General features: G+C 59.5%; 64 protein-coding genes and 1 tRNA gene (2 of these 65 running past the window's edge). 54 read left to right on the forward strand and 11 right to left on the reverse strand.

Features of this window, described 5'->3' with window-relative positions; all coding sequences use genetic code 11:
* The 34 genes from rpoB to rplQ all read left to right on the forward strand — a co-directional run.
* On the forward strand, positions 1–2,362 hold the 3' portion of the coding sequence (rpoB, locus tag V6617_RS08395; RefSeq protein WP_338610401.1) for a DNA-directed RNA polymerase subunit beta. The gene continues 1,781 nt to the left of window position 1, outside the view; only the last 2,362 of its 4,143 coding nucleotides appear in the window; the start codon falls outside the window, past its left edge; it ends in the stop codon at positions 2,360–2,362.
* A 91-nt stretch (positions 2,363–2,453) separates the two neighbouring features.
* The gene (gene rpoC, locus V6617_RS08400; protein ID WP_338610403.1) at positions 2,454–6,656 is read left to right on the forward strand and encodes a DNA-directed RNA polymerase subunit beta'; all 4,203 of its coding nucleotides are present in this window, start codon (positions 2,454–2,456) and stop codon (positions 6,654–6,656) included.
* A gap of 147 nt (positions 6,657–6,803) precedes the next feature.
* The gene (locus V6617_RS08405) at positions 6,804–7,889 is read left to right on the forward strand and encodes an esterase-like activity of phytase family protein (protein WP_338610405.1); all 1,086 of its coding nucleotides are present in this window, start codon (positions 6,804–6,806) and stop codon (positions 7,887–7,889) included.
* A 442-nt stretch (positions 7,890–8,331) separates the two neighbouring features.
* Positions 8,332–8,703 (forward strand): 30S ribosomal protein S12, encoded by a 372-nt coding sequence (gene rpsL, locus V6617_RS08410; protein ID WP_041528652.1) that lies wholly within the window; start codon positions 8,332–8,334, stop codon positions 8,701–8,703.
* A 15-nt stretch (positions 8,704–8,718) separates the two neighbouring features.
* Positions 8,719–9,189 carry a 30S ribosomal protein S7 gene (rpsG, locus tag V6617_RS08415; protein ID WP_338610407.1) on the forward strand — a complete coding sequence of 157 codons (471 nt, stop codon included), beginning with the start codon at positions 8,719–8,721 and terminating at the stop codon, positions 9,187–9,189.
* A gap of 12 nt (positions 9,190–9,201) precedes the next feature.
* Positions 9,202–11,292 (forward strand): elongation factor G, encoded by a 2,091-nt coding sequence (gene fusA, locus V6617_RS08420; RefSeq protein WP_338610409.1) that lies wholly within the window; start codon positions 9,202–9,204, stop codon positions 11,290–11,292.
* 54 nt (positions 11,293–11,346) lie between these two features.
* Positions 11,347–12,537 (forward strand): elongation factor Tu, encoded by a 1,191-nt coding sequence (gene tuf / locus V6617_RS08425; protein ID WP_338610390.1) that lies wholly within the window; start codon positions 11,347–11,349, stop codon positions 12,535–12,537.
* Between the two features lie 66 nt (positions 12,538–12,603).
* Positions 12,604–12,912 (forward strand): 30S ribosomal protein S10, encoded by a 309-nt coding sequence (gene rpsJ / locus V6617_RS08430; RefSeq protein ID WP_014130837.1) that lies wholly within the window; start codon positions 12,604–12,606, stop codon positions 12,910–12,912.
* Positions 12,913–13,004: 92 nt separating this feature from the next.
* Complete coding sequence (gene rplC, locus V6617_RS08435; RefSeq protein WP_338610410.1) at positions 13,005–13,700, forward strand: 50S ribosomal protein L3; 696 nt, start codon at positions 13,005–13,007, stop codon at positions 13,698–13,700.
* Positions 13,700–14,320: a 50S ribosomal protein L4 gene (rplD, locus tag V6617_RS08440; RefSeq protein ID WP_338610411.1), complete on the forward strand. Its 621-nt coding sequence runs from the start codon at positions 13,700–13,702 to the stop codon at positions 14,318–14,320. The genes rplC and rplD overlap by 1 nt, the downstream gene beginning before the upstream one ends.
* A complete protein-coding gene (locus V6617_RS08445; protein WP_338610412.1) occupies positions 14,317–14,610 on the forward strand; it encodes a 50S ribosomal protein L23 in 294 nt (97 codons plus the stop codon). Before rplD ends, V6617_RS08445 begins: the two co-directional genes overlap by 4 nt.
* Positions 14,611–14,633: 23 nt before the next feature.
* On the forward strand, positions 14,634–15,473 hold the full coding sequence (gene rplB, locus V6617_RS08450; RefSeq protein ID WP_338610414.1) for a 50S ribosomal protein L2: 840 nt from the start codon (positions 14,634–14,636) through the stop codon (positions 15,471–15,473).
* Positions 15,474–15,476: 3 nt separating this feature from the next.
* Positions 15,477–15,755, forward strand: a complete 279-nt coding sequence (gene rpsS / locus V6617_RS08455) for a 30S ribosomal protein S19 (RefSeq protein ID WP_014130832.1) — start codon at positions 15,477–15,479, stop codon at positions 15,753–15,755.
* A gap of 2 nt (positions 15,756–15,757) precedes the next feature.
* Positions 15,758–16,138: a 50S ribosomal protein L22 gene (gene rplV / locus V6617_RS08460; protein WP_338610415.1), complete on the forward strand. Its 381-nt coding sequence runs from the start codon at positions 15,758–15,760 to the stop codon at positions 16,136–16,138.
* A complete protein-coding gene (rpsC, locus tag V6617_RS08465) occupies positions 16,138–16,848 on the forward strand; it encodes a 30S ribosomal protein S3 (protein ID WP_264227496.1) in 711 nt (236 codons plus the stop codon). Before rplV ends, rpsC begins: the two co-directional genes overlap by 1 nt.
* Before the next feature lie 14 nt (positions 16,849–16,862).
* A complete protein-coding gene (gene rplP / locus V6617_RS08470) occupies positions 16,863–17,276 on the forward strand; it encodes a 50S ribosomal protein L16 (RefSeq protein WP_264227497.1) in 414 nt (137 codons plus the stop codon).
* 12 nt (positions 17,277–17,288) lie between these two features.
* On the forward strand, positions 17,289–17,489 hold the full coding sequence (rpmC, locus tag V6617_RS08475; RefSeq protein WP_014130828.1) for a 50S ribosomal protein L29: 201 nt from the start codon (positions 17,289–17,291) through the stop codon (positions 17,487–17,489).
* Between the two features lie 10 nt (positions 17,490–17,499).
* Positions 17,500–17,733: a 30S ribosomal protein S17 gene (gene rpsQ / locus V6617_RS08480; protein ID WP_338610416.1), complete on the forward strand. Its 234-nt coding sequence runs from the start codon at positions 17,500–17,502 to the stop codon at positions 17,731–17,733.
* 76 nt (positions 17,734–17,809) lie between these two features.
* On the forward strand, positions 17,810–18,178 hold the full coding sequence (gene rplN, locus V6617_RS08485; protein ID WP_014130826.1) for a 50S ribosomal protein L14: 369 nt from the start codon (positions 17,810–17,812) through the stop codon (positions 18,176–18,178).
* A complete protein-coding gene (rplX, locus tag V6617_RS08490) occupies positions 18,178–18,492 on the forward strand; it encodes a 50S ribosomal protein L24 (protein WP_014130825.1) in 315 nt (104 codons plus the stop codon). Before rplN ends, rplX begins: the two co-directional genes overlap by 1 nt.
* A complete protein-coding gene (gene rplE / locus V6617_RS08495) occupies positions 18,485–19,039 on the forward strand; it encodes a 50S ribosomal protein L5 (RefSeq protein ID WP_338610419.1) in 555 nt (184 codons plus the stop codon). Before rplX ends, rplE begins: the two co-directional genes overlap by 8 nt.
* A 36-nt stretch (positions 19,040–19,075) precedes the next feature.
* On the forward strand, positions 19,076–19,381 hold the full coding sequence (gene rpsN / locus V6617_RS08500; RefSeq protein WP_264227502.1) for a 30S ribosomal protein S14: 306 nt from the start codon (positions 19,076–19,078) through the stop codon (positions 19,379–19,381).
* A gap of 13 nt (positions 19,382–19,394) precedes the next feature.
* Positions 19,395–19,793 carry a 30S ribosomal protein S8 gene (gene rpsH, locus V6617_RS08505; RefSeq protein ID WP_338610421.1) on the forward strand — a complete coding sequence of 133 codons (399 nt, stop codon included), beginning with the start codon at positions 19,395–19,397 and terminating at the stop codon, positions 19,791–19,793.
* A gap of 121 nt (positions 19,794–19,914) precedes the next feature.
* Positions 19,915–20,448, forward strand: a complete 534-nt coding sequence (rplF, locus tag V6617_RS08510; RefSeq protein WP_338610422.1) for a 50S ribosomal protein L6 — start codon at positions 19,915–19,917, stop codon at positions 20,446–20,448.
* A 12-nt stretch (positions 20,449–20,460) separates the two neighbouring features.
* Positions 20,461–20,814: a 50S ribosomal protein L18 gene (gene rplR, locus V6617_RS08515; protein ID WP_338610423.1), complete on the forward strand. Its 354-nt coding sequence runs from the start codon at positions 20,461–20,463 to the stop codon at positions 20,812–20,814.
* 47 nt (positions 20,815–20,861) lie between these two features.
* The gene (gene rpsE, locus V6617_RS08520; protein ID WP_014130819.1) at positions 20,862–21,392 is read left to right on the forward strand and encodes a 30S ribosomal protein S5; all 531 of its coding nucleotides are present in this window, start codon (positions 20,862–20,864) and stop codon (positions 21,390–21,392) included.
* Between the two features lie 23 nt (positions 21,393–21,415).
* On the forward strand, positions 21,416–21,604 hold the full coding sequence (rpmD, locus tag V6617_RS08525) for a 50S ribosomal protein L30 (protein ID WP_014130818.1): 189 nt from the start codon (positions 21,416–21,418) through the stop codon (positions 21,602–21,604).
* A gap of 15 nt (positions 21,605–21,619) precedes the next feature.
* Positions 21,620–22,099 carry a 50S ribosomal protein L15 gene (gene rplO, locus V6617_RS08530; protein ID WP_338610425.1) on the forward strand — a complete coding sequence of 160 codons (480 nt, stop codon included), beginning with the start codon at positions 21,620–21,622 and terminating at the stop codon, positions 22,097–22,099.
* 149 nt (positions 22,100–22,248) lie between these two features.
* Complete coding sequence (gene secY / locus V6617_RS08535; protein WP_338610426.1) at positions 22,249–23,583, forward strand: preprotein translocase subunit SecY; 1,335 nt, start codon at positions 22,249–22,251, stop codon at positions 23,581–23,583.
* Positions 23,580–24,146: an adenylate kinase gene (locus V6617_RS08540; RefSeq protein WP_338610427.1), complete on the forward strand. Its 567-nt coding sequence runs from the start codon at positions 23,580–23,582 to the stop codon at positions 24,144–24,146. The genes secY and V6617_RS08540 overlap by 4 nt, the downstream gene beginning before the upstream one ends.
* Before the next feature lie 186 nt (positions 24,147–24,332).
* The gene (gene rpsM, locus V6617_RS08545) at positions 24,333–24,701 is read left to right on the forward strand and encodes a 30S ribosomal protein S13 (protein WP_014130814.1); all 369 of its coding nucleotides are present in this window, start codon (positions 24,333–24,335) and stop codon (positions 24,699–24,701) included.
* Between the two features lie 120 nt (positions 24,702–24,821).
* Positions 24,822–25,214, forward strand: coding sequence for a 30S ribosomal protein S11 (rpsK, locus tag V6617_RS08550; RefSeq protein WP_014130813.1), 393 nt, complete (start codon positions 24,822–24,824; stop codon positions 25,212–25,214).
* Positions 25,215–25,310: 96 nt separating this feature from the next.
* Complete coding sequence (locus V6617_RS08555) at positions 25,311–26,327, forward strand: DNA-directed RNA polymerase subunit alpha (protein ID WP_338610661.1); 1,017 nt, start codon at positions 25,311–25,313, stop codon at positions 26,325–26,327.
* A 34-nt stretch (positions 26,328–26,361) separates the two neighbouring features.
* Entirely contained in the window at positions 26,362–26,790 is a 429-nt protein-coding gene (gene rplQ / locus V6617_RS08560) for a 50S ribosomal protein L17 (RefSeq protein ID WP_338610430.1), read from the forward strand.
* A 58-nt stretch (positions 26,791–26,848) separates the two neighbouring features.
* On the opposite strand, the gene V6617_RS08565 is transcribed toward rplQ, so the two are convergent.
* Positions 26,849–27,406, reverse strand: a complete 558-nt coding sequence (locus V6617_RS08565; RefSeq protein ID WP_338610432.1) for an AAA family ATPase — start codon at positions 27,404–27,406, stop codon at positions 26,849–26,851.
* The gene (locus V6617_RS08570; protein WP_338610433.1) at positions 27,406–28,557 is read right to left on the reverse strand and encodes a hypothetical protein; all 1,152 of its coding nucleotides are present in this window, start codon (positions 28,555–28,557) and stop codon (positions 27,406–27,408) included. Before V6617_RS08570 ends, V6617_RS08565 begins: the two co-directional genes overlap by 1 nt.
* A gap of 219 nt (positions 28,558–28,776) precedes the next feature.
* On the opposite strand from V6617_RS08570, the gene V6617_RS08575 reads away from it, so the two are divergent.
* The 5 genes from V6617_RS08575 to V6617_RS08595 all read left to right on the forward strand — a co-directional run bounded on the left by V6617_RS08575 (position 28,777) and on the right by V6617_RS08595 (position 34,152).
* On the forward strand, positions 28,777–30,168 hold the full coding sequence (locus tag V6617_RS08575; RefSeq protein ID WP_338610434.1) for a Do family serine endopeptidase: 1,392 nt from the start codon (positions 28,777–28,779) through the stop codon (positions 30,166–30,168).
* 17 nt (positions 30,169–30,185) lie between these two features.
* Positions 30,186–31,517, forward strand: a complete 1,332-nt coding sequence (locus V6617_RS08580; protein ID WP_338610436.1) for a replication-associated recombination protein A — start codon at positions 30,186–30,188, stop codon at positions 31,515–31,517.
* A 192-nt stretch (positions 31,518–31,709) separates the two neighbouring features.
* Entirely contained in the window at positions 31,710–32,711 is a 1,002-nt protein-coding gene (locus tag V6617_RS08585) for an RluA family pseudouridine synthase (RefSeq protein WP_338610438.1), read from the forward strand.
* Positions 32,711–33,379: an HAD-IA family hydrolase gene (locus V6617_RS08590; protein ID WP_338610440.1), complete on the forward strand. Its 669-nt coding sequence runs from the start codon at positions 32,711–32,713 to the stop codon at positions 33,377–33,379. Before V6617_RS08585 ends, V6617_RS08590 begins: the two co-directional genes overlap by 1 nt.
* Positions 33,379–34,152 carry an ATP12 family chaperone protein gene (locus tag V6617_RS08595; RefSeq protein ID WP_338610442.1) on the forward strand — a complete coding sequence of 258 codons (774 nt, stop codon included), beginning with the start codon at positions 33,379–33,381 and terminating at the stop codon, positions 34,150–34,152. Before V6617_RS08590 ends, V6617_RS08595 begins: the two co-directional genes overlap by 1 nt.
* Here the strand turns inward: V6617_RS08595 and folK are convergent.
* From folK to lipB, 6 genes are all read right to left on the reverse strand, one after another.
* Positions 34,144–34,590, reverse strand: coding sequence for a 2-amino-4-hydroxy-6-hydroxymethyldihydropteridine diphosphokinase (gene folK / locus V6617_RS08600; protein ID WP_338610444.1), 447 nt, complete (start codon positions 34,588–34,590; stop codon positions 34,144–34,146). The two genes, V6617_RS08595 and folK, sit on opposite strands and share 9 nt — an antisense overlap.
* Complete coding sequence (folB, locus tag V6617_RS08605) at positions 34,590–34,976, reverse strand: dihydroneopterin aldolase (protein WP_338610446.1); 387 nt, start codon at positions 34,974–34,976, stop codon at positions 34,590–34,592. Before folB ends, folK begins: the two co-directional genes overlap by 1 nt.
* A gap of 5 nt (positions 34,977–34,981) precedes the next feature.
* On the reverse strand, positions 34,982–35,833 hold the full coding sequence (folP, locus tag V6617_RS08610; protein ID WP_338610447.1) for a dihydropteroate synthase: 852 nt from the start codon (positions 35,831–35,833) through the stop codon (positions 34,982–34,984).
* Entirely contained in the window at positions 35,830–37,182 is a 1,353-nt protein-coding gene (gene rimO, locus V6617_RS08615) for a 30S ribosomal protein S12 methylthiotransferase RimO (protein ID WP_338610449.1), read from the reverse strand. Before rimO ends, folP begins: the two co-directional genes overlap by 4 nt.
* A 174-nt stretch (positions 37,183–37,356) precedes the next feature.
* A complete protein-coding gene (locus V6617_RS08620) occupies positions 37,357–37,872 on the reverse strand; it encodes a DUF4282 domain-containing protein (protein ID WP_338610451.1) in 516 nt (171 codons plus the stop codon).
* A 54-nt stretch (positions 37,873–37,926) separates the two neighbouring features.
* Entirely contained in the window at positions 37,927–38,631 is a 705-nt protein-coding gene (gene lipB, locus V6617_RS08625) for a lipoyl(octanoyl) transferase LipB (protein ID WP_338610452.1), read from the reverse strand.
* Positions 38,632–38,741: 110 nt separating this feature from the next.
* Here lipB and V6617_RS08630 point away from each other — a divergent pair, with 110 nt between their 5' ends.
* The 9 genes from V6617_RS08630 to V6617_RS08665 all read left to right on the forward strand — a co-directional run bounded on the left by V6617_RS08630 (position 38,742) and on the right by V6617_RS08665 (position 46,550).
* Positions 38,742–38,975, forward strand: coding sequence for a FliM/FliN family flagellar motor switch protein (locus V6617_RS08630; protein WP_338610454.1), 234 nt, complete (start codon positions 38,742–38,744; stop codon positions 38,973–38,975).
* 215 nt (positions 38,976–39,190) lie between these two features.
* Positions 39,191–39,277, forward strand: a tRNA-Leu gene (locus V6617_RS08635).
* Positions 39,278–39,362: 85 nt separating this feature from the next.
* Positions 39,363–41,006: a tyrosine-type recombinase/integrase gene (locus V6617_RS08640; protein ID WP_338610455.1), complete on the forward strand. Its 1,644-nt coding sequence runs from the start codon at positions 39,363–39,365 to the stop codon at positions 41,004–41,006.
* A 338-nt stretch (positions 41,007–41,344) separates the two neighbouring features.
* On the forward strand, positions 41,345–41,884 hold the full coding sequence (locus V6617_RS08645) for a BRO-N domain-containing protein (protein ID WP_338610457.1): 540 nt from the start codon (positions 41,345–41,347) through the stop codon (positions 41,882–41,884).
* A complete protein-coding gene (locus tag V6617_RS19005) occupies positions 41,800–42,045 on the forward strand; it encodes a Rha family transcriptional regulator (protein ID WP_422394818.1) in 246 nt (81 codons plus the stop codon). The genes V6617_RS08645 and V6617_RS19005 overlap by 85 nt, the downstream gene beginning before the upstream one ends.
* Positions 42,046–42,278: 233 nt before the next feature.
* Positions 42,279–43,115: a hypothetical protein gene (locus V6617_RS08650; protein ID WP_338610458.1), complete on the forward strand. Its 837-nt coding sequence runs from the start codon at positions 42,279–42,281 to the stop codon at positions 43,113–43,115.
* 461 nt (positions 43,116–43,576) lie between these two features.
* Positions 43,577–44,239 (forward strand): recombinase family protein, encoded by a 663-nt coding sequence (locus V6617_RS08655; protein ID WP_338610459.1) that lies wholly within the window; start codon positions 43,577–43,579, stop codon positions 44,237–44,239.
* A 290-nt stretch (positions 44,240–44,529) separates the two neighbouring features.
* Positions 44,530–45,612, forward strand: a complete 1,083-nt coding sequence (locus V6617_RS08660; protein ID WP_338610461.1) for a Shedu immune nuclease family protein — start codon at positions 44,530–44,532, stop codon at positions 45,610–45,612.
* Positions 45,613–45,899: 287 nt separating this feature from the next.
* A complete protein-coding gene (locus tag V6617_RS08665) occupies positions 45,900–46,550 on the forward strand; it encodes a hypothetical protein (RefSeq protein ID WP_338610463.1) in 651 nt (216 codons plus the stop codon).
* A gap of 1,007 nt (positions 46,551–47,557) precedes the next feature.
* Here V6617_RS08665 and V6617_RS08670 read toward each other — a convergent pair.
* Positions 47,558–47,869 (reverse strand): plasmid stabilization protein, encoded by a 312-nt coding sequence (locus tag V6617_RS08670; protein ID WP_338610464.1) that lies wholly within the window; start codon positions 47,867–47,869, stop codon positions 47,558–47,560.
* Positions 47,870–48,067: 198 nt separating this feature from the next.
* On the opposite strand from V6617_RS08670, the gene V6617_RS08675 reads away from it, so the two are divergent.
* Both V6617_RS08675 and V6617_RS08680 read left to right on the forward strand, forming a co-directional pair.
* A complete protein-coding gene (locus V6617_RS08675; protein WP_338610466.1) occupies positions 48,068–48,619 on the forward strand; it encodes a DUF4168 domain-containing protein in 552 nt (183 codons plus the stop codon).
* A 388-nt stretch (positions 48,620–49,007) separates the two neighbouring features.
* Positions 49,008–49,643, forward strand: a complete 636-nt coding sequence (locus V6617_RS08680; protein ID WP_338610468.1) for a L,D-transpeptidase — start codon at positions 49,008–49,010, stop codon at positions 49,641–49,643.
* Positions 49,644–49,674: 31 nt separating this feature from the next.
* On the opposite strand, the gene V6617_RS08685 is transcribed toward V6617_RS08680, so the two are convergent.
* Both V6617_RS08685 and V6617_RS08690 read right to left on the reverse strand, forming a co-directional pair.
* Positions 49,675–50,259 (reverse strand): DNA-3-methyladenine glycosylase, encoded by a 585-nt coding sequence (locus V6617_RS08685; RefSeq protein WP_338610470.1) that lies wholly within the window; start codon positions 50,257–50,259, stop codon positions 49,675–49,677.
* Between the two features lie 14 nt (positions 50,260–50,273).
* Positions 50,274–51,059: a GGDEF domain-containing protein gene (locus V6617_RS08690; RefSeq protein ID WP_338610471.1), complete on the reverse strand. Its 786-nt coding sequence runs from the start codon at positions 51,057–51,059 to the stop codon at positions 50,274–50,276.
* A gap of 203 nt (positions 51,060–51,262) precedes the next feature.
* On the opposite strand from V6617_RS08690, the gene mgtE reads away from it, so the two are divergent.
* The 4 genes from mgtE to V6617_RS08710 all read left to right on the forward strand — a co-directional run.
* A complete protein-coding gene (gene mgtE, locus V6617_RS08695; RefSeq protein ID WP_338610472.1) occupies positions 51,263–52,672 on the forward strand; it encodes a magnesium transporter in 1,410 nt (469 codons plus the stop codon).
* A 343-nt stretch (positions 52,673–53,015) separates the two neighbouring features.
* A complete protein-coding gene (locus V6617_RS08700; protein WP_338610474.1) occupies positions 53,016–53,438 on the forward strand; it encodes a DUF1489 domain-containing protein in 423 nt (140 codons plus the stop codon).
* Positions 53,439–53,535: 97 nt separating this feature from the next.
* Positions 53,536–53,937: a PRC-barrel domain-containing protein gene (locus V6617_RS08705; protein ID WP_338610476.1), complete on the forward strand. Its 402-nt coding sequence runs from the start codon at positions 53,536–53,538 to the stop codon at positions 53,935–53,937.
* Positions 53,938–54,124: 187 nt separating this feature from the next.
* A protein-coding gene (locus tag V6617_RS08710) for a division plane positioning ATPase MipZ (protein ID WP_338610477.1) crosses the window boundary here: on the forward strand, positions 54,125–54,708 show its 5' portion. Its footprint extends 289 nt past the window's final position; only the first 584 of its 873 coding nucleotides appear in the window; it begins with the start codon at positions 54,125–54,127; its stop codon lies off the right edge, out of view.

Genomic DNA, 54,708 nt, shown 5'->3' on the forward strand with positions numbered 1-54,708 from the left:
CATCGAGACCCCGTACCGCAAGGTCGTGGACGGAAAGGTGACCGACGAAGTCGTCTACCTCTCGGCAATGGAAGAGGCCAAGCATCACGTCGCACAGGCCAATGCCACGCTGAGCGACAGCGGCGAGTTCGTCAACGAACTGGTCGTGGCCCGTCACGCCGGTGAGCCCTCGCTCACCCCGCGCGAGCAGGTCGACCTGATGGACGTTTCGCCCAAGCAGGTGGTCTCGGTTGCCGCATCGCTCATTCCGTTCCTGGAAAACGACGACGCCAACCGCGCTCTGATGGGCTCGAACATGCAACGTCAGGCTGTACCGCTTCTGCGTGCTGAAGCCCCGTTCGTGGGCACTGGCATGGAATCGGTTGTGGCGCGTGACTCGGGCGCCGCGATTGGCGCCTTGCGTACCGGTATTGTCGATCAGGTGGATGCGACCCGTATCGTTATTCGCGCGACCGAAGAAAACGATGCCTCCAAGTCGGGCGTCGACATCTACAATTTGATGAAGTTCCAGCGTTCGAACCAGTCGACCTGCATCAACCAGCGGCCGCTGGTCGTCGTGGGCGATCATGTTCAGGCCGGCGACATCATTGCCGATGGTCCTTCGACCGAGTTGGGCGATCTAGCCCTGGGCCGTAACGTGCTCGTCGCGTTCATGCCCTGGAACGGCTATAACTTCGAAGATTCGATCCTGCTGTCGGAAAAGATCGTTCAGGACGACGTCTTCACCTCGATCCACATCGAGGAATATGAAGTGATGGCCCGTGACACCAAGCTCGGACCGGAAGAAATCACTCGCGATATTCCCAACGTTTCGGAAGAAGCGCTCAAGAATCTCGACGAGGCCGGGATCGTTCACATCGGTGCCGAGGTGCAGGCTGGCGATATTCTGGTGGGCAAGATCACGCCCAAGGGCGAAAGCCCGATGACACCGGAAGAAAAGCTTCTGCGTGCCATCTTCGGTGAAAAGGCTTCCGACGTCCGCGACACCTCGCTGCGCATCCCTCCCGGGGATGCCGGTATCGTGGTGGAAGTGCGGGTGTTTAACCGTCACGGCATCGACAAGGACGAACGTGCCATGGCGATCGAGCGTGAGGAAATCGAACGCCTTGCCAAGGACCGTGACGACGAACAGTCCATCCTGGACCGTAACGTCTATGCACGTCTCAAGGAGATGTTGTTCGGCCGGGCCGCAACGACCGGGCCCAAGGGCTATGTCGCCGGCACCAAGCTCAACGACTCCATCTTTGATGCCCATGCACGGTCCAAGTGGTGGCAGTTTGCCGTCGAAGACGACAAGCTGATGAGCGAGATCGAATCCCTGCAGGGCCAGTACGACGAGAGCCGTCGCCTGCTCGAGCAGCGGTTCATCGACAAGGTCGATAAGCTCCAGCGCGGTGACGAGTTGCCGCCAGGCGTGATGAAGATGGTTAAAGTGTTCGTCGCGACCAAGCGCAAGGTGCAGTCGGGCGACAAGATGGCCGGACGTCACGGCAACAAGGGCGTTATCTCGCGCATCATGCCGGTCGAGGACATGCCGTTCCTCGAAGACGGTACGCATGTCGACATCGTGCTCAATCCGCTGGGCGTGCCTTCGCGCATGAATGTGGGGCAGATCCTCGAGACCCATCTTGGCTGGGCGGCTCGCGGAATGGGCCGCAAGATCGATGCGATGATGGACGCCTATCGTCAGTCCAAGGACGTCGCGCCGCTTAAGAAGGAAATCAGCGGGCTTTACGAGGGCGACGACTATGTCGGCGATCTCGACGACGACGGCATCGTCCGTCTGGGCCAGCAGCTTTCCAAGGGCGTTTCCATTGCGACCCCCGTGTTCGACGGGGCCAAGGAAGCCGATATCGTTACCATGCTCGAAAGGGCAGGGCTCGACGGTTCGGGTCAATCGACGCTCTATGACGGCCGTACCGGTGAAGAGTTCGACCGCAAGGTGACCGTGGGCTACATCTACATGCTCAAGCTGCACCACCTTGTGGACGACAAGATCCACGCCCGTTCGATCGGTCCATACAGCCTGGTTACCCAGCAGCCGCTCGGTGGCAAGGCCCAGTTCGGCGGACAGCGGTTCGGCGAGATGGAAGTGTGGGCGCTCGAAGCTTACGGCGCTGCGTACACCTTGCAGGAAATGCTGACCGTCAAGTCGGACGACGTTGCCGGCCGGACCAAGGTTTACGAAGCCATCGTGCGTGGTGATGACACCTTCGAGGCGGGGATCCCCGAGAGCTTTAACGTTCTCGTCAAGGAAATCCGCTCGCTCGGCCTCAATGTCGAATTGACCGATATCGAAGCGGACAATGACGAGGCCGGTGGCGATCCCGAACTCGCACCTCCTGCGGACGCGGCGGAATAATCCGCCGCTCCCATATGAACCGATGCTTTTGGCCCATTAGGGCGGTGCGCAATGGATTTGCTGCACCGTCCGGGTCCCAAGGAGAGACACGATGAATCATCATCAGCACGTCATGGATCCGTTCAACTCGCAGGCGGCTGCGCCGACTTTCGATCAGATCAAGATCAATATCGCGAGCCCGGAAAAGATCCTGTCGTGGTCGTACGGCGAAATCAAAAAGCCCGAGACCATCAACTACCGTACGTTCAAGCCTGAGCGTGACGGCCTGTTCTGCGCGCGCATCTTTGGCCCGACCAAGGATTACGAATGCCTGTGCGGCAAGTACAAGCGCATGAAGTTCAAGGGCGTCATCTGCGAAAAGTGCGGTGTGGAAGTCACCCTGTCGCGCGTTCGCCGTGAGCGCATGGGCCATATCGAACTGGCCGCGCCTGTTGCCCATATCTGGTTCCTCAAGTCCCTGCCGAGCCGCATTTCGCAGCTGCTCGATATGACTTTGAAAGATGTGGAACGTATTCTCTATTTTGAGAACTATGTCGTCATCGAACCGGGCTTGACCCCGTTCAGCCAGCACCAGCTGGTGACGGAAGAAGAGTATCTCGACGCTCAGGACAATTACGGCCCTGACGCCTTCACCGCCATGATCGGCGCTGAAGCGGTGCGTGAAATGCTGGCCGCTCTCGACCTCGAAAAACTCGCCGCCGATTTGCGCGTCGAGATTGCCGAGGCGACGACTGAACTCAAGCCGAAAAAGCTGGCCAAGCGCCTCAAGATCGTTGAGCAGTTCATCGTTTCGGGCAACAAGCCCGAATGGATGATCATGACGGTCATTCCGGTCATTCCGCCCGAATTGCGTCCGCTGGTTCCGCTCGATGGCGGCCGGTTTGCAACGTCGGACCTGAACGATCTGTATCGCCGCGTCATCAACCGTAACAACCGTCTCAAGCGCCTCATCGAGCTGCGTGCGCCCGATATCATCATCCGCAACGAAAAGCGCATGCTGCAGGAAGCTGTGGATGCGTTGTTCGACAACGGCCGGCGTGGCCGCACCATTACCGGTGCGAACAAGCGCCCGCTGAAGTCGCTGTCCGATATGCTCAAGGGCAAGCAGGGCCGGTTCCGCCAGAACTTGCTCGGCAAGCGCGTCGACTATTCGGGCCGTTCGGTCATCACCGTGGGTCCCGAACTCAAGCTGCACCAGTGCGGCCTGCCCAAGAAGATGGCGCTCGAACTCTTCAAGCCTTTCATCTATTCGCGTCTCGACGCGAAGGGTCTCAGCTCGACCGTCAAGCAGGCGAAAAAGCTGGTTGAAAAGGAAAAGCCCGAAGTCTGGGATATCCTTGACGAAGTGATCCGTGAGCACCCGGTTCTTTTGAACCGTGCGCCGACGCTTCACCGTCTGGGCATCCAGGCGTTCGAGCCGATCCTGATCGAAGGCAAGGCCATCCAGCTTCACCCGCTGGTCTGTGCCGCGTTCAACGCCGACTTCGACGGCGACCAGATGGCCGTTCACGTGCCGCTCTCGCTCGAAGCCCAGCTTGAAGCGCGCGTGTTGATGATGTCGACCAACAACATCCTGCACCCGGCCAACGGTCAGCCGATCATCGTACCGAGCCAGGACATCGTTCTGGGCCTGTACTATGTGTCGATCATGGCCGAGGGTGAGCCCGGCGAAGGCATGGCGTTCGCGTCCATGTCCGAGCTCGAGCACGCGCTGGAAAACAAGTCCGTCACGCTGCACACCAAGATCAAGGGCCGGATCAAGGCCCATGATGCCGAAGGCAACATGACGACGTCGATCATCGAGACGACACCGGGTCGCATGATGCTTGGGCAGATCCTGCCCAAGACCGTGCCGTACGAGGTGGTCAACCAGCTCATGACCAAGAAGAACATCTCCAAGGTCATCGACACGGTTTACCGTGCCTGTGGCCAGAAGGAGACCGTGATCTTCTGTGACCGCGTCATGGATCTGGGCTTCAAGCAAGCCTGCCGTGCCGGTATTTCGTTCGGCAAGGACGACATGGTCATCCCCGATACCAAGGCCAAGATTGTGGGTGATACCCGCAAGCAGGTCGAGGAGTTCGAGCAGCAGTACAATGACGGCCTGATCACCCATGGTGAGAAGTACAACAAGGTCGTCGATGCCTGGGCAAAGTGTGGTGACAAGGTCGCCGAAGAGATGATGAAGCGCATCTCGGCGCACGAAAAGGATGCCAATGGCCGCTCCAAGCAGATCAACTCGGTCTATATGATGAGCCATTCGGGCGCCCGTGGTTCGGTCGCCCAGATGAAGCAGCTTGCCGGCATGCGCGGCCTTATGGCCAAGCCGTCCGGTGAAATCATCGAAACGCCGGTGATCTCGAACTTCAAGGAGGGCCTGACCGTTCTCGAGTACTTCAACTCGACCCACGGCGCCCGCAAGGGTCTGGCCGATACCGCGCTCAAGACGGCAAACTCGGGTTATCTGACGCGTCGTCTCGTGGACGTCGCCCAGGATGCGATCATCACCGAGGACGACTGCGGCACCGAGAATGGTCTTACGATGGAAGCGATTATCGACTCCGGTCAGGTGGTCGCGTCGCTCGGACAGCGCATTCTTGGCCGCGTGGCCGCGGACGACATTCTCGTTCCGGGGACCGACGAGGTGATCATTGCCAAGGGCGTCCTGATGGACGAAGCCGATGTGGAACGGGTTGAGGCCGCCAAGGTCCAATCGGTCCGCATTCGCTCGCCGCTGACCTGTGAAGTTCGCCAGGGCACCTGTGCGACCTGTTATGGCCGCGACCTTGCGCGCGGTACACCCGTCAACATGGGTGAGGCCGTTGGTGTTATCGCCGCTCAGTCGATCGGCGAGCCCGGCACGCAGCTGACCATGCGTACGTTCCACATTGGTGGCACGGCGCAGGTGGTGGACAACTCGTACCTCGAAGCCGGTGCGGAAGGTAAGATTGCGTTCCGCAACAAGAACATCGCGACCAACTCCGATGGACACATCGTGGTCATGGGCCGCAATGTGTCGATCCTGATCGTCGATGCCGAAGGCAAGGAACGGGCCGCTCACAAGCTCGGCTACGGCTCACGCCTGCGGGTCAACGAAGGCGATCAGGTCAAGCGCAGCCAGCGTCTGGCCGAATGGGACCCCTATACCCGTCCCGTTCTGACGGAAGTGGAAGGCGAAGTGATCTTCGAGGATCTGGTCGATGGGGCTTCGGTCTCCGAACAGACCGACGAGACCACGGGCTTTACCAAGCGTCTGGTCATCGACTGGCGGTCCAGCCAGCGTGGTGACGGCCTCAAGCCGGCCATCGCCGTCGGTGCGCAGGGGCAGGCCTTCAAGACCGAGCGTGGTTCGGATGCGCGGTATCTGATGAGTGTGGATGCGGTTATCGCCGTCGAGCCGGGGACCCGCGTGGCCCAGGGTGACGTTCTGGCCCGTATTCCGCTCGAAAGCGCCAAGACCAAGGACATCACCGGCGGTCTGCCGCGTGTTGCCGAACTGTTCGAGGCGCGTCGTCCCAAGGATCACGCGATCATTGCCGAACTCGATGGCACGATCCGCTTCGGGCGCGACTACAAGAACAAGCGCCGCATCATCATCGAGCCGACCGACGAGACTCTCGAGCCGGTCGAGTACCTGATCCCGAAAGGCAAGCCGTTCCATCTTCAGGAAGGCGATCCGATCGAGAAGGGCGAGTACATTCTGGACGGCAACCCGGCTCCCCATGACATCCTTGCCATCAAGGGCGTCGAAGAGTTGGCACGCTATCTCGTCAACGAGATCCAGGAGGTCTATCGCCTGCAGGGCGTGCTGATCAACGACAAGCACATCGAGGTGATCGTTCGCCAGATGTTGCAGAAGGTCGAGATCACCGAGCCGGGCGAATCCGGTCTGCTCAAGGAAGAGCAGCTCGATCGCATCGATCTCGAGGAACTCAACGAGCAGCTCGTCGCCGATGGCAAGAAGCCCGCAGTGGCCGTTCCGGTCCTGCTCGGCATCACCAAGGCGTCGCTGCAAACGCGCTCGTTCATCTCGGCTGCGTCGTTCCAGGAGACCACGCGCGTGCTCACCGAGGCTGCTGTTTCGGGCAAGGGCGACCTGCTCGAAGGCCTCAAGGAGAACGTCATCGTCGGCCGCCTCATCCCGGCGGGCACCGGTGCGCGTATTTCCAACGTGCGTCAGATCGCGACCAAGCGCGATGATCTCATTCTGGACGAGCGGCGTCGTCAGGCCGAAACGGTTGCCATTCCGGCACCCGAAGCCATGCCGGCCGCACCGGATACGCCAGCCGAATAATCGGACTTGCATTGCGAATTGAGAATGGGGGCTGCGGCCCCCATTTTTGTTGCTGGGCCGCGGTCGCCGAAAGTTCACTCTATCGTCATCGCAGGTTTGCGTGTCTCGGTCACGAACCGGAGGTTGAACACCGACCGGAGACTTCCGATGCGCATTCCCTGCGGCGCCATGCTTTCGCTGGCCGTTCTTTCAATTGCTTCGCCGACCCTTGCCCAGGCTCCCGATCAGCCCGTGCTTCTCGATGAGATCGTGCTGCCAACCGAGTTGATGCTGGATGGAGTGCCGTTTGGTGGCATTTCCGGGCTCGACTATGACGCGGCCGGCGACATCTTCTATGCCATCTCCGATGACCGGGCGCAAAACGGTCCGGCGCGCTTTTATACGATCAAGCTGACATTGGATGGCAGTGAGATCACAGGGCTCGACATCGTCTCGACCCATGAGCTTCTCAATGCCGAAGGCCAGAGCTTTGTCTCGGGTGCGATCGATCCCGAAAGCATTCGTTTTGTCGCCGAAACGGGCACGATCCTGTGGACAAGCGAAGGCAATGCCGACGGCGCGCCCGAGGTCTTTGAAGCCGATCTCAGCGGTAATGTGGTGCGCACATTCGATGTGCCGGCCGCTTATATTCCCGACGCGGAAGGGAAGGGCGTTTATGGCAACCTCGCGTTCGAAAGCCTGAGCGTTTCTGTGGATGGCGCGAGCGTTCTGGTTGGCACCGAGAACGGACTGATGCAGGACGGCGACAAGGCAACACTCGAAGCGGGCAGCCCGGCCCGCGTTGCGGTCTTCGATCGGGAAAGCGGCGAGTTGAGTGCTGAATACATATACCCGACAGACCCGATCCGAGTGCCCTCCACCGAGGAGCCCAATTACAACGACAATGGTCTTTCCGAATTCCTCGCGCTTGACGAGAACACGATCATCGCAGTCGAACGCACTTTCGCCAGCGGTTATGGCAACGAGATCGCCTTTTATATCGCCACGTTCGATGGGGCCGATGCCGTCACGGGCTTGGAAACGATTGCGGGCAGCGACATTGTCCCGATGAACAAGGGACACTGGTTCACCATCGCAGAGGGTGATTTCGGGCTTGATGTCGACAACATCGAATCCATTTCCTGGGGGCCGGAGGTCGACGGTGCCCGCACCCTGATGCTTTCATCGGATAACAACTTCAACCGCGCCGGCCAATTCACTCAGTTCGTGTTGTTAGCGGCTCCAGGCCTTTAGACGAATCCGGCACAGATTCGCGGGGAGGGGCCTTCGGGCCCCTTTTCTCTTTGGCCGAGGGGCAGCGCTCTTGAAAATCGGGCCTCATGGTGCCACATCCGGCCCTGCGCTGGGTGCAGGGCAGGGGTTCTCATGCCAATCGGGCTTTTTTCCCCGGAATGTCTTGACGATTCTGAATCAACCCAGTAATACCCGCCCTACCTAAGCGGTCGGTCGTGATCCGGCATCGAATGTGAAGCGTCCAATGCGACACATTCAAGCCGATCAAACACACTGTCGGGTAGTTAGACGCAACAAGTCTTGGGCGCATGATTGCTTCCGCAAGGAGGTGATCCTCTGCATTCATGGCGCCACCGGTTCTCCATGAGACCGGGTGGGCGCTGCTCGCTTGTTATGTCGAACAGGTTTTTGTTTGTACGGATGAAAAGAGGGTTCGAGCGATATGCCGACCATTAATCAGCTGATCCGCAAGCCCCGGCAGGCCAAGCCGAAGCGGAACAAGGTTCCGGCGATGGAGGCCAACCCGCAGAAGCGCGGTGTTTGCACGCGTGTCTACACGACGACCCCAAAGAAGCCGAACTCGGCTCTGCGTCGTGTGGCCAAGGTGCGCCTGGTCAATCAGCGTGAAGTTATTACCTATATTCCCGGCGAGGGGCACAACCTCCAGGAGCACTCCGTTGTGCTGATCCGCGGCGGCCGTGTGCGCGACCTTCCGGGCGTGCGCTATCACGTGTTGCGCGGCGTTCTGGACACCCAGTCGGTGAAGGATCGCAAGCAGCGCCGGTCGAAGTACGGCGCCAAGCGGCCGAAATAAGGAGATCTGTGAGCAATGTCCCGTCGGCATAGTGCAGAAAAGCGCGAGATCAACCCAGATCCCAAATTCGGCGATCTGGTCGTCTCCAAATTTATGAATTCGCTCATGAAGGATGGCAAGAAATCTGCCGCCGAGAGCATCGTCTATGGCGCGTTCGAGGTTGTCGAAGAGCGGACCAAGCAGGACCCCATTCAGGTCTTCCATGGCGCGCTGGAAAACATTCGCCCCGCCGTTGAAGTCCGTTCGCGTCGCGTCGGTGGTGCCACCTATCAGGTGCCCGTCGAAGTGCGCACCGAACGTCAGCAGGCCCTGGCCATTCGCTGGCTGATCGATGCCGCCCGCAAGCGCGGTGAGCAGACCATGGTCGGTCGCCTGTCGGGCGAGCTCATGGATGCCGTCAACGGACGTGGCCAGGCCGTCAAGAAGCGTGAAGACACGCATCGTATGGCCGATGCCAACCGTGCATTCTCGCACTACCGCTGGTAAGGAGAGACAAGCATGGCTCGCGAATACAAGCTCGAAGATTATCGCAATTTCGGCATCATGGCTCACATCGATGCCGGCAAGACCACCACGACCGAACGTATTCTGTTCTACACCGGCAAGAGCCACAAGATCGGTGAAGTTCACGATGGCGCTGCCACCATGGACTGGATGGAGCAGGAGCAGGAACGCGGTATCACCATCACTTCGGCTGCCACGACGACGTTCTGGCAGGGCCGTGATGGCAAGAAGCGCCGTTTCAACATCATCGACACCCCTGGCCACGTCGACTTCACCATTGAAGTCGAGCGTTCGCTCCGCGTGCTCGACGGTGCTGTCGCGCTTCTCGATGCCAATGCCGGTGTGGAGCCGCAGACCGAAACCGTCTGGCGTCAGGCTGATAAGTACGCCGTTCCCCGTCTGATCTTTGTCAACAAGATGGACAAGATCGGTGCCGATTTCTACCGCTCGGTCGAGATGGTCGGAACGCGCCTCGGTGCTCGGGCAGTCGTTCTGCAGCTGCCGATCGGCGCTGAAAATGAATTTGCCGGCGTCGTCGATCTGATCGAGATGAAGGCTTACGTCTGGGACGGTGAAGAGCTCGGTGCCAAATGGGACATCGTGGATATTCCGGCCGATCTCAAGGATCGTGCTGAAGAATATCGCGAGAAGATGATCGAAGCTGCCGTTGAACTCGACGAAGCGGCGATGGAAGCCTATCTCGAAGGGCAGATGCCCGACAACGACACGATCCGCAAGCTGCTCCGCAAGGGCATTATTGCCAACGATTTCTTCGGCGTGCTGTGTGGTTCGGCGTTCAAGAACAAGGGTGTTCAGCCGCTTCTTGATGCAGTGGTCGATTTCCTGCCGGCTCCCAACGACATCGAAGCTATTCGTGGTATCGACGCCAAGACCGAAGAGCCCATCGAACGTCACGCTGACGACGATGAGCCGCTCTCGATGTTGGCGTTCAAGATTGCCAACGATCCCCACATGGGTTCGCTGACGTTCTGCCGCGTTTATTCGGGCAAACTCGAAGCTGGTGCGCAGCTCCAGAACACGGTCAAGGACAAGCGCGAGCGTGTCGGCCGTATGTTCCAGATGCATTCGAACAGCCGTGAGCAGATCTCGGAAGCCTATGCCGGTGACATCGTTGCCATCGTGGGCCTGAAGGATACCACGACAGGCGATACCCTGTGTACGCCTCAGTCGCAGGTTATCCTCGAACGCATGATCTTCCCCGATCCGGTTATCGACATTGCTGTTGAGCCCAAGTCCAAGGCCGACCAGGAAAAGATGGGTCTCGCCCTGCAGCGTCTTGCAGCCGAAGATCCTTCGTTCCGCGTCAAGTCGGACGAAGAATCGGGCCAGACGATCATTTCGGGCATGGGTGAGCTTCACCTCGACATTCTTGTCGATCGCATGAAGCGCGAGTTCAAGGTCGAGGCCAATATCGGCCAGCCGCAGGTTGCGTATCGCGAAACGATCACGCGTTCGGCGGAAATCGACTACACCCACAAGAAGCAGTCTGGTGGTTCGGGCCAGTTCGCCCGCGTCAAGCTGACGATCGAGCCGAATGAAACCGGCGCCGGCTTCACCTTCGAGAGCAAGATTGTCGGTGGTTCGGTTCCCAAGGAATACATCCCGGGTGTGTCGAAGGGTATCGAGTCCGTGATGGGCGCGGGTATTCTGGCGGGCTTTCCGATCGTGGACGTCAAGGCGACACTCACGGACGGTGCCTACCACGACGTTGACTCGTCTGTTCTCGCCTTCGAGATCGCTGGTCGTGCTGCATTCCGTGAGGGCTTGCAGAAAGCGGCTCCCAAGTTGCTCGAGCCGGTCATGAAGGTCGAAGTGACGACCCCTGAAGACTACATGGGCGACGTCATTGGTGATTTGAACTCGCGTCGTGGGCAGATCCAGGGCACGGAAAGCCGTGGTGTCGTTCAGGTGGTCAACGCCTTCGTGCCGCTGGCCAACATGTTCGGTTACGTGAACTCGCTGCGCTCGATGAGCCAGGGGCGTGCACAGTACACCATGGTGTTCGATCATTACGAGCAGGTGCCCCAGGCGGTCGCCGACGAAGTTCAGGCGAAATACGCCTAGTTGGATAACAATTTAATCAGCGGCCAGTGGGCCTGCTGAAGATGGAGATATGTGATGGGCAAGGAAAAATTTTCTCGTAACAAGCCGCACTGCAACATCGGCACGATTGGTCACGTTGACCATGGCAAGACGTCGTTGACAGCAGCGATCACGAAGGTTCTGGCGGAGACTGGCGGGGCGACGTTCTCGGCGTATGACCAGATCGACAAGGCGCCGGAAGAGAAGGCCCGCGGGATCACGATTTCGACGGCGCACGTCGAATACGAGACCGAAAAGCGCCACTATGCGCACGTCGATTGCCCAGGCCACGCCGACTATGTGAAGAACATGATCACCGGTGCTGCCCAGATGGACGGCGCGATCCTTGTTGTTTCGGCTGCCGACGGCCCGATGCCGCAGACCCGCGAGCACATTCTGCTCGCCCGTCAGGTTGGTGTTCCGGCGCTTGTGGTGTTTCTGAACAAGGTCGACCAGGTTGACGACGAAGAGCTGCTCGAGCTGGTCGAGCTCGAAGTTCGCGAACTTCTCAGCTCGTACGAATTCCCCGGTGACGACATTCCGATCACCAAGGGTTCGGCCCTGATGGCGCTTGAAGACAAGCGTCCGGAGATCGGTCACGATGCTGTTCTGGAACTGATGCGCACTGTGGACGACTACATCCCGCAGCCCGAGCGTCCGAAGGATCAGCCGTTCCTGATGCCGGTTGAAGACGTGTTCTCGATCTCGGGTCGTGGCACTGTTGTGACCGGTCGCGTGGAGCGCGGCATCGTCAAGGTTGGCGAGGAAGTCGAGATCGTTGGTATGAAGCCGACGCTCAAGACGACGGTGACCGGCGTTGAAATGTTCCGCAAGCTGCTCGATTCGGGTGAAGCTGGCGACAACATCGGCGCTCTGATCCGTGGTATCGACCGTACGCAGGTCGAGCGCGGTCAGGTTCTGTGCAAGCCCGGTTCTGTGACGCCGCACACCAAGTTCGTTGCGGAAGCCTACATCCTGACCAAGGAAGAGGGTGGCCGTCATACGCCGTTCTTCACTAACTACCGCCCGCAGTTCTATTTCCGGACGACGGACGTGACCGGTGTTGTGACGCTGAACGAAGGCACCGAGATGGTGATGCCTGGCGACAATGTGGAAATGAACGTGGAACTGATCGTTCCGATCGCGATGGAAGAAAAGCTGCGCTTTGCCATCCGTGAAGGCGGCCGCACCGTCGGCGCCGGCGTCGTCTCCAAAATCGTCGCTTAACGAGCCAATTGAGAGCACGGTGCGCGAATGGCGCGCGCCGTGGTCCTTTTTTCGGGATAGAACACAATGAACGGTCAGAATATTCGCATCCGGCTCAAGGCGTTCGACCATCGCGTGCTCGATAATTCGACTCGCGAGATCGTCAACACGGCCAAGCGCACAGGCGCGCAGGTTCGCGGACCCATTCCGCTGCCGACGCGAATTGACAAATACACCGTCAACCGGTCGCCCCACGTCGACAAGAAGAGCCGCGAGCAGTTCGAAATTCGGACTCACAAGCGTCTTCTGGACATCGTGGATCCGACACCACAGACGGTGGATGCACTGATGAAGCTCGATCTCGCCGCCGGTGTCGACGTCGAAATCAAGCTCTAGGCTTAAGCGTTTAGACGCGGTTTTCGTTTTGGTGGGTCCTCTTGGGAAACAATGACCCGGAAAGCCGCAAGATAAAGAGAAGGTAACAACCGATGCGTTCTGGATTGATCGCACAGAAGCTGGGAATGACCCGCATCTTCACCGATGACGGCGCTCATGTACCCGTTACCGTTCTGGCGCTGCAGGGCTGCCAGGTGGTGGGCCAGCGGACGCAGGACAAGGACGGCTATGTCGCGCTGCAACTCGGCGCCGGCTCGGTCAAGGTCAAGAATGTGAGCAAGGCCGAGCGCGGGCATTACGCCGCTGCCAAGGTCGAGCCCAAGCGTAAGGTCGTCGAGTTCCGTGTGAGCGAAGACAACCTCATCGATGTGGGTGCCGAACTTCAGGCCGACCACTTCATTGAAGGCCAGCTTGTGGACGTTACGGGCACCTCGATCGGCAAGGGCTTTGCCGGTGCCATGAAGCGTCACAATTTCGGCGGTCTGCGGGCTTCGCACGGCGTGTCGGTCTCGCACCGCTCGCACGGCTCGACCGGTCAGAACCAGGACCCCGGTAAGGTGTTCAAGGGCAAGAAGATGGCTGGGCACATGGGTGCCGAGCGGGTCACGACCCAGAACGTCAAGGTCGTCAAGACCGATGTCGAGCGTGGGCTGATCATGGTCCAGGGTTCGGTTCCGGGCTCCAAAGGCGGCTGGATCCAGATCCGCGACGCCGTCAAGAAGCCGCGTCCGGAAGGTGTTGCGCTGCCCGGTTCGTTCAAGGCCGCAGCCAATGGGGAGAGTGCATAATGGAACTCCAGGTCACAACCCTTGAGGGTAAGTCGGCCGGCAAGGTCACTCTCGACGACACCGTTTTCGGTCTCGAGCCTCGCGCCGATCTGATCCAGCGCATGGTGCGCTATCAGCTCCTCAAGCGCATGTCGGGTACGCACGACGTTAAAAATCGTGCTGAAGTTGCCCAGACCGGCAAGAAATTCGGTCGCCAGAAGGGCGGCGGCGGTGCACGTCACGGCTCGCGTCGTTCCAACATCTTCCGAGGTGGTGGACGCGCATTCGGCCCGACCCCGCGCAGCCACGCGATCGAGCTGCCCAAGAAAGTCCGCGCGCTTGCTCTCAAGCATGCTCTTTCTGCCAAGGCCAAGGCAGGTGATCTCGTCATCATCGACCAGGCGACTGCCGAAGCGCCCAAGACTGCCGCACTTCGCGCCATCTTCGGTAAGCTCGGTTTTTCCAGTGCGCTGATTATCGGTGGCACCGAACTGGATACCAATTTCGCGCTCGCCGCGCGGAACATTCCCCAGATCGACGTGCTTCCGGCTCAGGGCATCAACGTTTACGACATTCTGCGTCGTGAGAAGCTGGTCCTGACCAAGGACGCTCTCGCTGCGCTGGAGGGCCGGTTCCAATGAGCGCGCTCAAGCACTACGACATCATCCGCAATCCGGTCGTGACTGAAAAGTCCACCATGGCTTCGGAATACGGTCAGGTCGTGTTCGATGTTGCCATCGACGCAACCAAGCCGGAAATCAAGGCCGCCGTAGAGGCGCTCTTTGAAGTCAAGGTCAAGGCTGTCAACACCATCGTCCGCAAGGGCAAGGTCAAGCGGTTCCGCAACATGCTTGGCACCCGCAAGGACGTCAAGAAGGCCGTCGTTACCCTCGTTGACGGTCAGACCATCGATATTTCGACCGGTCTGTAAGAAGGCGAGAAGGAAGAGTTCAAATGGCTTTGAAACAATACAATCCCACCTCGCCGGGCCGCCGCCAACTTGTCGGCATCAACCGGTCCGAGCTCTGGAAGGGTGGCCCGGTCAAGAAACTGACCGAGGGTCTTTCCAAGTCGGGTGGCCGCAACAGCAACGGCCGCGTCACTTCGTTTGCACGAGGCGGCGGACACAAGCGCAGCTATCGCATGGTCGATTTCAAGCGCACCAAGTTCGACGTCCAGGGCACCGTTGAGCGCCTTGAATACGATCCCAACCGGACCGCGTTCATTGCTCTGGTAACCTATGATGATGGTGAGCAGGCTTACATCCTGGCGCCGCAGCGTCTTGCCGCTGGTGATAAGGTGATCTCGTCGATGAACGCCGTCGACGTGAAGCCGGGCAACACCATGCCGCTTGAGCGTATGCCGGTCGGCACGATTGTGCACAACATCGAGCTCAAGCCCAAAAAGGGCGGCCAGATGGCCCGTTCGGCCGGCGCTTATGCGCAATATGTTGGCCGTGACTCGGGCTGGGCGATCCTTCGCATGGGGTCGGGTGAGCAGCGGTTGGTCCATGGCTCGTGCCTTGCAACCGTAGGTTCGGTTTCCAACCCGGACCACTCCAACACCTCGATCGGCAAGGCCGGCCGCAATCGCTGGCTGGGCCGGCGTCCGAATGTTCGCGGTGTCGCGATGAACCCGGTCGATCACCCCCATGGTGGTGGTGAAGGCCGCACCTCGGGTGGCCGTAACCCGGTTACTCCGTGGGGCAAGCCGACCAAGGGCAAGCGCACCCGCACCAACAAGGCGACGGACAAGTTTATCGTCCGCTCGCGGCACCTCAAGAAGGGCAGGTAAGCCATGGCACGTTCCGTCTGGAAAGGCCCGTTCGTCGACGGGTATCTGCTGAAGAAGGCAGACAAGGTCCGGGAATCGGGCCGCAATGAAGTGATCAAGATCTGGAGCCGTCGCTCCACGATCCTGCCGCAGTTCGTTGGCCTCACCTTTGGCGTCTATAACGGTCAGAAGCACATCCCGGTGAATGTCTCCGAGGATATGATCGGCCACAAGTTCGGTGAGTTTTCGCCCACGCGCACCTATTACGGTCACGCGGCCGACAAGAAGGCGAAGAGGAAGTAACGATGGGCAAGGAAAAGCGTGAACGCGCGCTCAAGGACACAGAGGCGAAAGCCGTCCTTCGCATGGTGCGCACAAGCCCCCAGAAGCTCAACCTGGTCGCCGCACAGATCCGTGGCAAGAAGGTCGAGAAGGCTCTTGCCGAACTCGAATTCTCGCGCAAGCGGATTTCGGTTTCGGTCAAGAAAACCCTGGAAAGCGCCATCGCGAACGCCGAAAACAACCATGGTCTGGATACAGACTCCCTGGTGGTCTCGGAAGCCTTCGTTGGCAAGGCTCTGGTGATGAAGCGGTTCCATGCCCGTGCCCGCGGTCGCGGCGCGCGCATCGAGAAGCCGTTCTCGCATCTGACCATCGTCGTCCGTGAAGTCGAGGAGGCCGTCTGATGGGCCAGAAAGTTAATCCGATCGGGCTTCGCCTCGGTATCAACCGCACCTGGGATTCCCGTTGGTACGCCAACAAGGGCGAATACGGTTCGCTCCTGCAGGAAGATCTCAAGATTCGCGAGATGCTCGAGAAGGAGCTCAAGCAGGCCGCTGTTTCCAAGATCGTTATCGAGCGCCCGCACCGCAAATGCCGCATTTCGATCCACTCGGCGCGTCCGGGCATCGTGATCGGCAAGAAGGGTGCGGACATCGAGAAGATCCGCAACAAGGTCAAGAAGTTCACCAATTCGGAAGTGCACATCAACATCGTTGAAGTGCGCAAGCCGGAAACCGACGCAACGCTGGTCGCACAGGGCATCGCCCAGCAACTCGAGCGCCGCGTGGCGTTCCGCCGGGCCATGAAGCGTGCCGTGCAGACGGCAATGCGCATGGGCGCCCAGGGCATCCGCGTCAATGTTGGTGGCCGTCTTGGCGGTGCCGATATCGCCCGGACCGAATGGTATCGTGAAGGCCGCGTGCCGCTTCACACCCTTCGTGCCGACGTCGACTATGGTGTTGCCGAAGCCGCGACCACCTATGGCATCATCGGGATCAAGGTCTGGATCTTCAAAGGCGAGATCATGGAACACGATCCGATGGCTCACGAGCGCCGTGCCACCGAAGGTGGTGACTCCGGCGGGCAGGGCCGCCGCGGTCCGGCTGCAAGCTGATAGGACTATAAAAAATGCTGCAACCGAAACGTACGAAGTTCCGCAAGGCCCACAAGGGCCGGATCCACGGCGCCGCCAAAGGCGGCACCGACCTGAATTTTGGCGAATATGGCTTGAAGGCTCAGGAACCTGAGCGTATAACCGCCCGCCAGATCGAGGCCGCACGCCGCGCGATGACTCGCTATATGAAGCGTGCCGGTCGTGTGTGGATCCGGGTTTTCCCGGATGTGCCCGTGTCGTCCAAGCCGACCGAAGTCCGTATGGGTAAAGGTAAGGGTGCTCCTGAATACTGGGCAGCCCGCGTTAAGCCCGGCCGGATCATGTTCGAAGTTGACGGCGTAAGTGAAGAGATTGCGCGTGAAGCTCTGCGTCTGGCGGCCATGAAGTTGCCGATCAAGACGCGGTTCGTCAGCCGCATTGCAGATTAAGGACGTACAGCGATGGCAAAGCCGAGCGACGTTAGAGCAAAGACGGTCGACGAACTCAAGGACGAGCTCGTCAATCTGAAGAAAGAGCAGTTCAACCTGCGTTTCCAGCGCGCTACCCAGCAGCTGGAAAACACTTCTCAGGTGCGCAAGGTCCGCCGCGATATCGCGCGCGTTCAGACCGTGATCGCCGAGAAGGCGCAGGCCGGAAAGTAAGGAGACACAAATGCCCAAGCGTATCCTGCAGGGGACAGTGGTCTCCGATACGAACGAAAAAACGGTTGTGGTGAGCGTCGAGCGCCGCTTTACACATCCGATCATGAAAAAGACCGTGCGCCGGTCCAAGAAGTACCACGCCCACGACGAAGCCAATGCGGCCAAGGTCGGTGATGTGGTGCAGATCGAAGAATGTGCGCCGATCTCCAAGAATAAGCGTTGGACGCTGGTTCATCCGGCATAACGCAAGAGCTCACAAAGAGATCTAGTGCCGTGCCGGATACCGGACGCGGACCAGTAATTAAAGAAGGCAACCAGTCATGATTCAGATGCAGACGAACCTCGACGTCGCCGATAATTCGGGCGCTCGTCGTGTTATGTGCATCAAGGTGCTGGGCGGTTCGCATCGCAAGTATGCGTCTGTTGGCGACATCATCGTTGTGTCGGTCAAGGACGCCATCCCGCGCGGCCGCGTCAAGAAGGGCCAGGTGATGAAGGCCGTGGTGGTTCGCACCGCATCCGACATCCGTCGCCCCGATGGCACCGTGATCCGTTTCGACCGCAATGCGGCGGTGATCATCAACAACAACAAGGAACCGATCGGCACCCGTATCTTTGGCCCGGTTCCTCGTGAGCTGCGCGCGAAAAGCCACATGAAGATCATTTCGCTCGCGCCGGAGGTGCTGTAATGGCTGCCAAGATCAAAAAAGGTGACAAGGTCATCGTGCTGACTGGCAAGGACAAGGGCAAGACCGGCCAGGTGCTTCAGGTCATGCCGACCGATACCAAGGCACTGGTTTCCGGCATCAATCTGGTGCGTCGTCACCAGAAGCAGACCCAGAGCCAGGATGCGGGCATCATCACCAAGGAAGCCCCCATTCACCTGAGCAATATCGCTCTGGTCGATGCCAAGGACAACAAGCCGACCCGCGTCGGCTTCAAGATCGAAGACGGCGTCAAAAAGCGCGTCGCAAAGCGTTCTGGAGAAGTGATCGATGGCTGAGACATACCTTCCGCGCCTGCGCACACATTATGAAGATGTGGTGCGTGCCGGTCTCACCGAGACCTTCAACTACGTCAACCCGATGCAGGTTCCCAAGCTTGAGAAGGTCGTTCTCAACATGGGTGTCGGCGAAGCGGTTGCCGACTCCAAGAAGGTGAAGGCTGCCCTGGCCGATCTCGAAAAGATCGCCGGCCAGAAGCCCGTCGTCACCTATGCGCGCAAGTCGATCGCCGGCTTCAAGGTCCGCGAAGGCATGCCGCTCGGCGTCAAGGTCACGCTGCGTCGTGCCCAGATGTATGAATTCATCGACCGCCTGGTCAACGTCGCGTTGCCGCGCGTTCGTGACTTTCGCGGCCTGAACCCCAAGAGCTTCGATGGCCGCGGCAATTACGCCATGGGCATCAAGGAACATATCGTGTTCCCCGAGATCAACTATGACCAGATCGACCAGGTCTGGGGCATGGACGTGATCGTCTGCACCACGGCAAAGACCGACGAAGAAGCGCGCGCGCTTCTCAAGGCTTTCAATTTCCCGTTCCGCCAGTAAGCGGATAACTGGAAAAGAGACGAAAGAGAGACTTAGATGGCTAAGACTAGCTCCATCGAGAAAAACAAGCGCCGCGCCAAGCTCGCCAAGCAGTATGCACCCAAGCGGGCTGCGCTCAAGGCCAAGGCAAAGGACGCGTCGCTCAGCTTTGAAGAGCGTTTCGCTGCCCAGCTCAAGCTGGCCGAGCTGCCTCGCAATGCATCCCCGGTTCGCATTCGCAACCGCTGTGAGGTTTCGGGTCGTCCGCGCGGCTACTATCGCAAGCTCAAGCTGAGCCGTATCGCGCTCCGCGAGCTTGGCTCGATGGGCATGATCCCTGGTTTGGTCAAGTCGAGCTGGTAAGGAAAGAACGAAGATGACTCTTACAGATCCTCTCGGCGATATGCTGACTCGCATCCGCAACGCGCAGATGCGCCGTCGCGATGTCGTCCGTACGCCCGCTTCGAGCCTTCGTGCTCATGTGCTCGACGTTCTCAAGGCCGAGGGCTACATTCGTGGCTATTCGGAAGAGACCAACGAAAACGGCCTTCCCGAATTCGCCATCGAGCTGAAGTACTCGGAAAGTGAACCGGTTATCCGGGAAATTCAGCGCGTGTCGAAGCCCGGTCGCCGGGTTTATGCCTCGGTCAAGAATATTCCGGTTGTTGGCAATGGTCTTGGTGTTTCGATCCTGTCCACCCCCAAGGGCGTGATGGCCGATCACAAGGCACGTGCCGAAAACGTTGGCGGTGAGGTCCTCTGCCGCGTCTTCTAAGACGTGTTTCATGCCGGTGGTTTCAGCCGACCGGCGTGGTGCACATACGTTTGGAGTTTCCGTGTGATCGGAAGCGGGCAGGGTGAAAGCCTGCCTTCACACAACGAAAAGGCAATTTAATATGTCGCGTATTGGCAAAAAGCCGGTAGCACCGGTCAGCGGCGTGACGGTCACAGTGGACGGCCAGAAGGTCACCGCAAAGGGCTCCAAGGGTGAGCTTTCTGTGGTGCTCGTTGATCTGGTCAAGCCCGAGATGACCGATGACGGCGTCGTTGTCACCCCTGTCAACGACAGCCGTGAGGCCCGTTCGGCCTGGGGTCTGTCCCGCTCGCTCGTGCAGAACATCGTGACCGGCGTCTCGACTGGCTTTGAGCGCAAGCTCGCCATCACGGGCGTCGGCTATCGTGCCCAGATGCAGGGCTCGGACCTCAAGCTGTCCCTCGGCTTTTCCCATGAAGTGATCTTCAAGGCGCCCGACGGGATTTCGCTTGCAGCGCCCACCCAGACGGAAATCGTCGTCACGGGTATCGACAAGCAGCAGGTCGGACAGGTCGCGTCCGACATTCGTGAGTTTCGTCCGCCGGAGCCCTACAAGGGCAAGGGCGTGCGCTATGCGGATGAGCACATCTACCGCAAAGAAGGCAAGAAGAAGTAAGGATTGGTCGAGATGGCTAAGCTTTCTGGTATCGAACGGCGCAAGGCGCGTGTTCGTCGGGCTCTCAAGGCCCGTGCCAACGGTCGTCCGCGCTTGTCGGTCTTCCGTTCGGAAAAGAATATCTACGCACAGATCATCGACGATGCGAATGGCGTGACGCTGGCGTCCGCTTCTTCGCTCGAAAAGGATCTCAAGATCAAGAACGGCGCCAATCAGGCCGCAGCCTCTGAAGTTGGCAAGGCACTTGCTGTCCGCGCCACCAAGGCTGGTGTTTCGAACGTTGTGTTCGATCGCGGGTCGTATCTGTTCCATGGCCGCGTCAAGGCGCTGGCCGATGCCGCCCGCGAGGGCGGGCTGAGCTTTTAAGCGAACGCTCCTTACAAGATAAAAGAGAAAAAAGACTGGTAGGAACGATGAGAGACACTCAAGAACGCGATAGCGAATTCGTCGATCGCCTGGTGCATATCAACCGTGTTGCCAAGGTGGTAAAGGGCGGTCGTCGCTTTGGTTTTGCTGCCCTCGTGGTGGTTGGTGATCAGAAGGGCCGTGTCGGTTTCGGTCATGGCAAGGCGCGTGAAGTGCCTGAAGCCATCCGCAAGGCAACAGAGCAGGCCAAGCGTCAGATGATCCGCGTGCCGCTGCGCGAAGCGCGTACGCTGCACCATGATGTGCAGGGTCGTCACGGCGCCGGCAAGGTGATCCTGCGTGCGGCTCCGGCCGGTACCGGTATCATCGCGGGTGGCCCGATGCGCGCCGTTTTCGAAACCCTTGGTATCAACGATATCGTTGCCAAGAGCCAGGGTTCGGCAAATCCCTACAACATGGTTCGCGCCACGTTCGACGCGCTCAAGAACGTTGACAGCCCCCGTTCGGTGGCGGCCCGTCGCGGTCTCAAGGTTTCCGAGTTGCAGGCACGTCGCGGCGAAGCCGCCGTCGAGGCTTGATAGAGCGCTCGAGGAGAGAAACAATGGCTAAAAAGACCGTCATCGTCGAGCAGATCGGTTCGCCGATCCGTCGCAAGGAAGATCAGCGCGCGACACTTGTGGGCCTGGGCCTGAACAAGATGCATCGCCGCAGCGAGCTGGAAGACACGCCGTCGGTGCGCGGCATGATTTCCAAGGTCGCTCACCTCGTCCGCGTCGTGGACGAGCAGTAAGAGGGATTTGGTATTATGAAACTCAACGAGATCGCCGATAACGCCGGCGCCACCAAAGCCAGGGCACGCGTCGGTCGCGGCATCGGCTCTGGTCTTGGCAAGACCGGTGGTCGTGGCGTCAAGGGTCAGAAGTCCCGTTCGGGCGTTTCGATCAATGGCTTTGAAGGCGGGCAGATGCCGCTTCACATGCGGATGCCCAAGCGCGGCTTCAACAATCCCTTCGCCAAGAAGTGGAATGCTGTTCGTCTCGACCGCATCCAGGCCTATATCGACAGCGGCAAGCTCGACGCCAAGGGCGTCGTGGATGCCGAAGCACTGGTCAAGGCCGGCGTCATTCGCCGCGCCAAAGACGGCGTTCGCCTGATCAACAGCGGTGAATTCAAGGCCAAGAAGGTTACCTTCAAGGTCAACCACGTTTCCGCTGGTGCCGCCGCTGCCATCGAAGCGGCCGGGGGCAAGGTCGAGTTGATCGGCAAGCCTGCCGACGCCGAATAGTCGTTACAATGTTTCGAGCGCGCCCTGGCAATCTTCCCGAATACGGGGATTGCATAAGGGCGCGCTCTGACTATATCAGAGCATTGTCTTTTCCGCGGGCCCATGTGGCCCGTTCCTTTGCTCTATAAGCCACTTCAGAGGGAGCCGTTATGGCGTCTGCAGCCGAGCAACTGGCCCGAAACTTGAGTTTTTCGACCTTTTCGAAGGCCAAGGAACTCCAGAAGCGGATTTTCTTCACCCTTGGCGCGTTGCTGGTTTACCGACTCGGCACCTATATTCCGATTCCAGGCATCGACCCTGATGCTTTCGCGTCGACGTTTCAGCAGGCTCAGGGCGGCATCTTCGGGCTGTTCAACATGTTCGCCGGTGGCGCCGTCGAGCGCCTTGCGATTTTTGCCCTCAACCTGATCCCCTACATTACCGCCTCCATCGTCATCCAGGTGATGTCGACGGCTTCTCCGCGCCTTGAGGCGCTCAAGAAGGAAGGCGAGAGCGGGCGGCGCAAGCTCAACCAGTACACCCGGTATCTCACGGTCATTTTCTGCGCCGTTCAGGCCTATGGCATCGCCGTGGGCCTCGAAGCCAGCGAAGGCGTCGTGGCGGATCCGGGCTGGTTCTTCCGTATTTCGACCGTCATCACGCTTGTTGGCGGCACCATGTTCCTGATGTGGCTGGGTGAACAGATGACCGCGCGCGGTGTCGGCAACGGCATTTCGCTGATCATTTTTGCCGGTATCGTGGCCTCGTTGCCCGCGACCATTGCTCAGACGCTCGAACTGAGCCGCACCGGTGCGCTGCCGACCATTGCCGTCGTCGGTATTTTGGTTGGCGCCATTGTGGTGATCGGGATCATCGTGTTCTTTGAACGCGCCCAGCGCAGGCTTTTGATCCAGTATCCGAAGCGCCAGGTGGGCAACAAGATGTATCAGGGCGACACTTCGCACCTGCCACTCAAGCTCAATACGGCCGGTGTTATCCCGGTGATCTTCGCGTCCTCGCTGCTGCTGTTGCCGGCAACGATCGCGACGTTCTCTGCGCAGGGCGATGCTCCGCAATGGCTGCAGTACATCTCGGCGCTGCTCGGGCGGGGCCAGCCGCTCTACCTGGCGCTGTTTGCCGGGATGATCATCTTCTTTGCGTTCTTTTACACCTCGATCGTTTTCAATCCGACCGAGACGGCGGACAATCTCAAGCGCTCGGGCGGGTTCATTCCGGGCATTCGTCCGGGCGAAAGAACGGCGCAGCATATCGATTACGTGCTGACACGCATTACCGTGGTCGGTGCGATCTATCTGACCATCGTGGCGCTGATCCCGGAGGTGTTCCTGAGCCAGCTCAACATCTCGGCCTTCTTGGGCGGTACCTCGCTGCTCATCATGGTTACGGTGACGCTGGATACGGTGAGCCAGATTCAAAGCCACCTGATCGCGCAGCAATATGAGGGCATGGTCAAGAAATCACGTCTAGGGGGACGGAAAAGATGAGACTGGTTCTTTTGGGTCCGCCGGGCGCGGGCAAGGGTACGCAGGCACAGATTCTGGTATCGACCTATTCCATTCCGCAGCTCTCGACGGGCGACATGCTCCGGGCGGCCATTGCCGACAAGACTCCGCTGGGTCTGGAAGCCAAGGCGATTGTCGATCGCGGGGATCTGGTTTCCGACGATATCGTTTCCGGCATCATTTCCGAGCGCATGGATCAGCCCGACTGCGAGAACGGGTTCATCCTCGATGGTTTCCCGCGCACCATTGCGCAGGCTGAGGCCTTGACCCATATGCTCGACCGCAAGGGGGTTCACCTCGACGCGGTCGTTGAAATCACGGCCGATCCCGATGTGCTGGTCGAACGCATCATCAATCGGGCAAAGGAAAGCGGCGGCGCAAGGGCGGACGACAATGAAGAGGTGCTGCGCAAGCGTCTCGATGTCTACACCCAGCAAACAGCGCCTCTTGTGGCGTTCTATTCCGAGCAGGGTCTGCTCAAATCAGTGGATGGAATGGCACCGATCGAGGATGTAACAGCCGCGATCAAGTCAGCGATCAGCTGACCGAAACGATTGGGCTTGCGGCGGTGTTGACTTTGATGCCGTGAGTCCTTAGAACCGCGCCCAGTCTCAGAAATTTCGAGGGCTGGATTCGGTTCCTTCCGTATAGAGAAGGGGGTCGGATGCCGGTCCCTTGTTGTTGAACGAAACGGGACGGTAACGTCCTCATATCAATTTAGGAGATCCGACGTGGCTCGTATTGCTGGCGTCAATATCCCGACGAACAAGCGCGTGGTTATCGCGTTGCAGTATATTCACGGGATTGGGCCGAAGATGGCCTCTGAAATCTGCGAAAAGGTGTCCATTCCGGCCGAGCGGCGCGTGAATGAGCTGACCGACGCGGAAGTTATCCAGATTCGCGAAACCATCGACCGTGACTATCAGGTCGAGGGTGACCTTCGCCGTTCGGTTGCCATGAACATCAAGCGTTTGATGGATCTGGGTAACTATCGCGGCCTGCGTCATCGTCGCGGTCTGCCGGTGCGCGGTCAGCGGACCCACACCAATGCCCGTACCCGCAAGGGCCCTGCAAAGGCCATCGCGGGCAAGAAGAAATAAGAAAGCCGGGATGGAGCGGCAGGGACGGGCAGTAGTGTCCGGCCGGAACGTTCCGCTTCGGGTTTCTTGAGGTGTAGCCGCTGGAACCACGGCGGCGCTAGAGATCACTAGAGGAAGTAAATGGCTAAAGCAGAAACTACGCGCGTTCGCCGCCGCGAGCGCAAGAATATCAGTGCTGGCGTTGCACATGTGAACGCCTCGTTCAACAACACGATGGTCACCATCACCGACGTTCAGGGCAATACGATCTCCTGGTCCTCCGCCGGTACGATGGGTTTCAAGGGTTCGCGCAAATCGACCCCTTACGCAGCCCAGATGGCTGCAGAAGACGCTGCCAAGAAGGCGCAGGAACACGGCATGAAGACCCTTGAGGTCGAAGTTCGTGGCCCGGGTTCAGGTCGTGAATCGGCACTGCGTGCCCTTCAGGCCGCCGGCTTCACTGTCACTTCCATCCGGGACGTTACATCCATTCCGCATAATGGGTGTCGGCCGCGCAAGCGTCGTCGCGTCTGATGTGAATGGACCTCGGCAGGGCCAGCCGGGGTTCTTTTACGGTTTGCGGCATGGCGGCCGGGCAGGGCCGCGATTTTAAAAAGGAAGTTGGACGTGATGATCCAGAAAAACTGGCAGGAACTGATTAAGCCGACCAAGCTCGACGTCGTTCCGGGCAGCGATTCCGCGCGCGTCGCCTCCGTGGTCGCCGAACCGCTTGAACGCGGTTATGGCCTGACCCTGGGCAACACGCTGCGCCGGGTTCTGCTCTCGTCGCTGCAGGGTGCGGCAATCACCGCCATCCAGATCGATGGCGTATTGCATGAATTCTCGTCGATTCCCGGCGTGCGTGAGGACGTGACAGATCTCGTTCTCAACATCAAGGAAATCGCCATCAAGATGGAAGACGAAGGGCCCAAGCGCCTTACGCTTTCCAAGCAGGGTCCGGGTGCCGTCATCGCTGGCGACATCAAGACCACCGGCGACATCGAAGTGCTCAATCCTGACCTTGTCATCTGTCACCTTGATGACGGTGCCGAGATCAATATCGAGTTCACGGTCAATACCGGCAAGGGTTATGTTCCGGCCGACCGCAACAAGCCCGAAGATGCACCGATCGGTTACATTGCCGTCGATGCTCTGTTCTCGCCGGTCAAGCGCGTCAGCTACAAGGTCGAAAAGACCCGTGAGGGCCAGAACCTGGACTTTGACAAGCTGAGCATGCAGATCGAGACCAACGGCGCGATCAGCCCCGAAGACGCGCTGGCCTTTGCGGCCCGCATCGTTCAGGATCAGCTCTCGGTCTTCGTAAATTTCGAAGAGCCCACCAAGGAAAAGGCAGAGGATTCGACACCCGAACTCGCCTTCAACCCGGCGTTGCTCAAGAAGGTGGACGAACTCGAGTTGTCTGTGCGTTCGGCGAACTGCCTCAAGAACGACAACATCGTTTATATCGGCGATCTCATCCAGAAGACGGAAGCGGAAATGCTCCGCACGCCGAACTTCGGGCGCAAGTCGCTCAACGAGATCAAGGAAGTGTTGGCCCAGATGGGGCTCCATCTCGGGATGGACGTCAACAACTGGCCGCCCGAAAACATCGAAGACCTCGCCAAGCGTTACGAAGATCACTACTGATCTTCCGCGGGCCAAAAGCTACTAGGAGAGTACCATGCGCCACGGTAAAGCCGGCCGCAAACTGAACCGGACCTCTTCGCATCGCAAGGCGATGTTCAAGAACATGTCCGCAGCATTGATCAAGCACGAACAGATCGTGACGACCCTGCCCAAGGCGAAGGAGTTGCGTCCGATCGTCGAAAAGCTCATCACCCTTGGCAAGCGCGGCGATCTGCATGCCCGCCGCCAGGCCATCGCCCAGATCGGCGATGAGACCATGGTCAAGAAGCTGTTCGATATTTTGGGCCCGCGTTACAAGGACCGCAATGGTGGCTACACCCGCGTCCTCAAGGCCGGCTTCCGTCACGGCGATAATGCCCCGGTCGGCATCATCGAGTTCGTCGATCGCGACGTCGAGGCCCGGGGCAAGGATTCCGGCCCGACCGCCGACTTCACGCGTGATGAAGAGAGCGAAGCCGCGTAGGCGGTTTCTGCCTGCTGTAGAATTGAAAAGGCGGCTTGTGAGTCGCCTTTTTTCGTTTTTACAGATCGGCTTGGCTTAGGCCCCATGCTGCATAGAGGACTTTGAGCTCCCTCGTGCTCCGGCAAAAGACACGCGGCAGCCCTGTTTGAATTGCGCTCTGACGGGTTCCCTCTGCCTTGTTGCGGGTCTTCCATAGCCAGGCAAGCATCTCCCATTTGACCGAGTCACGGTCCCCTTCGAGTCCGCCAGCCCGACGCCGCCGGGATAGGCTGCGGCGCAAATAGCGCAGGGTGCGCACGGCAAGATTTTCATCGAGCACGATGATGCCGGTGGCCCGCGCCACGCGCTGTGGCATCAGGACCGAATAGGAGCCGTCCATGATCCATGCCGGCTCGGCGATAGCAGCATCGTGCAGAGCCGCGAATTCGGCGTCGGGGCGCTGTTCCCAATCGGTGCCGGGTATGTGCCGCAGCCGGTCAAGGTGAATGGCAGCGACGCCGAGCCGCATTCCAAGCGCTTCAGTGAGTGTCGATTTTCCCGAGTTCGTCGGACCGAGCACCATGATCCGCGGCCCGAGTGCTTCGGGCCGCGGCAATTGGCCGTTGCCGGCGTCCATCACACGAGAATGTCGTCGACCCAATAGAGGTCGCGACGGTCAAAGCCGTTGAACGGGGTGAGGGAGGCCTGCGTGTAGGCGCCCATCAGGCCGAACTCGATATAATCGTCCTCGGCGATGGCGGCCGGCAGGATGAAGGTCTGGGGCATGACGTCGTAGCTGTCGCAGGTTGGCCCGAAGATCTTGAAGTCCCAGCTCTCGCCGGTCAGCACCTTGTCGCCGCGCCACACGCGGATCGGTGGCATGAATTCAAGGATCATCGCTTCCATCAGCGAGCCATAGACGCCGTCGTTGAGATAGACCGACTGTTCGCCGCGCACGTGTTTGACGCGCAGCAGGAGCGATGTGCAGCCCGTGGACAGGCCGCGTCCGGGCTCGGCAATCAGTTCGGGCTTGTTCGAGCCGAACGTATCGGCGACAGCGTTGCGGATGGTCTCGAAATAGACGTCGAGGGGTGGCGCCGAATTGGTGATGTATGGGGCGGGAAAGCCGCCGCCGATATTGAGGCGCTTGAGCTCGATGCCCGAGGCCTGGGCGATGCGCCCTGCAGCGGCGATGTGGCGCTCATAGGCATAGGCTTCCTCGCACTGGCTGCCGACGTGGAAGCACAGCGAGGTCGAATATCCCATGGCCTTGGCCAATGTGCAGATCGCGATGGCGCCTTCCTCCATAACGCCGAACTTGGTGCCGAAATCATAGGATTTGAGCGCCTTGCCGGCCTTGAAGCGCACAGTCACCTCGACATCCTCGCTGGGCGGGATGACGGCGGCGAGCTGGTCGAGCTGGGCCACATGGTCGATGGTAAAGGAGCGAACGCCGAATTCGGAATAGGCGCGCTCGATCTCTCGACGCGACTTGATGGGATTGTTGTAGTGCATCCCGGCTTGAGGCGCGTATTTGCGGATCAGGGCCATCTCGGTGTTGGAGGCAACATCGTAGGCCTTGAGCCCCTCGCGATTCATGATCTCGAGGATATGGGGCGAAGGATTGGATTTGACTGCATAGGTCAACAGGCCATCAAAGCCCGCCTTGAAGGTATTTATTGCATCGACCAGAAGCCGTTCGGAAAACAGGAAACTCGGATAGTCGGGTTCCTCGGTGGCGATCAGTTCTGCGGTGTTCGCGTATGTGCGAGACGGCGCGTGGTCCATTGACCTTGATACCTTGTACGGGGGTTGAAAGCGCGCGTGTATAGGGCTCATTGCCCCCCTCTGCAATGGCCAATTTCGCCTATAGAGACAGGTTGTGACGATTCTTTGTGCGGGGTCAAAATTGCCACGCTTTTGCCGCCAACCTTACGAGCTTGTCACTTGAAACCGGAGCCTTGGCGACTAACCTCTGACGCGCGTTGCAAGCTCCGGAGTCTCCCCATGATCCGCAAGTCGATTGTTGCTATTCTTCTGGTCCTCGCACCTGCCGCGGCCTTTGCCCAGGTCGAGCGGACGGTGCCGCAGAGCCAGGAGGAAATCCAACTCTCCTATTCGCCGGTGGTCCAGCAGGTCGCGCCGGCGGTCGTCAATGTCTATGCAACCCGGGTCACCCAGCAGCAGAGCGGTTTTGGCGATCCTTTCTTCGACCAGTTTTTCGGTCGCTCGCCGCTCTTCAACCAGCGGCCGCAGACCTCGCAATCGCTGGGGTCGGGCGTGATTGTCAGTGCGGATGGCATGATCCTCACCAACAATCACGTCGTGGAAGGGGCGACCGATATTCGGGTTGTGCTCAATGACGGGCGGGAATATCCCGTCGAACTGGTGCTGGCCGATCCCTCGACCGATCTGGCCGTGCTCAGGGCCGAGGATGGGGCGGGGGAGTTTCCCTTCGTCACGTTTGCCGATTCCGACCAGTTGGAGGTCGGCGATCTCGTTCTGGCCATCGGCAATCCGTTCGGAGTGGGGCAATCGGTGTCCAGCGGCATCGTTTCGGCACTGGCGCGAACCGGCATGGGGATGACCGACTATCAATTCTTCATCCAGACCGACGCAGCGATCAATCCGGGCAATTCGGGCGGTGCGCTGGTCGATATGAACGGGCAACTGGTCGGTATCAACACGGCGCTGTTTACCCGCTCGGGCGGCTCGCAGGGCATCGGGTTCGCCATACCCTCCAATATGGCGCGGGTGATCGCCGATGCGGGCGCGGCGGGTGGCGAGATCGTGCGGCCCTGGCTGGGCGCGCAGATGCAGATGCTGGACGCCGACCTGGCCGCCAGCCTGGGACTGGTGACGCCGCGCGGGGCACTGGTAACTGAAATCGCGCCCGACAGCCCGGCCGAGGCGGCAGGGCTGGCTTCGGGCGACGTGATCACCGCGATCGATGGGGTGGCGGTTCAGGACCCCGAAGCGCTCAATTATCGCGTGGCGACCAAGCCGGTCGGCTCGATCTCCGAATTGACGCTGTGGCGGAACGGCGCCGAGACGACTGCCACACTGGAAATGGGGGCGCCGCCCGCGACTTCGGACCGGCAGGCGACGATTTCGGGCAATACGCGATTTGCAGGGGTCAGCGCGGCTGAACTGAACCCCGCATTGGCGCAGCAATTGGGGCTGGGCTTTTCAACGCAGGGGGTCGCCGTCGTCGAGGTTGAGGCGGGAAGCCCGGCGGCGCGCATGGGGCTCGAGCAAGGCGATGTGATCGTTGCGCTGAACGGCACGGAAATTCGTGATATTGAAACCTTCGAATCCCTAGCCAGCCAGCGCCCGCGCGCCTGGCAGATCATCCTGCAACGCGAAGGCAGGGTCATCCGTTCGGTGGTGAGCGGATGATAGTTTTGTGAGGTGCGATGAGCGACCTTTTTCCCGAGGACCTTCCAGCCTCCCGACCGACGGATGAACCGGGCGCCGACCGGCCGCTGGCCGACCGGCTGCGGCCGAAATCGCTCGATGAGGTGATCGGGCAGACCCATATCATCGGGCCCGACGGCACGCTGCGGCGGATGCTGGCGTCGGGGCGGCTGGGTTCGCTCATCCTGTGGGGGCCGCCGGGAACCGGCAAGACGACAGTGGCGCGGTTGCTGGCCGATGCAGTGGACTATCGGTTCGAGCAGATTTCGGCGATCTTTTCGGGGGTAGCGGACCTCAAGAAGGTGTTCGAAACGGCGCGCACGGCGCGGCGGGCCGGGCAGCGTACGCTGCTGTTCGTCGATGAAATCCATCGCTTCAACCGGGCGCAGCAGGACAGTTTTCTTCCCGTCATGGAAGATGGCACCGTGGTGCTGGTCGGGGCGACGACGGAGAACCCCAGTTTCGAGCTCAACGCGGCGCTTCTGTCGCGGGCGCAGGTGCTCAAGTTTACCAGTCTCGACCGTGACGATCTCGATGCGCTTGCCACGCGGGCCGAAGAGGAATTGGGCAAGGCACTGCCGCTCGATGAGGACGCGCGGCAGACGCTGATCGGGCTGGCCGATGGCGATGGGCGGGCCATGCTGGGGTTGATCGAGGAGATCATTGCCGCAACCGGACCGGATGACGTTTTAGATCCTGCAGGGCTGGCGCGTCTGGTTCAGCGGCGGGCGCCGATCTATGACAAGAGCCAGGATGGCCACTACAATCTGATTTCGGCGCTGCACAAGACGGTGCGCGGGTCGGACCCCGATGCGGCGCTCTATTATTTCGCGCGCATGATCGATGCGGGCGAGGACCCGATGTATCTGGCGCGGCGGCTGATCCGCATGGCTGTCGAAGATATTGGCATGGCCGATCCGCAGGCGTTGCCCATAGCTACCGCCGCAAAGGACGCCTATCACATGCTCGGTTCGCCCGAAGGGGAGTTGGCGCTGGCGGAAGTGGTGGTTTATCTGGCGACGGCGCCGAAATCGAACGCGCTTTACAATGCCTACAACCGAGCACTGGCCCTGGCCAAAAAGACCGGCTCGCCGACGCCGCCCATGGCCATTCTCAATGCGCCGACCAAGCTGATGAAGTCGGAGGGGTATGGCGAGGGCTATATCTACGACCACGACACCCCCGAGGGGTTTTCGGGGCAGGAGTATTTTCCCGAAAAGATCGGGCGGCAGGATTTCTATCAGCCGGTCGAGCGCGGGTTTGAACGCGATATCAAGAAGCGGATGGATTATTTCGGGAAACTGCGCGCGGCGAAGCGCGACGTCAGTTAGGTGAGGGTGGTCTGCAAATGGCGGTATTCTGCGCTTCCGGTGCTCACGTACCAAAATGTACGCTCCGCGCCGGTTCTCGAAAACCACCATTTTCGACTCACCCTGACCTAACTGCTTGCAGGGCTGACTTCGCTCATGACGGCGGAGTGATTTCCCGCTAGAAGGGCCGCGAATGACAAAGGACAGAGTTTTATGAGCGGCGTGCAATTGCGGGAAGTGGCGGCGGATGAGGACGGGATGCGGCTCGACCGCTGGTTCTCGGTTCATTTTCCCGACCTGAGCTTCGGGCGCCTGCAAAAGCTGTTGCGCTCGGGGCAGGTGCGGGTCGATAGCGGACGCGTGGCCACCAATGCGCGGCTGGTTGCCGGGCAGACGGTGCGCGTGCCGCCGCTGGGCGATGCGCCTGTTCGCTCGCCGGACGCGCCGCGGATCAATCAGAAAGATGCCGATTTCCTGCGCGACCTCATTTTGTATGAGGATGACGAGGTCTATGTGTTCAACAAACCGCACGGGCTTGCCGTGCAGGGCGGATCGGGCACCAAGCGCCATATCGACGGCATGCTCAAATCGCTGCCCAACAAGAAGGGTGAGCCGCCGCGGCTGGTTCACCGCCTCGACCGGGATACGTCAGGGTGCCTGCTGGTGGCCAAGACGCGGGCGGCGGCGAGCCATTTCGGAACCGTGTTCCGCTCACGCTCGGCGCGCAAGATCTATTGGGCGATAACGATTGGCGTTGCCCATCCTCGCCAGGGACGGATTTCGTGCTTTCTGGCGCGGCAATCGACCCAGGATGGCGAGCAGATGGTAGTGGTCGAAAACGGTACCGAGGGCGCGCAGCATTCAGTGAGCTATTATTCGGTGACCGAGAGCGCCGCTAATCAGTTCGCCTGGGTGACGCTCAAACCGGTCACCGGGCGCACGCACCAGTTGCGCGTTCACATGATGGAACTGGGCACGCCCATTCTCGACGACCCGCGCTACAACACGCTGGAAAACTGGAATTTCGAGCGGCCCGAGGAACTGGGCAACGGTTTGCATTTGCACGCGAGGCGGCTGGCCATTCCGCTGCGCAGCGGCAAGAGGCTCGATATCACCGCACCGCTCCCGCCGCATATGAAGGCGAGCTTTGAAACGCTGGGGTTTAATGCCAATCAGTACGATGTGCAGGATGTCGATCCGGAGGACGATGCGTGATGGCCGAACCGCGTCTTGTCATGTTCGATATGGACGGCACGCTGATCGACTCCGGTTCGATCATTGCCGAGCATATGGCCGCGACGTTCCGCGATCACGGGCTGGACGTGCCTACGTCGGAAATGTCTCATTCGATCATCGGTCTGTCGCTGGAAATTGCCATGGAACGGCTGGCGCAATGCGATGCGGAGACAGCCATCCTGATGGCAGGGACCTACCGCCAGCACTACCGCGCCATGCTGGCCGGAGGTGATCGGCATGAGCCGCTTTATGCGGGGGCGCTGGACGCGCTGAACCGTTTGCGGGCGCATGAGACCTCGATCCTTGGTATTGCCACCGGCAAGGGGCTGAGCGGGGTCAATCGCATTCTGGCGCTGCACGCATTGGCGGATCATTTCGTGACGCTGCAGACCCCCGACCACAATCCGTCGAAACCTCATCCGGGAATGATCCTGCGGGCTTGCGCCGAGACCGGGATCGATCCCGACTGCACGGTGATGATCGGGGATACGACGTTCGACATGGAGTTGGGGCGGTCGGCCGGGGCGCGGACCATCGGGGTGAGCTGGGGGTATCACGCCCGCGTTGCGCTCGAAGAGAGCGGTGCCCATATCATCATCGACGATTATGCCGATCTCGATGACGCTATCGAAAGGGTTTTGAGTTGATGCGCGAATTTCTCGAAGACGCCATCCGGCACCAGGATGCGGGGCAGGGCCGTCATCAGAAGGATCTGATCCGCGAGTTGCCCAAGCGCTTTTATAAATCGGTGGACGTTGCCGAGACTGATGGCGTTTTTGCTGTGCTGCTTGACGGGCGCGTGACCAAGACGCCGACCGGCAAACCGGTTGGCGTTGGTCATCCCGATCTTGCGGCGCGCATGCGCGAGGAATGGGATGCGCAGGGCGATCGCATCGATCCCGATATGATGCCGCATGTCAAACTGATCAATTCGGCCGTCGAAGCGGGCGAGGAATCACGTCCCGCACTGCTTGACGAAGTGGTGAAATATGCGGGCAACGATCTGCTGCTCTATCGCGCCGACAGCCCGCGCGAGCTTGTCGAAAAGCAGGAGCAGATTTGGGACGATGTGCTCGTGCGGATCGCACGGCATTTTTCGGTGAGCTTCCAGCCCACAGTCGGGATCATGCATAAGGCGCAATCTGTCGACATGCTGAAAAAGCTCAGAGATGCCATCGAGCCGCTGCACCATGTGCCTGCGACTGCGATGGTGTCGGTGACGGGGCTCACCGGCTCGGGCCTGCTGGCGGTTGGTCTGCGCGAGCGGCTGGTCGATGCCGATGCCGCGTGGACCGCAGCCCATGTTGATGAGGACTACCAGATTTCGCTGTGGGGCGAGGATTACGAGGCGGCGGCGCGGCGGCGGCAGCGGCGTCTCGAATTTGATGCCGCGGTCAATGTTATCAACCTGTTAGGCTGATTTCCTGCCGGCCTGATTCAGCAGCCAGTCAGCCATATCCGGCGCGATTTCGCGCACTGGACCGAGCACGAAATCGCGCTCATGGGCGTAAGGATGCGGCAAGGTAAGGCGCTCGGATTCCATGGTCAGATCATCGTAGGTGATGACGTCGATATCGATGCTGCGCGGGCCCCATTTCTCAATACGGACGCGTCCGATCTCGGCTTCGGTGGCAAGGCAGAAGTCGAGAAGCTCGAGCGGGGACAGGGTGGTTTCGATCAGAACGGCGCCGTTGTGAAACCGGTTCTGATCGGTCTTGCCCCAGGGTTCGCTGACGATCAGTTTGCTTTGTTTCAAAAGGAAAATCTGCGGATGGCCGGCGATGGCCTCAATGGCTTTGGCGATCTGGTGCGCGGGCTCGCCAATATTGGCGCCCAGCGCCAGAACGGCGCGGGCCATCAGATCTGCTCCCGCGTCCTGACCATTTCGATGGCGGCTTCGCCGGCCACGATGGGCAGGGGCGCTTCGGGCTTTCTGACCTTGATGCGGATCCAGTCGAGCTTGTCGAAGCGTTCGAATAGACGCGCCATGATGTGATGGCCGAGCGCCTCGATGAGCTTGAAACGCCTTTCCTCGAAGGCTTCCTTCACCAGATCGTAGATATGGGCATAGGAAATCGTGGAGGCCACGTCATCGGAGCGGGCGGCCTCGGACATGTCCAGCCCCAGCTCGAGATCGATGCGGAAGCGCTGGCCGAGGGCGTTTTCCTCCATCATGACACCGTGGTAGCCATAAAAGGCCAGCCCGGCCAGAATGATGCGGTCGCGATCGGCAAAGCTGTCCATGGGACTCACCCCTCCAGTTGCGGCGGACCATAAAGCGTGGCGGCAGCCACGCGCAAGGCGTCGCGATTGGCGCGCACGTCATGGACGCGGAAAATGTGCCCGCCCTTTAGATAGCCCAGAACAGAGGTTGCGATGGTGCCCGAAACGCGCTCCTTGGGCGGCACATCGAGTAGATTGCCGATCATGCGTTTGCGGGAGGTCCCAACCAGCAAGGGAAAGCCGAGCGCGTGCAATTCATCGAGGCGGTTGAGGAGTTCGTAATTCTCGGCAAAGGATTTCGCAAAGCCAAAACCCGGATCGAGAATGATTGCGTCTCTTGCGATACCTGCCTTGAGCGCGATGTCCACTGACCGTGACAGCCAGCGCTTCATTTCATCGATCAGGTCGCGCGCGGTATCACGCTCGGTGTCCCAGTGCATGGCGATGATTGGCGTGCTGTGATGGGCGGCTACGTCGGCGATTTCCGGATCGCGCTGCAGGCCTTGGACATCGTTGATGATTTTGGCGCCCGCCTGGACCGCCTGATCTGCGACCAGGGCCTTGTAGGTGTCGATGGAGATCGGGGCTTCAAAACCGCGCTCCGCAAGGGCGTCGAGCACGGGCATGACCCTGTCGAGTTCGTCCTGTACGCTCACTTCATCGGAGCCGGGACGGGTGCTTTCGCCGCCGATATCGATGATGTCGGCGCCTTCGGCAGCGAGGTCTTCTGCGTGCGCGAGGGCCGCGTCGAGGGCGGAGAAATCGCCGCCATCGGAAAAGCTGTCGGGGGTTACGTTCAAAATGCCCATGACGAGAGGCGTGCGGCCCAGTTTCAGCGGGCCGCCAGCCATCGGGACGTCATAGGCGCGGTGCGTCACTGCACCGAACCAGCCGGGACCGCATAGAGGTCGTATTCGTCGGAATCAACGACTGTCACCGAGATCATGTCGCCGGGCTTGATACCTGAGGCGTTCTCGACGATGACATTGCCGTCGATTTCCGGAGCATCCCATTGCGAACGGGCAATCACGCGCTGCTCTTCGGGTTCGACGTCATCGACGAGAACGTCGATGGTGCGGCCGACGCGCGAGGCGAGGCGTTCACTCGAAACCTCCTGCAGCGCCTCCATCAGTCGCCCGTAGCGCTCCTGCTTGAGCTCATCGGGGATTTCATCGAGGCCCAGATCGTTGGCGCGGGCGCCGGTTACCGGCTCGTAGGGAAACGCCCCGGCGCGGTCGATCTTGGTCTCGTGGACCCAATCGAGCAGCATCTGGAAATCTTCCTCGGTCTCGCCGGGGAAGCCGACGATGAAGGTCGAGCGGATGGCGAGATCGGGACAGGTTTCGCGCCATTTCCGGATGCGGTCGGCGGTCTTTTCCTGATTGGCCGGGCGCCGCATGGACTTGAGAACCTGCGGGCTGGCGTGCTGGAAGGGGATGTCGAGATAGGGCAGGATCACCCCGTCGGCCATTAGCGGAATGACGTTATCGACGTGGGGGTAGGGATAGACGTAGTGCATCCGAACCCAGGCGCCGAGCTTGCCCATTTCCTCGGCCAGCGTCTGGAACCGCGCTTCGACCTGACGTCCGCGATAGGGGGACGTGGCGTATTTGATGTCCACGCCATAGGCCGAGGTGTCCTGGGAGATGACCATGATCTCCTTGACGCCCGACTTGACCAGCCGCTCGGCTTCATAAAGCACGGAGGCGATGGGGCGCGAGACGAGATCGCCGCGGATCGAGGGGATGATGCAGAAGGTGCAGCGATTGTTGCAGCCTTCGGAAATCTTGAGATAGGCGTAGTGGCGCGGGGTGAGCCGCAGACCCTGTTCGGGCACGAGATCGACAAAGGCGTTGGGCACCGGGGGCACAGCCTGATGGACCGCGTCGACGACCGCTTCATACTGATGCGCGCCCGAGACGGCCAGGACGCCGGGATGGGTCTTGCGGATCAGCTCTTCCTCGCCGCCGAGACAGCCGGTGACGATGACGCGGCCATTTTCCGAAATCGCTTCACCGATGGCGTCGAGGCTTTCAGCCTTGGCGCTGTCGAGAAAGCCGCAGGTGTTGACGATGACGACATCGGCGCCCTCATAGGAGGGTGAAAAGCTGTAGCCTTGCGCACGCAGCGTTGTGAGGATCCGCTCGGAATCGACGAGGGCCTTGGGGCAGCCGAGGCTGACGAGGCCGATCTTTGGGGCGTTTTGTGTTGGTGTTGGCGCGCTCATGGGCGTCCGCTGGTCCTTGAAAAGGCGAGATTGCCGAAGGTGCCGGGCCAAGCGGGCCGGCGCCATGGGATATGAAACTCGCATGAATTTGCGCGTGTCATATCGGAAAGTGCGCAAAGGTCAATCTTTGCGCACTTCATAGCTGCGTTGATGTCAGGGCGCAGCGCCCGGATTTCAAGCTTTGGGCGCCGGTTTTGCCCGGCTTGGGCGCCGTTTGGCCGCGGGCTTGGGGGTGTCGGCATCCGGCATCACTGCTGGCTCCTCGGCAACCGGCGTTGCCGGTGGCGTGGGGGCGACCGGAGCGGGTGCCACCGGCTCGACCGGGTCGGGCTCCTGATCGGCCAGGTCCTCGATCGCTTCGCGAACGTCATCGATCAGCGAAGCGCCCAAATGTTCGGGCTCATAGGTTTCGGCCTCTGCGCTGTTGGCGCGGAAGAAAACGATGACGGCTTCGCACACAATGCGCAACGCTACGAAAGCCAAAAGCCCGAAGACGACGATTTCGAGCAGGCCCCACAGCCCGTTGCCAAAGCCGAACCGGAAGCTCGAAAAGAAGTGATTGACCGCCCACAGCGCAATGCCCGCCAGGCCAAGCATATAGAGGATCGTCACAAGGCGTGGCGAGATGATCCGGCCCAGATTGAACAGGACACTGCCCGTTGCGAGCTTTCGCAGGTCGTCGAAGCGCATTTTTGTCCCCTTGCATCCAAATCGGGAGAACTGAATCGGGTCACCTTGTCGCGATCACAGCGCAGAGGCAAGCCTTGCCGGCCCGAAGTGCGTTTCAAAGCGTGATTTGAGAACCGAATCCACCTCGGCCATCGAAACGATCTGCCCCAGATCCTCAAAGCTCGTGACTCCGTGCTGGCTAATGCCGCACGGCACGATGCCGGAATAATGATCGAGATCAGGGCTGATGTTGAGCGATATACCGTGGAAGCTGACCCAGCGGGAAACCCGTACACCGATCGCGGCAATCTTGTCTTCAACGAACGGGCCCTTGTCCGGGCGCTTGACCCAGACGCCGATACGCCCATCGCGTTTTTCGCCCTTGATATTGAAGGCTCCGAGGGTGTCGATCACCCAGTTTTCAAGCCCGGCCACCAGGCATCGGATGTCCCGTCCGCGCTGGCGCAGGTCGAGCATTACATAGGCGACTCGCTGGCCAGGCCCATGATAGGTGAATTGTCCACCTCGCCCCGCCTCGAACACGGGAAAACGGTCGGGTATTAATAGGTCCTCGGTCTTGGCGGAGGTGCCAGCGGTATAAAGGGGAGGGTGCTCGACCAGCCATATGGCTTCGGACGCCTCACCGGCTGCAATCGCGCGGGCGCGGCCTTCCATTGTCGCAAGAGCATCGGGGTATTCCACCTGGGACTCGGCAATGATCCAGTTGGCCGGAATTCCGTCGGTCCGTTTGAGCTTGGGCGCGCTCGCGCAAATGTTCATCTGGTCAGTCTTTAACGCTTCACTAACCATGACGCCTCAATGTCGAAGCCGACGCGCGGGGAAAGCCGATTCTCGCCGTATGATTTGCATCTGGCGGTCCGGATTTTTTGATGAATACGCTTGAAACCATCGAAATCGATGTCTCCGTGGAACTGGGGGCGGCCGTCCTGCCGGTCCATCACCTGCTGCGCATGGGGCGCGGCGCGGTGATCGAACTCGATGCCTTCGAGAACGACGCCATGCGTATCTATGCCAACAACACGCTGATCGCAAAGGGCGAGGTTCAGGTCGACGATGGACAGCTTAATGTGGTGGTCACCGAGAAGGTCATCAAGCCCGCCTGACGCCCGGAGCATTTTTTGCTTTTGTCTGAATCGCTCAAACTGCCCTGAGCCTTTGTTTGTCGCGCTTCCGAACCGGATGAGTGGCTTCCACCTATGCTGGAACCGCTTCAGCGCAAAACTTTATTCCCAAACGGCGAAATAGCCCTTGAGGGACACCAAACCATTTGCTACATGCAGCCTCGCTTCGCCCGAGGGTGCAGCATTCCCCAGACAGTGCGGTCGTGGCGGAATTGGTAGACGCGCAGCGTTGAGGTCGCTGTGGGGTAACTCCCGTGGAAGTTCGAGTCTTCTCGACCGCACCAAGTCTGTGGATTTCTGTTGAAATCCCAAAGACATGAGTGATTTCAGAGAGTTGTAGACGCCCGTCCGCTACAAAGGGCGCTACAAATGATTATTCCGATGACCAGCCTTACACGAGCGAAAAACGGCGATTGGTTTGCCCGCAAAGGTATCCCCGCTGACATTCGCGATGCCTACCAGCGTGCCTATGGTGTCCGCCAGGAAGAACGTTTTCGACGTCCCGCAGCTACACCCGCAGGTGAGGCGAAGATGGCCTTCGCGGATTGGGTCGCGGAATTGGAGGGCAGAATTGCTGCGTTACGGGCCTCTGATTCGGGAGATGCGCCAGCCCTGCCGCTACGCCAGCTGCGTGCCATTCTGGGCGAATGGTACGATTGGTTTATCAATCAGCAAGAAGAGCGCGAGCTATCGATGGAGGCTGTCGATAGCCTTTTTGCGCCAATAGCGGCCATTCATGAGCAGTTTGTGGTCAACTCGGAATCGGTAGATGGCGATTTTGAGCTGGCAAAAGGACCGCGCTATAAGGCGCTTCTGCACGCTCGATTGGCACAAGCCTCAGGCATTGAAATTTTCCTAGCTGAGGCAGGGAGAGCGTTGCGGGATGAGGACCGCCACCGCTTGCTCGAACTGCTTGAAGATGAATTTATCGCAGCATTGCAGGTGTTAAGAAGGCGGGCAGAGGGTGACTATGGGCGAGATACCCATAGGTTGAGGTTTCCTGCGTCCGGCGCTCAGCCGGTTGATGGACGGAAACACTGCGGCTGGAACGCGTGGGAAGCATTTGAAGCATGGGTGAAAGAACGAAACCCACAAGCCTCGACCATCAACCGCTGGCGTGGCGTCTTCGAGCATTTAAATACATTCACTGACGGCAAGGACCTGACCCTCATCACCGACGATGATGCGGTTGCTTGGAAAGACAAGCTTATGGGCGGCAACGCCAGCGGTCGAACTGTCAATGAAGTTTGGCTTACTGCCGCCCGGCGGGTTTTCAATTGGGTGAAGGACCAGAAGAAGATTGGCAGCAACCCCTTCGATGGGGTGAAGGTGGCGGTGGGTCGTACCTCTGGCACCAAGGGTGAGTTTAGCGAAGAAGATGTAGAGGCTATTCTTAAGGCTACGCTTATATCGCGTTCCTCCCGCACATCCCCCTATTTACGGGCCGCAATTAGGTGGGTGCCATGGTTGTGCGCATACACGGGCTCACGTCCCGGGGAAATGACTCAACTCCGCAAAGAGGACATCGAAAAGCATCGGGACGGCTTCTGGATGCTGCATATTCGTCCAGAGGCGGGCACGGTTAAGGGATCAGTTTCCCGCACTGTCGTGCTGCACGACCATCTGGTCGAGCAGGGCTTCATTGGCTTCGTCCAAGAGGCAAGGGGCGGGCCGCTGTTTTATGATCCAAAGGCCAGCGGAAGTCAAAAAAGGGCCGTAGACCCGCTCAATCCAGTGCGCCCGATGTACGTGCAGGTGCGACAAAAGCTGGCCGACTGGGTGCGCAAACTCGGTGTTACCGACCAAGGCGTAAGCCCCAACCATGGCTGGCGACATACCTTCAAACGCCGCGCCGCCCGAGCAAAGATCGAGCAGCGTCTGCGAGATGCGTTCTGTGGTCATAGTTCCGGAAATGTTGGTTCCATCTACGAACGCCCCAGTGTCGAGGACTTGGCCGAAGCCATCAAGGATTTCCCGCGTTATCCAGTCGACACTTCCAAGATCGCGCTCTGAGCCCTTTAGTAGGCACACAGGGCGGCTTTGGCGGTGGCTGGCGGATCATCCCAGCCACAGCCATTCTCGACTCTGTACGTCGCCCTGAGGCCTTCCCCATGATGTCCGAGAACGGTCGACACGGCCGCGAAACACGAGAACGCTCATGCGGGGCTTTTTCACTTCCATCAAAGACATTGTCAGCAACCTTCGTGCGGACCTTCGGGAGATGATCCACCGCCACTTCGCCAATCACATCGGGGGTCGTCCTCCGGTCTTTACGTTCGTGTGCCGTTTCCCCGCCTGAGCGCATGGGTTGAGTGGAGGGGGCTAAGGGTAGGGGAACAGAGCCGGCATCCATGTGTGACCGGCAACTGTTCGCCGGTCGGCTGGCGGACGTGGGCCAGCGTCGAAAACCGGTAGCGGCAGCGGTAGGGAGTAGGCCGACCATTCCCCGCCTGGCCCCTGCCGAACTAAAAACACTCTCCTTCTCCGGCCTTGAGCTGCGTGTCCTGACCATCTCGGACGAGCCGTGGTTCGTGGCAGCAGATGTCATCAAAGCAATCTACGGCCCGACCAACAGCAATTCGATGCCGTACAACATCCTCTCGCCGGATGAGCGAAGCTACACCAATCGGATTGATGTTGGTCTGGCACCCGGTCGCAAGATGGTCAGCATCTCCAAAAGCGGCCTCTACAAGCTCATTGCGCGGTCGGATAAACCCGAGGCCCGCAAGTTTCAGGATTGGGTGACCCGGGACGTTTTCCCTCTACCACCCTCAAGGACGGACAGGCCTTCACCAATAGCCGGGACGTGGCTGCCTTCTTCGGCAAGGAACATCGCAACGTTCTCCAATCCATCGACCGATTGGAATGTAGTGCAGGTTTCACTGCGCTGAATTTTCAGCTCAGCTCCTACAAGGACGCCTCGGGCCGGTCACTCCGCGCGGTCGACATGACCAAGGATGGCTTCTCGTTCCTCGTCATGGGCTTCACCGGTAAGGAGGCAGCCCGGCTTCAAGGAGCTCTACACCGCCGCGTTCAACGAGCTGGAAGCTAATGCAAACGCTGCCGTCATGTCGCTCCCCGACTTCACCAATCCGGCGGCTGCCGCTCGGGCCACGCTGAGGACGATTACCCCCATCATAAGCAATCGCGCACCGATCGGCGCACGGTCCAACCTACGCACCCCCGACACGATCAATGCTGGTTCCATCCCTCCCTCTAGCCGACACGTGTTGAACCCAATGCGGGTAGGGGCGTCCCGACATTTCAGAAAGCACACCAATGAGAATGGAAGTCATCAAGCGAAAACTCGACAAAGAGGCCCCAGGAAAAGTCCTGGGACCATTTGATGTTGACCTTCTTGCGATCCGCGTCGACCCGACCATGCAGGTCCGCAATCGCCTCGACGAGGGCAACAAGCAACGGCTACGGGCAGCCTATAGGGCTGGTGCCGACGTGCCCCCCTTGCTCATCGCTTTCATAGAAGGGGAGCAAGGGTACCCGGTTGTGGTCGACGGACACCACCGCCTCACCGTACTGGAGACGATGCAGGCGGAGGCCAAGCTCAGAGGAGGGCAGCCGGTTAAATCTGTGCGAGCCAAAGTCGTAAAGCTATCGCGACTCGAAGCACAATATCAGGCAGCGATGGCCAACGGTACGCACGGCCTCCAGCTTACCCCAAAGGAAACCCGCCGGGTGTTCGCGACCTACATCCGCGCAGGGCATCACATGAACGCTGACGGCACATTTAAGTCCTATCGCGAAATGGGGCGCGATCTTTCGCGCGAGCACAAAACCATCATCACATGGATGCGCAAGGACTTCCCTGCGGAATACAAAAAGATGGAGCAGCCCGAGAAGGCAACCATGGGCAGTGATGGACCACCACCAAAACCGCCCATACTGGTCAAGCACATTATCAACGCCCGCCTCCTCGAAATGCGCTCCCTGTTTCACGACTCGCTTAGCGCGGACCGGCACACGCTCGTTGATGGCATGTCTAGCCTCCTGTCAGAGTTCCGCAACGCGTTGGAACAGGTCAGCGGCTGGCAGATCGATGAGGAGGTAAGGACATCGCGGATGCATAAGGCCGGAAACAGACCATCTTCTCACCTGCCCTTCTGAGTGGGGAATTTCCCCATTGCAGTGCCCAGATGGAGGGGGAGCCTCGCGCCCCCCTTGATTGCCCCCACTATTAGGAAGAAGTGCCTCCGCGCTCGGGCAAGCTAGCCGCGACCGCGCTGTCTTCTCATCCCCGGATACTTCGGAGAAAAAATCTGAGACGTCCCCTATAATAGTGGAATGGCGCGCCTCCCCCCTCGCCCCTTCATTCGATGGCCTTCCCACCGGACTGATTGACTTCCCGCCACAATACCACGCCAAAGGTATGCCCGATCTCCGGGAAGGCGCTGGCATTGAGCAAGCCCAGCTCAACTAGCTGAGCGTGGTCAAGATGGTCCCACCCTGTTGATCAAGGCGTTCCCCGTAGCAGGGCCGTCTACACCGTGGACCAAATTTTACATCCACAACGATCGTTGACATTAGATAATTGCGGAATATGGTGGTTCCCAGAGTAGGGGATCACCATGAAGCAATACGTCATCTACACCCGCGTCAGCACCCAGGAACAGGGCCGGAGTGGTCACGGTCTGGAGGCGCAGGAGAGGGACATTGATCTGTTCCTCACCAATTTCTCTGATGTGCCCTACGAGGTAATCGGCCGGTTTCAAGACGTTTTGTCGGGCAGCTCGGATGATCGCCCGGAACTCGCGCAGGCCCTAAAGCTCGCTCGTTCAACAGGAGCCGAACTGCTGGTCTCCAAGCTGGACCGCCTCAGCCGCAAGGTGTCCTTCATTGCTGCGCTCATGGACGACAAGGCTCTGAAATTGCGAGTGGCCTCAATGCCGTTCGCGGACAAGTTCCAGCTCCATATTTACGCGGCTCTTGCTGAGCAGGAGCGGGCATTTATCAGTGAACGCACCAAGGCCGCGCTCAAGTCGGCCAAAGCCAACGGCAAGAAGCTGGGCGGCCTTCGGGACAAGACCATGAAGCGGAATGAGGCTATACAGGCCAAAGCGAAGGCCGAGGCCGAAAAGGTGATGAAGGTGATAGGGCCTTTGCGCCGGTCAGGGGCCACGCTGGCGGCAATAGCGGCCACGCTAAACGACACTGGCATCGCAACCTCAAGAGGCGGCGCATGGACGCCTACGCAGGTTTCTCGCGTACTTGCGCGGGTCGAGTCTCCTTAACAAGCTGCCATCGGCGTTTCCCTTTAGTAGGGGATATTATGTGTTTTAGAGATTGCGAAACAAGTCCGCCTATTCTCCCTCGGGGTGCCACGATAGCCATTGTCGTTGGCGGGCTTTCGACGGGGCACCCATATGTTTTGTTCTCTTGGATGATGCCCGAAGATGTTGCTTGGCCGCCTTAAGGCACATAGTCTCATCATAGTACACGTGGGGGAAATGCTTTGGAGGGCTGGGATGAAGAGTTGGCGTTTTGGAGAAAGCGGCCTTGGAAGACTTACGTGAGCCCCCGGTTGAGCAAGTTCTCCGAGCGGCCATTGCGCATCGCTAGAAAAGTCGTAGACGGGGGTGGGGGTCTCGAGTTTGCCAAGGAAAAGGGTGAGGTGGTCCTCCAGGAGAAACCTCCGGCACGGTTTGAACTGGTCGCCAAGTTTCTTGAGGATGACCGAGGCATTACCAACTTAGTCATTCAGAAATTCACTAAGGCTGGACCGAGAGAAGCGTTCACGCTCTATCCCGAGCAAATCACTGCCCTCCTGCAATTCGTGGCAAACATCCGCCGCGTCAAATTTCCCGACAGTAAGGGCCTCAATATCAGCGATGGCGAGCTTGAGGAGATGCTCCTGTCTCCAGAGCAGACCCGGAGAATGATGGCTGCGAATGCTCCGTTGCTGGCTGCTCTAGCGCGGACTGAAATCACAACAGAGGACGTGGTTGCTCTCGGCTATCGAAAGGCGCAGCTCCAGCGCTTCGATGGCCTGCTCAACGATGAAGCCGCATTCGCGACCGAGTTGGCCGAATGTGCCGGAAAACCAGAGGCTGTATGGCAGAGGTTTTTCGAGCAGAACCAATGGGTTTTCGGTTATGGCCTTTCGTACGTGTTTATGACTGGCTTGGAAGACCGCAAGCTGGAGCAGGTAGTGAAGGGCTTTGACGTTTCCGGTCGTGGAAAGCGGGTGGACAGCCTTTTGAAGACTAGAGCCGAAGTCAGCTCGCTTTGCTTTGTCGAGATCAAGCGTCACGATACCGCGCTGCTAGCCACCGGTGCTTACCGGCCTGATGTGTGGCAACCTTCCAAGGAACTCACGGGCGCCGTTGCCCAGGTTCAGGCTGCACTTCATGCCGCGTTGGCTGTGATAGGCGATGAGCTGCGGCCAGAACTAGACGATGGGAGCCCCTCGGGGGAGCTTTTGCAAGCGATACAGCCCCGGTCCTTCGTGATCGCCGGGAGACTTTCGGAGCTTATGACGGATAGTGGGTTGCACCGGCCCAAGTTCCGGGCCTTCGAGCTTTACCGGAGAAACCTCTTGCAACCCGACGTTCTCACTTTCGATGAGCTGTTTCATCGAGCTAAGTACATAGTGGAAAGCGCATGACGCAGGTAAACGCCTCCGACCCTAAGTTGTCCAGGTCGCGAGATGACTTTTCTTCGTCCACCGTGAGGGCACTTTTGATGAGGGTGGCGGGAGCTTGTTCACGCCCGGAATGCAGGCGCATGACGCTTGTCCCTAATCCCGACTATCCAAGCGTCTTTTCAGTCACAGGTCGAGCTGCCCACATAACAGCGGCGTCCCCGAATGGACCGAGGTATGACGAGACGCTAACAGCCGTCCAGCGCAGGGGCGCTGACAATGGAATATGGCTTTGCGCGGACTGTGCCGACTTGATCGACAAGCGAGGCGGAGAGGGATTTGACGTTGAGCTGTTGAGGAGTTGGAAGGCCAGGGCGGAGCAAGAGGTTTCCGACGCTGCTTTGCTGGGCTCGTTTGCGCAGCGACCAGTATGGCTCGATAAGCTCTCCACGCCACATTATGTCAATCTACCGAGGGTGCTCCACTTCTCCAAGGATACCCTCTCGCCAGCAGCGGCGAAAATACTAAGAAACGGCTTTCCAGAAACTGGCTACATCGCGCCAGAACTATACGAGGCAAAGCTCATCCTAAGGCGTCTCTCCATCAAGGCAATCGATGTCGAGCAGCTTATGAAGCCCAAGGAGCAGGTTAGGGAGGGACTGACAATTTCCTTCTATCGATCTTGTAGGACGTTAAACGGCGCTAACTCTGATTCAGCGGACGTGGAGACTTATTCCTATGACCGCTCGCCCTTAGTCTACTGCAAGGCTCATGGTTTCAAGTATGTTATGCCCTACGACCCGATTTGGGTGACTTCAAATACGGCAGTGGCCACAATGCGTAGCGGCAACACTAAATTGGCAGGCATAGCCGTGGTGAAGAAGGTGGATGTAGAAGGAAATTTAGCAGTTTGCACACCGCTGACCTTCGGCTTGCCCGATTTGTTGGGTCTGTTCGGGTAGCAGGAATGTCCCTGCTTAGCTTAACAGTGTCGCAACCGAGGTGAACGCATGACGGCTGCCGCAACCCCAGGCGCTAGCCTTGCGAAGACGGTATCAGCAGGTGTGGGTACGAATGCATCCGACAGACTGACTGCTGTTGCGCGGGCACTTTCTGGTGCAGTTCCAGGCGCGGGCTCTGTGCTTGCCGAGGTGATCTCAACCGCAATACCAAACCAACGTTTGGACCGCGTATCCGACTTCCTAGTACTCTTGGCCGGCGAAGTGGACCGGCTCTCCGCTGCGGAGAAGCTGCTGCAACCTTCGAACATGCCCTTAGTCGAGGAGGGCATCGCCCAAGCCGCTAGAGCCTTTACGCAAGCGCGCCGCATATACTTGGCAAGGTGCGTCGCGCATGGGGTTGACGCTGATGAAGTGGACAAGCTCAACGAGTTGAAAATCCTCCGACTGCTCGATGAGGTTGGTGACGATGACTTACTGCTCTTGGACGCTGTGAGTGACCCACAAGCATCTGAAAAGTTGGAGGCCCTGAAACCACCCCAACTCCCTGCAAACGCGCCTGACGAGGACCGTGCCAAAGGTGAGCTCCACCATGCCTCCTTCCGCAAACTGATTGCCATAGGCTTCCTTAGCTCTGCTCCGTACGCAGATGAGCCGCGGAGAAGGAGACCCAGCAAATATGGGACGCTGGAGGATGGTCCCTACATCAGCGCACTAGGCAGAATGGTTTTGGCGCGCGTTGGGCTGCGTCAATGATCACGTTTGAGACGGTTGACAGCCGCTACAAAACCCCGCTACAAACGCCTTCATCGACGGGCGAAAAAGCTCAATGAAATCAACGGTCGGTCGGCAAAATCGCCGTTTCTTCTCGACCGCACCATCTCTGGCCCACGGGCCATTTTCCTTACATCACTCCGTTCATCCTGGACCGCGTCCAGCAAATGCATGTCCTCGACGCGATCGGGGATGGAAACGGTCTTGCGGTTCGGACACGCGACAAAGCAACGGCTCTAGTGGGCGTGCTCGGCGTTCTTCTTGCGGGTTTCGGCCGCCTTCTTGGCTGAGGCGGAACGTTCGCTGGCCGGACGGTTTGCGCTGGCTTCGCCGCCTTTTTTGCCGCCCTTGCGGGCAGCTTCGTGAGTGTCCTTGTGTCCTCGGCCCGAGCCCGACTTGTTGCCGCCGCCCGATTCCTTGTTGACGGTGGCCCAGGCGCGCCGCTCGGCTTCATCCTCGGAAATGCCGCGGTCTTCGTAGCCTTCGGCGATGTGATCGGCCTTGCGTTCCTGTTTGTCAGTGTATTTGGATTTATCTCCACGTGGCATGGCCATGTCTCCTTTTTCACGTCTGTCGCTCAAAGGCGTTGGGCGGGCCAAGGTTCCGGATTCGCCTCACAGATCATAAGGGCGTCAGAGGTGTTTTTGCATGTCTGCCGCGCTTCGATCACCCGGAGCTGGAGGTTGGGTCGAAGGCGCGGGGCCGTACCGGCAAAATCGGTGCATGCTCGGTCGGATGGGTCCGAAATGCCCGAATTCCGGCAATCTATCGCCGATCACATTCTCGTCATCATCGTCCAAGAGGGTTGCGGGATTGGGTTTGCGAAAACCCGACAAATTGAGTTCGTCTCCGAGAGGCGTTCCACACCGAACGGAAAAGGACACAAAATGGGTATTCGAAACACCATGACCGCACTGGCCGCCAGCGTCATATTCGCAGCAAGCGCAGGCGGTGCGGTTCTGGCTCAGGACGCCGCACCGGCAACTCCTGAGCAGCCCCCCATGGCGGCGCCTGCCACTGATTTTGACCAAAGTCAGATTGAGTCATTCGCGGTCGCTTACGTTCAAATCATGGATATCGGCATGCAGGCGGAACAGCAGCTGCAAAGCGCCGAGACCGACGACGACCGGGCAGTCATCCAGATGATGGCCCAGGAGCAAATGGCGAGCACAGTTGAAAGCACCGATGGCATTTCGGTCGATGAGTACAACGCCATTCTGACAGCGGCACAGGCCGATCCGGTATTTGCCGAAGAAGTCGGGGGCGCCATCGAGGCGATTGTCCAGCCGGCGAACTGACCATCCCAATCAACCGTGCATTAAACAGGGAGAGACAAAAATGCGCAAAATTCTTGCTGTACTTGCATTGCCACTATTATTGGCGGCTGCCGCATGCGACATGCCGCCATCCGAGGACGGCGGGGTTCCCCCTGCTGCGACAGGCATGACGTCGGCGCCGGGCCCGCAAGGGTAACTGGCATCGAACGGAAAGGGGTGTCGGGTCAGATGCTCCTTTCTGTGACGTCCGGCGTTGGACGCGGAGGTGTTGCAGATTTGTCGCGGTCCCGGCCAGGATCGCTAAAAAGCCGCAATCGGGCCGTCATGGGGCGGAATTATGGTGAGAGAAGTTTTAACCCTTGTGGTTAATTATTGCTCACGTTGTTGATTCTTGCCTGGGTAGCTATCGATGAGCCTGACACGCCGCGGATTTCTTGTAGGGCTTCCGCTTTTTCTGGCTGCGTGTTCAACGCGCACCTCTTCTTCCGTTTCTTCCATGTCCATGGTCAATGCTTACGGGCCCGTGACCGATGAGCCGTTCCCGCTCGCCGCGCTGAACGCACGGCTTATAAAGCCGGAGTTGCGGCGGCAGCGCGTAGATTATGAGACCAACCATCCCAAGGGCACTATCGTCGTCGATACGCCCGCCCGCTTTCTTTATCTTGTCGAAGATGAGGGCAAGGCGATGCGTTATGGCGTCGGTGTCGGACGCGAAGGGCTTGCGCTGCGCGGCAATGCCTATATCGGGCGCAAGGCGGAGTGGCCGAGCTGGACACCCACCGCCAACATGCTGCGCCGCGATCCCGAGGCCAACGGGCCTTATCGCAACGGCATGGCCGGCGGGCCGAACAATCCTTTGGGAGCCCGCGCGCTTTATCTTTACCGGAGCGGCGGGGACACGATGTTCCGCATCCATGGCACCAACCAGCCGCAATCGATCGGGCTGGCGATGTCGTCGGGCTGCATTCGCATGCTCAATCACGATATCATCGACCTTTACGAGCGCGTGCCCTCGGGTACCCGCGTGGTGGTCATCCAGGCCTGAAGCCTGATCCAATCAGATTTCGCACGGCTCTTCAGACCTCTGAGGAGCCGTTTTTCGTGAAAGGCTTGCTCAAATATTTGCTGCCGGGCAGTCCGAACCGCCAGGGCAGGTCGACGGCTTTGGTAATACCGATGCGCGGGCCGGTGAGGATCGGCCCCTCGACAGGGGCCGGGGTGAAGCTGAAAGGCGGATCGGACAAGGGACGGTCGTTGTGGCTAAGATCGATGCCGAGCGCCTGTGTCAGCCGCCCTGGACCCGCGCAGAGCTTTCGCGTGTCCGAGAGGCCGCGCCGGCCGATCATCTCCTCTATTCCCTCGATAGGCACGAGCGCGCGGATGAGGACGGCACTGCCGGGACGGCACACGAAATTGACGCACCAGTGGATGCCATAGCTGCGATAGACATAGACGGTGCCCGGTCTGCCAAACATCGGCTTGTTGCGGGGCGTGGGGCCGCGAAAACTGTGCGACGCGGGTTCGTCCCGAGCGTAGGCCTCGGTCTCGACAATAGTGCCGCCGATGCCATCGACCAGAAATCGGGCTCCGATCAGGCGTTTGGCGACGGCCACAGCGTCGTCGTCGAAATAGTGCTTGATGGAGGACGGGTCGGCGGCCATGGGCCTAGATAGCCTCAGGCATCGAGGATTGCAAAGCCGGCCCCGCTGTTTGTGCAGCCGATCAGCCTGACAGTGTTGCGCCCTTCGTTCTTGGCGGCATAGAGCCGCTCGTCGGCCAGCTTGAACAAGTCCTCAAAGCCGGTGCGGCGATCGAACACCACGCCGCCGACGCTCACAGAAAGCTGATGGCGATGACCATCGGCAACGAAGGCCAGCTTTTCGACGGCGCGGCGGAGCCGCTCGGCCACGGTCTCGGCGCCATAGCGGTCGACAACGGGCAGGAAGACGCCGAACTCCTCGCCGCCCAGCCGCCCCACATTATCGCCGGCGCGCACCGAGGAGCGGATGGCCCGGGCGATCAGGGTCAGGGCGATATCGCCATTGTGATGACCGAAGCGATCGTTGACCTGCTTGAAATTGTCGGCGTCGATGATGAGCAAGGCGCCGTGGACGTGATCGCCCTGAGGAACCAGTGCTTCGAGCCGCGCTTCGACCAGTGCCGTAAAGGCAGTCCGGTTGAGGCAATTGGTCAGCCCGTCGGTGGCGGCGAGAAGGCCGAGCTGGCGGTTGGCAGACGCCAACTCGCGCAGCTTGAGAGAAAAATAGAGAAAGAACGGTGCGGCCAGCCCGAGTGGCACGACGATGGCCGCAAAGACAGCGCGGATCTGAATTTCCATGGGAAAGGCCGCAAATGTCACGACGTTGTAACCGAGCGCCACCAGAACGCAGAACAGCGGGCCGCAAACCGTCCACCCGGCGATGGGCATCCATCCTTTGAGCCTAGGGCCACCGATACGCATTCCAGCCTCCGTTGCATGGAGCAACGTGATGGGTATGACGATAAGGTCGCCCTTATATGGCTTTAGGCTAAACTACTTAGCGGGCGGCGGTGGCGGGCAGCTGCCATGCGATTGCGCTGTGGCAAATGGCAGGCGGATGGGTTACGCCATAGCCAGGAACCAAGAGTCGCGCGCCCTGCGCAATAACCGGGAAGGAGAGTTGCATGGAAGACGCTGCATCGACCGGACCGGAACCCGACGAAATTCCCGAAACCATCTATGACGGGAACGGCCGGCTCCGTTCCGATTGGTACGAGGCGCTGCGCGCCGAGATCGACACAGGGGATGCCGAGGCTCTGCGCAAGCGTATGGAGCCGCTCCATGAATCGGAAACCGGCGACGTCATCGAGGCGCTGCCGGCTGATGATCGGGTGCGGCTGGTCATGCTGCTGGGCCATGCCTTCGATTATTCGGCGCTGACCGAGGTCGACGATTCGGTTCGTATCGAGCTGATGGAAGAATTGCCAAATGCCGAGATCGCGCGCGGCGTCGCCGATCTCGACAATGACGATGCCGTTTATATTCTCGAGGATATCGATGCTGCGGACCGGGACGAAATTCTGGCCCAGATGCCGGCTTTCGATCGCATCTCGCTCAAACGAAGCCTGGATTTCCCCGAGGATTCCGCCGGACGGCGGATGCAGACCGAATTCATTGCCATTCCGCCGTTCTGGACGGTAGGGCAAACCATCGACTATCTGCGGACCAATGACGATCTGCCCGACGATTTTTATCAGATCTATGTCGTAGATCCCGGGTTCAACCTGCTTGGCACCATCCCGCTCGACCGCATTCTTCGGGTTCAGCGGGCGACACGCATCGAAGAGATCATGAACACCCAGATCCGCCAGATCGATGCTACGCTCGATCAGGAAGAGGCGGCGCGCATCTTCGAGCGCTACGATCAGATCGAAGTCGCCGTTGTCGATGAGAGCAAGCGGCTGGTGGGCGTCCTGACGATCGACGATATCGTTGACGTCATCAATGAAGAAGCCAATGAGGATATCCATCGTCTCGGCGGTGTGGGTGACGAAGACATTTCGCGCACGGTGCCCGGCGTTGTGCGCAGCCGGGCGACGTGGCTGCTGGTCAATCTGGGCACCGCCACGCTGGCGTCGCTGGTCATCGGGCTCTTTGACGGCACCATCGAGCAGATGGTTGCTCTGGCGGTTCTTATGCCCATCGTTGCTTCGATGGGCGGGGTTGCAGGCACGCAGACCATGACGGTCACCGTTCGGGCCATATCGCAAAGGGAACTCGACAGGAACAACGCCTGGCGGCTGATCCGACGCGAATTGCTCGTCGGGCTGACCAACGGTGTGATCTTTGCCGTGCTCCTCGGGGTGATCACCGGGTTCCGGTTTGCCAACCCGGCGCTCGGGATGGTGATCGGCTTGGCCATGGTGGTCAACATGATCGTTGCCGGGGGCTGCGGAATTCTCATCCCGATGCTTCTCAACAGGCTTAAGATCGATCCGGCCGTGGCCTCCTCGACCTTTGTGATGACCTTTACCGATGTGATCGGCTTTTTCGCCTTCCTGACCCTGGCGGGCTGGTGGTTCGGACTGTTCTGAGTGCGATTCGCCCGTCATGCGAATATTGCAAGTGAGATTTGCGCGAATGTGGCTCAATCATGGCTTGCGGAACCGGCTTTGGGTAGTTAATTAGGCGTTACCGGTGAGTGGCGGCAATCGCGCTCACCGCTTTTGCAACAGCGCAAGGAGCTTGCATGCGTAGCCAATCCAAGGCCGTATGCTGGCGGGCTGCAAGTTGGACATGTGTCGGCTTGATCTCGCTCGGTTTCATTGTCTCTGTCATTGCTGGCGCCTGATACGGCCTTTCGGCAACAGACAGATTCAGATACGACAATGGGGTGCCCGGAAACGGTCGCCCCATTTTCTTTTTGGGTGGTTCCCCATGCATATCATCAAGCTCTGTGTTGGCGTTTCCTCGGTGGAGGAGTTGATCGAATGGCGCGCGCTGCGCCGCGAGCAAGGCTTCGGACGCCCCGACGGGCTTAATGTCCATCGCACCCGCATGATGCCCAAAAGGGCCGACGAGATTGTGGGACAGGGATCGTTATACTGGGTTATTGCCGGTGCGGTGCGTGCGCGTCAGGTGATTGCCGACCTCAAGGCTGAAACCGACGGGGAGGGGCGGTCGTGTTGCGACATCCTTCTTGAGCCCGATCTGATCCGCACAGCGCCTTATCCGCGTCGGCCATTCCAGGGTTGGCGCTATCTGCAGGCCAAGGACGCGCCACCCGATCTTGCCCGGGCGGGAGAGGAAACGCCGCCCGAAGGCATGGCCGAAGAGCTGGCCCAACTGGGGCTGCTTTAAGCCGGTTCAATGACCTCGTGCCTTAGTTTCCTGAAGCTGGAACTCCACAGACTCCATTCCGTTGACTCTTCAGTGCAACCAGCGACGGAGATTTACAATGGATCCGAGAACGGACAACGGGCTTGAAGCCCGCGATCTGGATCGCCGCGAAAGCGGCAATCTGATCGGGAGCGACAAGGTTGAAGGTACTGCGGTTTACAGCCTGGCCAATGACAAGATCGGCACCATCGAACGGGTCATGATCGACAAGGTCAGCGGCAAGGTTGGCTATGCGGTTCTCAGCTTTGGCGGGTTTCTGGGCATCGGGGACGACCATTACCCGATCCCGTGGGCCAAACTGACCTATGACGAAAGCATTGGCGGATACCGTACCGACATCTCCAAGGCAGACCTTGATGCCGCACCGCGCTACGAACCCGACGATGACTTTGCCTGGGATGACCGCCAGCGGGCCATGGACATCTACACCTATTACGGGGTGCCCCCCTATTGGATTTGATCTGATCGGGCCATGTCTGCGATTCGAAATGACCAGCGCGGGCAAACTGGGCTGGTCATTCGTTTATAAAATGTAAATCAAATACGAACTAAGGTGGGGCGAACGCGCAAAATTCGTACTTGTGCGGGTTTTGTTAAGCACACAAGCTGTGCAACGCTTTTGGGGGCAAGGGTTAGAGTCGGATCAAATGCAGCGATCGAACGCGCATGTTATCGTTCTGGGCAACGAAAAAGGCGGCTCGGGCAAGTCCACCACGGCGATTCATCTTGCCGTCCACCTGCTTTATGAAGGCTTTCGCGTCGCCACGATCGACGCCGACAGCCGTCAGCACACGCTGACGACCTATGTGCGCAATCGCCGGGAATGGGCCAACGCCCATGGTCTCAAGGTTCCCCACTCCACCCATTTTCATCTGCCGCAGGGCAGGGGTGACTCGCTTGAGAAAAATGCGGATACCGAGTTCGAGATGTTTCGCCGGGCGGTGGCGGAAGTCGAAAGGGACGTCGACTATCTTATCATCGACACGCCCGGCTTTGACACCCACCTCACTCGCATCGCCCACTCGCTGGCCGACACGCTGATTACCCCACTTAACGACAGTCTGATCGATCTGGATGTGATTGCCCGGATCGAACCTGACAGCGGTGCCTTGATCGAATTGAGTCATTATACGCGGCTGGTCCAACGCTCGCGCCGGGAGCGGCTGGCTATCGACGGGCGCACCATCGACTGGGTCATGGTGCGCAATCGCATCTCCATGCTCAATTCGCG

This window comes from Pelagibacterium nitratireducens (assembly GCF_037044555.1).
Lineage (GTDB): Bacteria > Pseudomonadota > Alphaproteobacteria > Rhizobiales > Devosiaceae > Pelagibacterium > Pelagibacterium nitratireducens.

Excerpts from the sequence above, each read along its gene's own strand:
- rpoC (WP_338610403.1), top strand. The coding sequence starts at position 2,454 with ATGAATCATCATCAGCACGTCATGGATCCGTTCAACTCGCAGGCGGCT.
- V6617_RS08405 (WP_338610405.1), top strand. The coding sequence starts at position 6,804 with ATGCGCATTCCCTGCGGCGCCATGCTTTCGCTGGCCGTTCTTTCAATT.
- rpsL (WP_041528652.1), top strand. The coding sequence starts at position 8,332 with ATGCCGACCATTAATCAGCTGATCCGCAAGCCCCGGCAGGCCAAGCCG.
- rpsG (WP_338610407.1), top strand. The coding sequence starts at position 8,719 with ATGTCCCGTCGGCATAGTGCAGAAAAGCGCGAGATCAACCCAGATCCC.
- fusA (WP_338610409.1), top strand. The coding sequence starts at position 9,202 with ATGGCTCGCGAATACAAGCTCGAAGATTATCGCAATTTCGGCATCATG.
- tuf (WP_338610390.1), top strand. The coding sequence starts at position 11,347 with ATGGGCAAGGAAAAATTTTCTCGTAACAAGCCGCACTGCAACATCGGC.
- rpsJ (WP_014130837.1), top strand. The coding sequence starts at position 12,604 with ATGAACGGTCAGAATATTCGCATCCGGCTCAAGGCGTTCGACCATCGC.
- rplC (WP_338610410.1), top strand. The coding sequence starts at position 13,005 with ATGCGTTCTGGATTGATCGCACAGAAGCTGGGAATGACCCGCATCTTC.
- rplD (WP_338610411.1), top strand. The coding sequence starts at position 13,700 with ATGGAACTCCAGGTCACAACCCTTGAGGGTAAGTCGGCCGGCAAGGTC.
- V6617_RS08445 (WP_338610412.1), top strand. The coding sequence starts at position 14,317 with ATGAGCGCGCTCAAGCACTACGACATCATCCGCAATCCGGTCGTGACT.
- rplB (WP_338610414.1), top strand. The coding sequence starts at position 14,634 with ATGGCTTTGAAACAATACAATCCCACCTCGCCGGGCCGCCGCCAACTT.
- rpsS (WP_014130832.1), top strand. The coding sequence starts at position 15,477 with ATGGCACGTTCCGTCTGGAAAGGCCCGTTCGTCGACGGGTATCTGCTG.
- rplV (WP_338610415.1), top strand. The coding sequence starts at position 15,758 with ATGGGCAAGGAAAAGCGTGAACGCGCGCTCAAGGACACAGAGGCGAAA.
- rpsC (WP_264227496.1), top strand. The coding sequence starts at position 16,138 with ATGGGCCAGAAAGTTAATCCGATCGGGCTTCGCCTCGGTATCAACCGC.
- rplP (WP_264227497.1), top strand. The coding sequence starts at position 16,863 with ATGCTGCAACCGAAACGTACGAAGTTCCGCAAGGCCCACAAGGGCCGG.
- rpmC (WP_014130828.1), top strand. The coding sequence starts at position 17,289 with ATGGCAAAGCCGAGCGACGTTAGAGCAAAGACGGTCGACGAACTCAAG.
- rpsQ (WP_338610416.1), top strand. The coding sequence starts at position 17,500 with ATGCCCAAGCGTATCCTGCAGGGGACAGTGGTCTCCGATACGAACGAA.
- rplN (WP_014130826.1), top strand. The coding sequence starts at position 17,810 with ATGATTCAGATGCAGACGAACCTCGACGTCGCCGATAATTCGGGCGCT.
- rplX (WP_014130825.1), top strand. The coding sequence starts at position 18,178 with ATGGCTGCCAAGATCAAAAAAGGTGACAAGGTCATCGTGCTGACTGGC.
- rplE (WP_338610419.1), top strand. The coding sequence starts at position 18,485 with ATGGCTGAGACATACCTTCCGCGCCTGCGCACACATTATGAAGATGTG.
- rpsN (WP_264227502.1), top strand. The coding sequence starts at position 19,076 with ATGGCTAAGACTAGCTCCATCGAGAAAAACAAGCGCCGCGCCAAGCTC.
- rpsH (WP_338610421.1), top strand. The coding sequence starts at position 19,395 with ATGACTCTTACAGATCCTCTCGGCGATATGCTGACTCGCATCCGCAAC.
- rplF (WP_338610422.1), top strand. The coding sequence starts at position 19,915 with ATGTCGCGTATTGGCAAAAAGCCGGTAGCACCGGTCAGCGGCGTGACG.
- rplR (WP_338610423.1), top strand. The coding sequence starts at position 20,461 with ATGGCTAAGCTTTCTGGTATCGAACGGCGCAAGGCGCGTGTTCGTCGG.
- rpsE (WP_014130819.1), top strand. The coding sequence starts at position 20,862 with ATGAGAGACACTCAAGAACGCGATAGCGAATTCGTCGATCGCCTGGTG.
- rpmD (WP_014130818.1), top strand. The coding sequence starts at position 21,416 with ATGGCTAAAAAGACCGTCATCGTCGAGCAGATCGGTTCGCCGATCCGT.
- rplO (WP_338610425.1), top strand. The coding sequence starts at position 21,620 with ATGAAACTCAACGAGATCGCCGATAACGCCGGCGCCACCAAAGCCAGG.
- secY (WP_338610426.1), top strand. The coding sequence starts at position 22,249 with ATGGCGTCTGCAGCCGAGCAACTGGCCCGAAACTTGAGTTTTTCGACC.
- V6617_RS08540 (WP_338610427.1), top strand. The coding sequence starts at position 23,580 with ATGAGACTGGTTCTTTTGGGTCCGCCGGGCGCGGGCAAGGGTACGCAG.
- rpsK (WP_014130813.1), top strand. The coding sequence starts at position 24,822 with ATGGCTAAAGCAGAAACTACGCGCGTTCGCCGCCGCGAGCGCAAGAAT.
- V6617_RS08555 (WP_338610661.1), top strand. The coding sequence starts at position 25,311 with ATGATCCAGAAAAACTGGCAGGAACTGATTAAGCCGACCAAGCTCGAC.
- rplQ (WP_338610430.1), top strand. The coding sequence starts at position 26,362 with ATGCGCCACGGTAAAGCCGGCCGCAAACTGAACCGGACCTCTTCGCAT.
- V6617_RS08565 (WP_338610432.1), bottom strand. The coding sequence starts at position 27,406 with ATGGACGCCGGCAACGGCCAATTGCCGCGGCCCGAAGCACTCGGGCCG.
- V6617_RS08570 (WP_338610433.1), bottom strand. The coding sequence starts at position 28,557 with ATGGACCACGCGCCGTCTCGCACATACGCGAACACCGCAGAACTGATC.
- V6617_RS08575 (WP_338610434.1), top strand. The coding sequence starts at position 28,777 with ATGATCCGCAAGTCGATTGTTGCTATTCTTCTGGTCCTCGCACCTGCC.
- V6617_RS08580 (WP_338610436.1), top strand. The coding sequence starts at position 30,186 with ATGAGCGACCTTTTTCCCGAGGACCTTCCAGCCTCCCGACCGACGGAT.
- V6617_RS08585 (WP_338610438.1), top strand. The coding sequence starts at position 31,710 with ATGAGCGGCGTGCAATTGCGGGAAGTGGCGGCGGATGAGGACGGGATG.
- V6617_RS08590 (WP_338610440.1), top strand. The coding sequence starts at position 32,711 with ATGGCCGAACCGCGTCTTGTCATGTTCGATATGGACGGCACGCTGATC.
- V6617_RS08595 (WP_338610442.1), top strand. The coding sequence starts at position 33,379 with ATGCGCGAATTTCTCGAAGACGCCATCCGGCACCAGGATGCGGGGCAG.
- folK (WP_338610444.1), bottom strand. The coding sequence starts at position 34,590 with ATGGCCCGCGCCGTTCTGGCGCTGGGCGCCAATATTGGCGAGCCCGCG.
- folB (WP_338610446.1), bottom strand. The coding sequence starts at position 34,976 with ATGGACAGCTTTGCCGATCGCGACCGCATCATTCTGGCCGGGCTGGCC.
- rimO (WP_338610449.1), bottom strand. The coding sequence starts at position 37,182 with ATGAGCGCGCCAACACCAACACAAAACGCCCCAAAGATCGGCCTCGTC.
- V6617_RS08620 (WP_338610451.1), bottom strand. The coding sequence starts at position 37,872 with ATGCGCTTCGACGACCTGCGAAAGCTCGCAACGGGCAGTGTCCTGTTC.
- lipB (WP_338610452.1), bottom strand. The coding sequence starts at position 38,631 with ATGAACATTTGCGCGAGCGCGCCCAAGCTCAAACGGACCGACGGAATT.
- V6617_RS08630 (WP_338610454.1), top strand. The coding sequence starts at position 38,742 with ATGAATACGCTTGAAACCATCGAAATCGATGTCTCCGTGGAACTGGGG.
- V6617_RS08640 (WP_338610455.1), top strand. The coding sequence starts at position 39,363 with ATGATTATTCCGATGACCAGCCTTACACGAGCGAAAAACGGCGATTGG.
- V6617_RS08645 (WP_338610457.1), top strand. The coding sequence starts at position 41,345 with ATGTGTGACCGGCAACTGTTCGCCGGTCGGCTGGCGGACGTGGGCCAG.
- V6617_RS08650 (WP_338610458.1), top strand. The coding sequence starts at position 42,279 with ATGGAAGTCATCAAGCGAAAACTCGACAAAGAGGCCCCAGGAAAAGTC.
- V6617_RS08655 (WP_338610459.1), top strand. The coding sequence starts at position 43,577 with ATGAAGCAATACGTCATCTACACCCGCGTCAGCACCCAGGAACAGGGC.
- V6617_RS08670 (WP_338610464.1), bottom strand. The coding sequence starts at position 47,869 with ATGCCACGTGGAGATAAATCCAAATACACTGACAAACAGGAACGCAAG.
- V6617_RS08675 (WP_338610466.1), top strand. The coding sequence starts at position 48,068 with ATGCCCGAATTCCGGCAATCTATCGCCGATCACATTCTCGTCATCATC.
- V6617_RS08680 (WP_338610468.1), top strand. The coding sequence starts at position 49,008 with ATGAGCCTGACACGCCGCGGATTTCTTGTAGGGCTTCCGCTTTTTCTG.
- V6617_RS08685 (WP_338610470.1), bottom strand. The coding sequence starts at position 50,259 with ATGGCCGCCGACCCGTCCTCCATCAAGCACTATTTCGACGACGACGCT.
- V6617_RS08690 (WP_338610471.1), bottom strand. The coding sequence starts at position 51,059 with ATGCGTATCGGTGGCCCTAGGCTCAAAGGATGGATGCCCATCGCCGGG.
- mgtE (WP_338610472.1), top strand. The coding sequence starts at position 51,263 with ATGGAAGACGCTGCATCGACCGGACCGGAACCCGACGAAATTCCCGAA.
- V6617_RS08700 (WP_338610474.1), top strand. The coding sequence starts at position 53,016 with ATGCATATCATCAAGCTCTGTGTTGGCGTTTCCTCGGTGGAGGAGTTG.
- V6617_RS08705 (WP_338610476.1), top strand. The coding sequence starts at position 53,536 with ATGGATCCGAGAACGGACAACGGGCTTGAAGCCCGCGATCTGGATCGC.